The organism is Streptomyces laurentii (assembly GCF_040635425.1).
GTDB classification, from domain to species: Bacteria; Actinomycetota; Actinomycetes; order Streptomycetales; family Streptomycetaceae; genus Streptomyces; species Streptomyces laurentii.
Map to the genome: position 1 here is coordinate 1 of NZ_JBEYHT010000061.1, position 46,728 is coordinate 46,728.

36 protein-coding genes and 2 tRNA genes are annotated in these 46,728 nt (G+C 71.9%); 6 read left to right on the plus strand and 32 right to left on the minus strand.

Annotated features, from left to right (window positions below; translation table 11 throughout):
- The 13 genes from ABZ693_RS29155 to folC form a co-directional block, all read right to left on the minus strand.
- A partial coding sequence (locus tag ABZ693_RS29155; protein ID WP_359883296.1) for an Rne/Rng family ribonuclease occupies positions 1–3,579 on the minus strand: 3,579 nt, incomplete at its 3' end.
- 235 nt (positions 3,580–3,814) lie between these two features.
- A complete protein-coding gene (locus ABZ693_RS29160; protein ID WP_359883298.1) occupies positions 3,815–4,606 on the minus strand; it encodes a TIGR03936 family radical SAM-associated protein in 792 nt (263 codons plus the stop codon).
- A 127-nt stretch (positions 4,607–4,733) separates the two neighbouring features.
- Complete coding sequence (locus ABZ693_RS29165) at positions 4,734–5,996, minus strand: hypothetical protein (RefSeq protein ID WP_359883299.1); 1,263 nt, start codon at positions 5,994–5,996, stop codon at positions 4,734–4,736.
- A 91-nt stretch (positions 5,997–6,087) separates the two neighbouring features.
- Entirely contained in the window at positions 6,088–8,016 is a 1,929-nt protein-coding gene (locus tag ABZ693_RS29170; protein WP_359883301.1) for a TIGR03960 family B12-binding radical SAM protein, read from the minus strand.
- Positions 8,017–8,068: 52 nt separating this feature from the next.
- A complete protein-coding gene (locus ABZ693_RS29175) occupies positions 8,069–9,595 on the minus strand; it encodes a CYTH and CHAD domain-containing protein (RefSeq protein WP_359883304.1) in 1,527 nt (508 codons plus the stop codon).
- Positions 9,596–9,679: 84 nt separating this feature from the next.
- Entirely contained in the window at positions 9,680–10,879 is a 1,200-nt protein-coding gene (gene rodA, locus ABZ693_RS29180; protein ID WP_359883305.1) for a rod shape-determining protein RodA, read from the minus strand.
- Between the two features lie 3 nt (positions 10,880–10,882).
- Positions 10,883–13,120, minus strand: a complete 2,238-nt coding sequence (gene mrdA, locus ABZ693_RS29185; RefSeq protein ID WP_359883308.1) for a penicillin-binding protein 2 — start codon at positions 13,118–13,120, stop codon at positions 10,883–10,885.
- A 19-nt stretch (positions 13,121–13,139) separates the two neighbouring features.
- The gene (gene mreD / locus ABZ693_RS29190) at positions 13,140–13,808 is read right to left on the minus strand and encodes a rod shape-determining protein MreD (protein ID WP_359883311.1); all 669 of its coding nucleotides are present in this window, start codon (positions 13,806–13,808) and stop codon (positions 13,140–13,142) included.
- The gene (gene mreC / locus ABZ693_RS29195; protein ID WP_359883314.1) at positions 13,805–14,902 is read right to left on the minus strand and encodes a rod shape-determining protein MreC; all 1,098 of its coding nucleotides are present in this window, start codon (positions 14,900–14,902) and stop codon (positions 13,805–13,807) included. Before mreC ends, mreD begins: the two co-directional genes overlap by 4 nt.
- A 155-nt stretch (positions 14,903–15,057) precedes the next feature.
- Entirely contained in the window at positions 15,058–16,077 is a 1,020-nt protein-coding gene (locus tag ABZ693_RS29200; protein ID WP_359883316.1) for a rod shape-determining protein, read from the minus strand.
- 318 nt (positions 16,078–16,395) lie between these two features.
- Positions 16,396–16,809, minus strand: a complete 414-nt coding sequence (ndk, locus tag ABZ693_RS29205; RefSeq protein WP_359883319.1) for a nucleoside-diphosphate kinase — start codon at positions 16,807–16,809, stop codon at positions 16,396–16,398.
- A gap of 92 nt (positions 16,810–16,901) precedes the next feature.
- Positions 16,902–17,270, minus strand: a complete 369-nt coding sequence (locus tag ABZ693_RS29210; RefSeq protein ID WP_359883321.1) for a DUF4233 domain-containing protein — start codon at positions 17,268–17,270, stop codon at positions 16,902–16,904.
- A gap of 5 nt (positions 17,271–17,275) precedes the next feature.
- Positions 17,276–18,790 carry a bifunctional tetrahydrofolate synthase/dihydrofolate synthase gene (gene folC / locus ABZ693_RS29215; RefSeq protein WP_359883324.1) on the minus strand — a complete coding sequence of 505 codons (1,515 nt, stop codon included), beginning with the start codon at positions 18,788–18,790 and terminating at the stop codon, positions 17,276–17,278.
- A gap of 100 nt (positions 18,791–18,890) precedes the next feature.
- Between folC and ABZ693_RS29220 the strand changes: the two genes are divergently transcribed.
- On the plus strand, positions 18,891–19,913 hold the full coding sequence (locus ABZ693_RS29220) for a rod shape-determining protein (protein WP_359883327.1): 1,023 nt from the start codon (positions 18,891–18,893) through the stop codon (positions 19,911–19,913).
- 19 nt (positions 19,914–19,932) lie between these two features.
- On the opposite strand, the gene ABZ693_RS29225 is transcribed toward ABZ693_RS29220, so the two are convergent.
- Together ABZ693_RS29225 and ABZ693_RS29230 are read right to left on the minus strand one after the other, a co-directional pair.
- Entirely contained in the window at positions 19,933–21,060 is a 1,128-nt protein-coding gene (locus ABZ693_RS29225) for a sensor histidine kinase (RefSeq protein WP_359883329.1), read from the minus strand.
- A 147-nt stretch (positions 21,061–21,207) separates the two neighbouring features.
- On the minus strand, positions 21,208–23,829 hold the full coding sequence (locus ABZ693_RS29230; RefSeq protein WP_359883332.1) for a valine--tRNA ligase: 2,622 nt from the start codon (positions 23,827–23,829) through the stop codon (positions 21,208–21,210).
- Between the two features lie 303 nt (positions 23,830–24,132).
- Between ABZ693_RS29230 and ABZ693_RS29235 the strand changes: the two genes are divergently transcribed.
- Entirely contained in the window at positions 24,133–25,158 is a 1,026-nt protein-coding gene (locus tag ABZ693_RS29235) for a hypothetical protein (protein WP_359883334.1), read from the plus strand.
- Between the two features lie 91 nt (positions 25,159–25,249).
- Here ABZ693_RS29235 and clpX read toward each other — a convergent pair whose 3' ends face one another.
- The 5 genes from clpX to ABZ693_RS29260 all read right to left on the minus strand — a co-directional run bounded on the left by clpX (position 25,250) and on the right by ABZ693_RS29260 (position 29,914).
- Positions 25,250–26,533: an ATP-dependent Clp protease ATP-binding subunit ClpX gene (clpX, locus tag ABZ693_RS29240; protein ID WP_359883337.1), complete on the minus strand. Its 1,284-nt coding sequence runs from the start codon at positions 26,531–26,533 to the stop codon at positions 25,250–25,252.
- A 177-nt stretch (positions 26,534–26,710) separates the two neighbouring features.
- Positions 26,711–27,373, minus strand: coding sequence for an ATP-dependent Clp protease proteolytic subunit (locus ABZ693_RS29245; RefSeq protein WP_435842576.1), 663 nt, complete (start codon positions 27,371–27,373; stop codon positions 26,711–26,713).
- Between the two features lie 62 nt (positions 27,374–27,435).
- Positions 27,436–28,053 carry an ATP-dependent Clp protease proteolytic subunit gene (locus ABZ693_RS29250; RefSeq protein WP_359883342.1) on the minus strand — a complete coding sequence of 206 codons (618 nt, stop codon included), beginning with the start codon at positions 28,051–28,053 and terminating at the stop codon, positions 27,436–27,438.
- Positions 28,054–28,311: 258 nt separating this feature from the next.
- Positions 28,312–29,691: a trigger factor gene (gene tig / locus ABZ693_RS29255; protein WP_359883345.1), complete on the minus strand. Its 1,380-nt coding sequence runs from the start codon at positions 29,689–29,691 to the stop codon at positions 28,312–28,314.
- A 146-nt stretch (positions 29,692–29,837) separates the two neighbouring features.
- Positions 29,838–29,914 (minus strand) — tRNA-Pro (locus tag ABZ693_RS29260).
- A gap of 134 nt (positions 29,915–30,048) precedes the next feature.
- On the opposite strand from ABZ693_RS29260, the gene ABZ693_RS29265 reads away from it, so the two are divergent.
- Positions 30,049–30,119 (plus strand) — tRNA-Gly (locus ABZ693_RS29265).
- A gap of 168 nt (positions 30,120–30,287) precedes the next feature.
- Here the strand turns inward: ABZ693_RS29265 and ABZ693_RS29270 are convergent.
- The 9 genes from ABZ693_RS29270 to ABZ693_RS29310 form a co-directional block, all read right to left on the minus strand.
- Positions 30,288–30,482 carry a hypothetical protein gene (locus tag ABZ693_RS29270; protein ID WP_359883347.1) on the minus strand — a complete coding sequence of 65 codons (195 nt, stop codon included), beginning with the start codon at positions 30,480–30,482 and terminating at the stop codon, positions 30,288–30,290.
- A gap of 173 nt (positions 30,483–30,655) precedes the next feature.
- Positions 30,656–31,150 carry an HD domain-containing protein gene (locus ABZ693_RS29275; protein WP_359883349.1) on the minus strand — a complete coding sequence of 165 codons (495 nt, stop codon included), beginning with the start codon at positions 31,148–31,150 and terminating at the stop codon, positions 30,656–30,658.
- Between the two features lie 10 nt (positions 31,151–31,160).
- Complete coding sequence (locus ABZ693_RS29280) at positions 31,161–33,611, minus strand: ABC transporter permease (protein ID WP_359883352.1); 2,451 nt, start codon at positions 33,609–33,611, stop codon at positions 31,161–31,163.
- The gene (locus tag ABZ693_RS29285) at positions 33,611–34,387 is read right to left on the minus strand and encodes an ABC transporter ATP-binding protein (RefSeq protein ID WP_359883355.1); all 777 of its coding nucleotides are present in this window, start codon (positions 34,385–34,387) and stop codon (positions 33,611–33,613) included. Before ABZ693_RS29285 ends, ABZ693_RS29280 begins: the two co-directional genes overlap by 1 nt.
- A 126-nt stretch (positions 34,388–34,513) precedes the next feature.
- Positions 34,514–35,659, minus strand: coding sequence for a PP2C family protein-serine/threonine phosphatase (locus ABZ693_RS29290; protein WP_359883358.1), 1,146 nt, complete (start codon positions 35,657–35,659; stop codon positions 34,514–34,516).
- Positions 35,660–36,191: 532 nt separating this feature from the next.
- Positions 36,192–36,539, minus strand: a complete 348-nt coding sequence (locus ABZ693_RS29295) for a hypothetical protein (protein ID WP_359883361.1) — start codon at positions 36,537–36,539, stop codon at positions 36,192–36,194.
- 252 nt (positions 36,540–36,791) lie between these two features.
- On the minus strand, positions 36,792–37,826 hold the full coding sequence (locus tag ABZ693_RS29300) for a peptidoglycan-binding protein (RefSeq protein WP_359883364.1): 1,035 nt from the start codon (positions 37,824–37,826) through the stop codon (positions 36,792–36,794).
- Between the two features lie 382 nt (positions 37,827–38,208).
- Positions 38,209–39,039: an Fpg/Nei family DNA glycosylase gene (locus ABZ693_RS29305; protein WP_359883367.1), complete on the minus strand. Its 831-nt coding sequence runs from the start codon at positions 39,037–39,039 to the stop codon at positions 38,209–38,211.
- Entirely contained in the window at positions 39,039–39,533 is a 495-nt protein-coding gene (locus tag ABZ693_RS29310) for a ribose-5-phosphate isomerase (protein ID WP_359883370.1), read from the minus strand. The genes ABZ693_RS29305 and ABZ693_RS29310 overlap by 1 nt, the downstream gene beginning before the upstream one ends.
- 203 nt (positions 39,534–39,736) lie before the next feature.
- Between ABZ693_RS29310 and ABZ693_RS29315 the strand changes: the two genes are divergently transcribed.
- Positions 39,737–41,230 carry an amino acid permease gene (locus ABZ693_RS29315; RefSeq protein ID WP_359883373.1) on the plus strand — a complete coding sequence of 498 codons (1,494 nt, stop codon included), beginning with the start codon at positions 39,737–39,739 and terminating at the stop codon, positions 41,228–41,230.
- A gap of 156 nt (positions 41,231–41,386) precedes the next feature.
- Here the strand turns inward: ABZ693_RS29315 and ABZ693_RS29320 are convergent, their stop codons facing one another.
- The gene (locus ABZ693_RS29320; RefSeq protein WP_359883376.1) at positions 41,387–41,977 is read right to left on the minus strand and encodes a biotin transporter BioY; all 591 of its coding nucleotides are present in this window, start codon (positions 41,975–41,977) and stop codon (positions 41,387–41,389) included.
- 357 nt (positions 41,978–42,334) lie between these two features.
- Between ABZ693_RS29320 and ABZ693_RS29325 the strand changes: the two genes are divergently transcribed.
- Positions 42,335–43,795, plus strand: a complete 1,461-nt coding sequence (locus tag ABZ693_RS29325) for an amino acid permease (protein ID WP_359883379.1) — start codon at positions 42,335–42,337, stop codon at positions 43,793–43,795.
- Between the two features lie 113 nt (positions 43,796–43,908).
- Positions 43,909–45,435 (plus strand): amino acid permease, encoded by a 1,527-nt coding sequence (locus ABZ693_RS29330; RefSeq protein WP_359883382.1) that lies wholly within the window; start codon positions 43,909–43,911, stop codon positions 45,433–45,435.
- A gap of 187 nt (positions 45,436–45,622) precedes the next feature.
- Here the strand turns inward: ABZ693_RS29330 and ABZ693_RS29335 are convergent, their stop codons facing one another.
- Both ABZ693_RS29335 and ABZ693_RS29340 read right to left on the minus strand, forming a co-directional pair.
- Positions 45,623–45,898, minus strand: a complete 276-nt coding sequence (locus tag ABZ693_RS29335; RefSeq protein ID WP_359883385.1) for a hypothetical protein — start codon at positions 45,896–45,898, stop codon at positions 45,623–45,625.
- Entirely contained in the window at positions 45,895–46,542 is a 648-nt protein-coding gene (locus ABZ693_RS29340; protein WP_359883387.1) for a hypothetical protein, read from the minus strand. Before ABZ693_RS29340 ends, ABZ693_RS29335 begins: the two co-directional genes overlap by 4 nt.
- Positions 46,543–46,728: the final 186 nt, after the last annotated feature.

Here is a 46,728-nt window from a genome sequence, read left to right on the forward strand (position 1 = left end):
CTCCGGCTCGACGGCCGGCGCGGCGGCGGCCTCGGCCGCGGGGGCCTCGGCCGCGGGGGCCTCGGCGGCCGGGGCCGACATCTTGCGGGTGGCACGACGACGGGTCCGCGGCGCGGGCGCCTCGGCGGGCGTCTCGGCCGGCGCCTCGACGGTCTCCGGGGCCTGCTCGGCCTCGGCCGGGGCCTCGGCGGCGACCGGCTGGGCCTTCGCCCGGGACCGCGTACGCGCCTTCGGCTCGGCCTTCGGCTCCTGCTTCGCCTCGGCCTTCTCGGGCTTCGACTCGACGACGACCTCGTAGGTCTCCGTCTCGGTCACGGCCGGCGAGGACACCGGCGCCGACACCCGGCGAGTCGCCCGGCGACGGCCGCGGGACCCGCGCGTGGCGGCGGCCTCGGCCTCCGCGATGCTCCCGTACAGCTCCTCGTCGGGGGCGATCGGCGACTCCACGGCCTGCGGCGCGGCGAGCTCCGCCGCCACCTCGGCCTCGGTCTCCCGCTCCGACTCGAACGGCACCGGGGCGGGCGCGGCCTCGTGGGCGTGCGCCTCGTGGCCGTGCTCGTGCTCGCCACCGCGGCCGCGCTTCTTCGAGCGCTTGCCGCCACCGCCGCCGCCCTGCGACGTCGGCTGCTCCATGTGGACGATGACACCGCGGCCGTTGCAGTGGACGCAGGTCTCCGAGAAGGACTCCAGGAGGCCCTGGCCGACCCGCTTGCGGGTCATCTGCACCAGGCCGAGCGAGGTGACCTCGGCCACCTGGTGCTTGGTCCGGTCGCGGCCCAGGCACTCCAGGAGACGGCGCAGCACCAGGTCGCGGTTGGACTCCAGGACCATGTCGATGAAGTCGATGACGACGATGCCGCCGAGGTCGCGCAGCCGCAGCTGGCGGACGATCTCCTCGGCCGCCTCCAGGTTGTTGCGGGTGACGGTCTCCTCGAGGTTGCCGCCCTGACCGGTGAACTTGCCGGTGTTGACGTCGACGACGACCATCGCCTCGGTCTTGTCGATCACCAGCGAACCGCCGGACGGCAGCCAGACCTTGCGGTCCAGCGCCTTCATCAGCTGCTCGTCGATCCGGTACGTGGCGAAGACGTCGACCTCGCTCGTCCACTTGGACAGGCGGTCGGCCAGGTCGGGCGCCACGTGCGAGACGTACCCGTGGATGGTCTCCCACGCGTCGTCGCCGCTGACGATGACCTTGGAGAAGTCCTCGTTGAAGATGTCGCGGACGACCCGGACGGTCATGTCCGGCTCGCCGTAGAGCAGCGTCGGCGCGTTGCCGCTCTTCGCCTTCTTCTGGATGTCCTCCCACTGCGCCTGCAGACGCTCGACGTCGCGGCGCAGCTCGTCCTCGCTCGCGCCCTCGGCGGCGGTGCGCACGATGACGCCCGCGTCCTCGGGGACGATCCTCTTGAGGATGGACTTCAGACGGGCGCGCTCGGTGTCCGGGAGCTTGCGGCTGATGCCGGTCATCGAGCCCTCGGGCACGTAGACCAGGTAGCGGCCGGGCAGCGAGACCTGGCTGGTCAGGCGGGCGCCCTTGTGGCCGATCGGGTCCTTGGTGACCTGCACCAGGACCGACTGGCCGGACTTGAGGGCGGACTCGATGCGGCGCGGGCCGTGGCCCATGCCGAGCGCCTCGAAGTTGACCTCGCCCGCGTACAGGACGGCGTTGCGGCCCTTGCCGATGTCGACGAAGGCGGCCTCCATGGACGGCAGCACGTTCTGGACCTTGCCCAGGTAGACGTTGCCGACGTACGAGGTGGCCTGCTCCTTGTTGACGTAGTGCTCGACGAGCACGTTGTCCTCGAGGACGCCGATCTGGGTGCGCTCGCCGTTCTGGCGGACGACCATCACGCGCTCGACGGCCTCACGGCGGGCCAGGAACTCGGCCTCGGTGATGATCGGGACGCGGCGGCGGCCCTGCTCGCGGCCCTCGCGGCGGCGCTGCTTCTTGGCCTCCAGACGGGTCGAGCCCTTGATGGACTGGACCTCGTCGGACGGCTCGGCCTTCTCCCGGGCCGGGCGCGGCTCGCGGACCTTGACGACCGTACGGACGCCGTCCTCGTCGGAGCCCTCGGCCTCGCCGGCGCCCTCGCCGCTGCGACGGCGACGACGGCGGCGACGGCGGGAGCTGCTGCTGCCCGCGGCGTCGCGGTCGTCGGCGTCCTCGGCCTCGTCGGCTTCGTCCGCCTCGGTCTCGGCGTGCGGCTCCTCGGCGCCTTCCTCGGCCTCCTCGGACTCGTACGCGTCCTCGGCGCCCTCCGCCTCGGCGAGCTCGCCCCGGCGGCGGCGACGGCCGCCCCGGCGACGGCGGCGCGACGGACGCTCCTCGTAGCCCTCCGTCTCGTCGACCGCGTCCTCGACGTCGGTCTCCGCCTCGGGGGTGGACTCGATCTCGGGCTCGTCGGCGGTCGTCGCCGGAACCGACTCGACGGCGACGGGCTCGCCCCGGCGACGACGGCGGCGACGCGACGGGGCCTCGGCGGCCTCCGCCGGCTCGGCGGCGACGGTGCGGGCCTGCGGCGGCGCCTGCTCCTCGACCTCTTCCTCGATCTGGTCTTCGATCTCGTGCTCGGCGGCCTCGCGGGCCACGGCGGCGGCCGCGGTCTCCGGGGTCTGGAACATGGGCTCGGTGAAGACCGGGGCCTGGAAGACGGCGACGGCCGGACGCTCGGCGCGGCGGGCGCGCGGCTTCTCCTCGGCCTCGGCGGTGAACTGCGGCGAGGTGACGCGGCGGCGGCCACGGCCCCGGGCGGGCGCGGCGGCCTGCTCGGCGGCGGCGGCCTCGGCGGCGTGCGAGGCGGTCTCCTCGACGGTGTCCTCGACCTGCGCCCCGCCGGTGTCGGCGGCGATCTCCGCGACGGCGTCCTGGCTCACGGCCGGGGCGCCGGCGGGCGCGGTGGCCTTGCGGGTGGCACGGCGGCGGGTCCGCGGGGCCGGAGCGGCCTCCTCGGCGGCCTCGGCCACCGGCTCGGCGACGGGCGCGGCCTCGACCGGAGCGGTCTCGACGACCTCGGCGGCCGGGGCCTTCTCGGACTCGGGGGCCGCGACGGCGCGGGTCGCGCGGCGGCGGGTACGGCGTGCCGGGGCGGCCTCCGCGACGGGCTCGGCCTCGGCGGCCGGAGCCGTCTCGGGCTCGGGCTCGGCGACGGCGGCCGTCTCGGCGGCCGGAGCCTTCTCGGCCTCCGGGGCCGCGACGGCGCGGGTCGCGCGGCGGCGGGTACGGCGCGCCGGGGCGGCCTCCTCGGCCGGCGCCGCTTCGGGCTCGGGCTCGGCCTCGGCCTCGGCCTCGGCGGCCGGGGCCGCGACCGGCTCCGGTGCGCTGACCTTGCGGGTGGCGCGGCGGCGCGGACGCGCGGGCGCCGACTCCTCGGCGGCGGCCGGAGCGGCGGCGACCTCGGCGGTCTGCGCGGCGGCGGCCGTGTTCTCGGCGCTCTCAGGGGTCTCGGGCGTCTCGGACGCGGCGGCCTGGGCCGTCACCGGCGGACCGGCGGGCCGGGACGCGGCGCGGCGCCGGCGGCGGGCCGGCAGCTTGTCCCCGAGCGCGTTGCTCTCGTTCTCTTCGTGCTGTTCGAGCATGCGGGCGGTTCTCCCGTCACGCCCCCGGGCGCCGCGTCCGGTTCCGGTCCGGCGGCACGAACGCGCTTCGAGCGCGGTGCCGCCGTCCGGGGCGCGGTCGCCACACGGGAGCTGTATGTCTGGCTCGCCGGTTCCGTACGCCCTCTGCGTACGGCCTGGCGAAAGTCTCCTGGTCAGTGCGCGGCCCGACCCAGGTGGCTCCCGAGTACCAGGGCTGCGCTACGACGACCGCTCCCTACGCGGCACCGGCACCCGGCGCCGTCGCCGAGGTGGTCGCGGCGGCCGTGGGTGAAGCGGCCGAGACAGCCTCGCGGTCGGCCGCGAGCGGGTCGGTCACCGTGCCGGACTCCTCGTCGAAGAGCCCCTGCGCCAGCCTGGTCACCGCTGCGGGGACCGGCGGCGCCAGGTCGGCCACAGCTCGGAGACCGGACAGGACGTCGTCGGGTCGTACGGCAGGTGTCACGTGCCGAACAACCAGCCGCAGTATCGCACAGGCGCTGTCCAGCGGCCCATTACCCGGGACGTCGCCCCGGGCGGGGGTCGCGGTCAGCTCCACGACGGCACCGCGGGTGTCGAAGGTACGGATTCCGTTCTTGGTCTTGCGCTGGACTTCCACGGTCTCGGCCGCGAGGAACGTCCCGACGGCCGTCGAAGCGTCCGCCGGCTCGACCCCGTCGAGCCGCAGCTCCCACACGGAGGCGGTGAGCCGGTCGGCGAGGCCGGAGGTACGGGCCTCGACGGCGTCGACGATGTCGAGGCCTGTCGGCATCGACTCGTCGAGCAGCCCGCGCAGGGTCTCCGGGTCACGCGCCTCGGTGAGGGCGATCTCCAGGTACTCGGCTTCGGAGCCGGTGCCCGTCGGGGCGGCGTTCGCGTACGACACCTTGGGGTGCGGGGTGAACCCGGCGGAGTACGCCATGGGCACCTCGGCACGGCGCAGGGCGCGCTCGAAGGCGCGCTGGAAGTCACGGTGGCTGGTGAACCGGAGGCGGCCTCGCTTGGTGTAGCGCAGTCGGATGCGCTGCACCGCAGGTGCGGGCGGCGGGCCTTCGGGCTGTCGCTTGCCCAGTGGTTCTTCTCCTCGGTGCGGAGCGGGCGCGGGAGGCGCGCCGCCCTCGAAATGCGGGTGGGGTGTCCCGGGGGTCCCGCCCGGCTCACCCCCGCTGTCGCGGGGAGAACTCGGGGGCGGGCGCCGCGCCGGGGACGCTTCTTCTACTACCCAGAGTACGCGCAGGGGCCACCTCGGGTTCCCGGGGCCGCTCGTCGCGTGTTCCGCCGACCAGGGCCCGCCACGCGTCGTGCCGTGCGCCGCGCACGGTGTCCCGGGCGGAGGCGAGCGCGACGCGCACGGTCTTCCGGGTCTCGGCGAGCACGGTCCGGGCCGGGGACCAGACGGCGTCGCGGAGCCAGTGGCCGACCGGGGTGCAGACCTCCTCGTAGACCCAGGCGGCGGGACGGCGGACCAGATTGCGGGCCAGCCAGGACAGGGGCCGCACGATCAGATGGCGGGCGACCCAGGCGAGGGCGCGGCCCACGGCGTGCGAGAGGAAACCGGCGGCACGCCAGCAGAGGGCGAACGCGTCGCCGATCTCGTCGGCGAGGGGAACGAGCACCCGCCGCCACAGCCAGCCGAGCGGGACGGCGACGCCGTACCGGGCCACCGGCACGACCACGTACCGCCACGCCATGACGAACGGCCAGGCCAGGGCGACGCCGACCCAGCGGGCGGCGACCGCGAGACCGTGGCCGATCCCCCGGCCGAGCCACGCGAGACCGTGTCCCGCCCCGGTCAGCAGCCACAGCAGGCCCCGGCCGACCGGAGCCAGTACGCGCGCGTAGAGCCAGACCACCGGAACGGCGACCCCGTACCGCGCCACCGGCACGACCACGTACCGCCACGCCATGACGAACGGCCAGGCCACCGCGACGCCGGCCCAGCGGCCCAGCCACACCAGTCCCTGGCCCGCCCCGGTCAGCAGCCACAGCAGCCCCCGGCCGACCGGAGCGAGCACGCGCGCGTAGAGCCAGACCACCGGAACGGCGACCCCGTACCGGGCCACCGGCACGACCACGTACCGCCAGACCATGACGAACGGCCAGGCCACCGCGACGCCGGTCCAGCGGGCGGCGACCGCGAGCGCGTGCCCGATGGCCGAACCGGCCCAGGCCAGCGCGCGCCCCACCGGGACGAAGACCCAGGCCAGGGCCCGGCCCACCGCGTCCACCAGCCAGGCGAGGGCCCGGCCCACCGGCCGCAGCACGCTCCGGTCGAGCAGCCGCCCGCCGGCCTTGAGCGCGTCCCAGGCCATGCGGACCGGCAGGACGAGGACCAGCACGACGATCCGGACCGGGATCCGGATCAGCGGGTGCGGGGCGGGTGCCGCGTACGGTGCGGGCGCCGGGTTCTGCGTGCTCATGCCCACCAAGACGCCGACGACCCGGCGGAGGGTTCACCTCCACCGGGTCGTCGGTCGCGTCATCCGGGCGTGTCGCGCGCCCGGTTCCCGCCTACTTCTTGACGGACAGCGGCAGCAGCTTCTTGCCCGTCGGGCCGACCTGGATCTCGGTCTGCATCGCGGGGCAGACACCGCAGTCGAAGCACGGCGTCCAGCGGCAGTCGTCGACCTCGGTCTCGTCGAGGGCGTCCTGCCAGTCCTCCCACAGCCAGTCCTTGTCGAGACCGGAGTCCAGGTGGTCCCAGGGCAGGACCTCCTCGTAGCCGCGCTCGCGGGTCGTGTACCAGTCGACGTCGACACCGAACTCGGGCAGCGTCTTGTCGGCGCAGCTCATCCAGCGGTCGTACGAGAAGTGCTCGCGCCAGCCGTCGAAGCGGCCGCCGTCCTCGTAGACGGCGCGGATGACCGCGCCGATGCGCCGGTCGCCACGCGAGAGCAGGCCCTCGACGATGCCGGGCTTGCCGTCGTGGTAGCGGAAGCCGATGGAGCGGCCGTACTTCTTGTCGCCGCGGATCTTGTCGCGGAGCTTCTGGAGGCGGGCGTCCGTCTCCTCGGCCGACAGCTGCGGCGCCCACTGGAACGGGGTGTGCGGCTTGGGCACGAACCCGCCGATGGACACCGTGCAGCGGATGTCGTTCTGGCCGGAGACCTCACGGCCCTTGGCGATGACGTTGATCGCCATGTCGGCGATCTGCAGCACGTCCTCGTCGGTCTCGGTCGGCAGGCCGCACATGAAGTACAGCTTCACCTGACGCCAGCCGTTGCCGTACGCGGTGGCGACGGTGCGGATCAGGTCCTCTTCCGAGACCATCTTGTTGATGACCTTGCGCATGCGCTCGGAGCCGCCCTCGGGGGCGAAGGTCAGTCCGGAGCGACGGCCGTTGCGGGTCAGCTCGTTGGCCAGGTCGACGTTGAACGCGTCGACGCGGGTCGACGGCAGCGAAAGGCCGATCTTGTCGTCCGTGTAGCGGTCGGCGAGGCCCTTGGCGATGTCGCCGATCTCCGTGTGGTCCGCGGAGGACAGCGACAGCAGGCCGACCTCCTCGAAGCCGGTCGCCTTCAGACCGCGCTCCACCATCTCGCCGATGCCGGTGATGCTTCGCTCCCGCACGGGGCGCGTGATCATGCCGGCCTGGCAGAAACGGCAGCCGCGGGTGCAGCCGCGGAAGATCTCGACGGACATGCGCTCGTGGACGGTCTCCGCGAGCGGGACGAGCGGCTGCTTGGGGTACGGCCACTCGTCGAGGTCCATGACGGTGTGCTTGGAGACCCGCCACGGCACACCGGACTTGTTGGGGACGACACGGCCGATGCGGCCGTCCGGCAGGTACTCGACGTCGTAGAACGACGGGATGTAGACGCTGCCGGTCTTCGCGAGGCGGAAGAGGACCTCCTCGCGGCCGCCGGGCCGGCCCTCGGCCTTCCACTGACGGATGATCTCCGTCATGTCGAGCACGGCCTGCTCGCCGTCGCCGATGATCGCCGCGTCGATGAAGTCCGCGATCGGCTCGGGGTTGAACGCGGCGTGGCCGCCGGCGAGCACGATCGGGTGGTCGACGGTGCGGTCCTTCGACTCCAGCGGGATGCCGGCCAGGTCGAGGGCGGTGAGCATGTTCGTGTAGCCCAGCTCCGTGGAGAAGGACAGACCGAACACGTCGAACGCGGAGACCGGACGGTGCGAGTCGACGGTGAACTGCGGGACCCCGTGCTCGCGCATCAGGGCTTCCAGGTCCGGCCACACGCTGTAGGTGCGCTCGGCGAGGACGCCCTCCCGCTCGTTCAGTACCTCGTAGAGGATCATGACGCCCTGGTTGGGCAGGCCGACCTCGTACGCGTCCGGGTACATCAGCGCCCAGCGGACATCGGCGGATTCCCACGGCTTGACCGTGGAGTTCAGCTCTCCGCCGACGTACTGGATCGGCTTCTGCACGTGCGGGAGCAGAGCTTCGAGCTGCGGAAAGACAGACTCGGCAGCAGACATCTCGAACCTTCGTGAGCTGGCAGGGGGGCGACTATCCAGCGTACCCCGGCGCTCAGTGGCCTCGTGCCGCCCGGAAGCGGGGGGCGAAGGAGCGGGACCAGAGGTCCGGGAGCTCGCGTTCGCGGTCCGCGGCGGCCGCTTCCTCGCGGCCGTACAGAACGCCCCAGGTGAAGGCGGGCTCGCCCGCCGTGGCGGCCTGCTCGGCCAGGTCGGCGAGGGCGGCGCGGGCGACGACGGAGTCCTGGTGGTCGCCGAGGCAGTCCTGGAGGCGCTTCATCCGCCGGACGAGACGGCGGGCGGGCTTGCCGAGGACGGGGGCGGCGGCCTCGGCGGCGTAGCGGGCGCGTTTGGCGGCTTTACGGGCGTCGTGCAGGGCGTGGTCGCGCTCGGGTCCCGGGGCGAGGGCGAGGGCGTGCTCGACGCGGTGGGCGAGGCGGCGGTGGTCGCGCAGGACGGCCTTGCGGAGGACCTCGCGCGCGTCCCGGTGGGCGGCGGGCAGCAGGGGCGGGTCGGTGAGCAGGGCGTCGACGCGGGTGAGCAGGGCGAGGTGGCGCGGGGAGTCCAGGACGTCGAGGGCGCGGCGGCGGGAGCCGGCGCCGTGGGTGGTGGCCCAGGTCTTGAGGCGCCGGTGGGCGGGGCCGGCGACGAGGTCGCGGGGCAGCGCGTCGAGGGCGGTGAGGAGGCGTTCGTCGAGGACTTCGAGGTCGCGGGCGGCGCCGAGTTCGCCGGCGAGCCAGCGCAGCTCGGCGCCGAGGGGGTCGGTGACGGTGCGGTCGAGGACTTTCCCGTACGTCCGCAGGGTGCTGCGCAGCCGGCGGCAGGCGACGCGCATGCGGTGGACGGCGTCGGGCAGGTCGCGGCGGACGGCGGGGTCGAGCCGGACGAGGGCGTCGGCCTGGCGGCGTACGTAGGCGAGGACGGCGGTGCCGGCGGTGCGGAGGTCGTCGGGCGGGGGCGGCGCGGGGGCGGGGGTGCCGGTCTCGGCGAGGGCGCGGGCGAGTTTCGAGGGGGCTGAGGAGGGGACGATGCCGGCCTTGGTGAGGCGTTTCTCCACCGCGTCGAGGACCGCGGGGTCGGCGTCGTCGGCGAGTTCGACCTCGATCTCGGTCCACTCGGCGGTGCGGCCGGGGCAGCCGGCGAGGCGTTCGGCGTGGACGGTGTCGACGGAGACCTCGGCGAGGAGCGTGCCGTCGGCGGCGTGGAGGTGGTGGACGTCGCGGCGGGAGCGGAGGCGGACGACGGGGTGCACGGGGGTGGTGCGGACGCGGGAGCGCAGGAGCCCCGCCAGGGAACGCGGGAGCGTGTCCGAGAGCGGGGCTCTGATCTCGTCGCGGACTCCGGTGGCGACGGGGAACTTCAGGTGCCAGCCGGCGTCGGCGCCGCCGGTGCGGCGGCGCAGGGTGAGGGAGTCGGCGGCGAGGCGGAGGTCGGCGGTGTCGTAGTAGACGGCGTCGAGTGCGGTGACGCCGCGGGGGCGGGCGGTGGCCACGCCTTTGGCGCGGGTGAGGTCGGGGAGCCGGGTCTCCCCCGTGGCCTCGTATTTGCGTTCGATCTCGCGCTTCGTCCGAGCGGACCGCACCGACGTTTCCCCTGCCGCCTCCGCCGCCCGTTTCCGTCCCATACATCGAACGTAGACCCGAAACGGGCGGGGAGGCAGGGGGAGCTAGGCCGTTATGGGCCGCTGGACCCGGATGGACTGGAGCAGGCCGATGGCCACCCAGACCGCGAACATCGACGAGCCGCCGTACGAGACGAACGGCAGCGGCAGGCCGGCCACCGGCATGATGCCGAGGGTCATGCCGATGTTCTCGAAGGCCTGGAAGGCGAACCAGGCGATGATGCCGGCGGCCACGATCGTGCCGTACAGCTCGGTCGTCTCCCGCGCTATCCGGCAGGCGCGCCACAGGATCACGCCGAGCAGCACCAGGATGAGGCCGGCGCCGACGAAGCCCAGTTCCTCGCCCGCGACGGTGAAGACGAAGTCGGTCTGCTGCTCGGGGACGAACTGGCCGGTGGTCTGGGAGCCCTTGAAGAGTCCCGAGCCGAGCAGTCCGCCCGAACCGATCGCGATGCGCGCCTGGTTGGTGTTGTAGCCGACGCCGGCCGGGTCGAGGTCCGGGTTGGCGAAGGCGGCGAACCGGTTGATCTGGTACTCGTCGAGCATGCCGAGCGTGGTGACGAGCACCGCGCCGAGGACGCCCGCGCCGATCAGGCCGAGGACCCAGCGGTTGGAGGCGCCGGAGGCGAGCAGCACGCCGAGCACGATGACGGCCATGACCATCACGGAGCCGAGGTCGGGCATCAGCATGACGATGCCCATGGGCAGGGCGGCCAGGCCGAGCGCCTTGGCGACGGTGCGGTGGTCGGGGTGCAGCTGGTCGCCCGCGTCGACCTTCGCGGCCAGCAGCATCGCCATCACCAGGATGATGGTGATCTTGACGAACTCGCTGGGCTGGAGCGAGAAGCCGCCGCCGATGACGATCCAGGCGTGCGCGCCGTTGATGGTCGCGCCGAGCGGGGTGAGCACGGCGAGGATCAGCAGGATCGAGATGCCGTACAGGAACGGGACCGCGCCGCGCAGGGTGCGGTGCCCGAGCCAGACGGTGCCGATCATCAGGGCGAGCCCGATCCCGGTGTTCAGGGCGTGCCGGAACAGGAAGTAGTACGGGTCGCCCTGGTTGAGCGAGGTGCGGCCGCGGGTGGCGGACCACACGAGCAGCGAGCCCATGAAGGACAGCGCGAGCGCCGACAGCAGGATGGGCCAGTCGAGCCGGCGCAGCACCGAGTCGCGGGCGGCGAGCCGCGCGATCGTGCCGCGCTTGGGCGCGTAGCGGGAGACGGAGAAGCCGGGGGGCGTGGTCATCGGTCAGTCCCTCCCGCGCTGAGCGGTCCCGGGCGGGCCGGCCAGCGGGTCGGTGGGTGAGCGCGGCGGGTCGGCGGGGCCGGTGGTCGGCTGCTCCGGGCCCATGACGGGGGTGTCGGCCGTCTTCCCGGCGTTCGGGCCGTACGGCTTGATGCCGGGCACGTCGATGGAGCCGTCGGCCTCGATCCTCGGCAGTGCCTTCTGCGGCTGCGGCAGCAGTGCCCGCTTCAGGTCCTGCTTGCCGGAGTCGTCGAGTCCGTACAGCGCGTCGTAGATGTTGCGCACGGCGGGGCCGGAGGCGCCGGAGCCCGTACCACCCTGGGAGATCGTCATGACGATCGAGTAGTCCTTGGTGTACGTGGCGAACCACGAGGTGGTCTGCTTGCCGTAGACCTCCGCGGTACCCGTCTTGGCGTGCATCGGGATCTTGTCCTGCGGCCAGCCGCCGAAGCGCCAGGCGGCCGTACCGCGGGTGGCGACTCCCGCGAGGGCTTCGTCTATCAGGTCGCGGGTCTCCTTGGTGAACGGCAGCTTGCCGTGCGACTTGGGCGCGAGCTCGTCGACGGTCTTGCCGTCGGCGCTGACGACGGCCTTGCCGACGGTGGGGTTCCACAGGGTGCCGCCGTTGGAGATGGCGGCGTAGATGGTGGCCATCTGGATGGGGGTGACGAGGGTGTCGCCCTGGCCGATGGAGTAGTTGACGGAGTCACCGGCGCGCATCAGGTTGCCTTCGAGGCAGTTCTCGTAGGAGAGCTGCTGGACGTAGGTGCCGCCCTTCTTGCCGTTCTTGCACCACCAGTCCTTGTTGGCGGACCAGAACTTCTGCTTCCACTGGCGGTCGGGGACGCGGCCGGTGACCTCGTTGGGGAGGTCGACGCCGGTCTCGGCGCCGAGGCCGAACTGATGGGCCGTCTTGTAGAACCAGTCGCCCGGGTTCTTCTTCGGCTTCATCCCGCCGTCCTTCTGCCACTGCTGGTGGGCGAGGGCGTAGAAGACGGTGTCGCAGGAGACCTCGAGGGCGCGGCCGAGCGAGATCGGGCCGTGGTTCTGCGACTCGAAGTTCTTGAAGACCTGGTTGCCGATGGAGTACGAGCTGGTGCAGGGGTAGCGGCCGTCGAAGTCGTAGCCGGCGTTGACGGCGGCGGCGGTGGAGACGACCTTGAAGATGGAGCCGGGGGCCGCCTGGCCCTGGATGGCCCGGTTGAGCAGCGGGAAGTTGGAGTTCTTGCCGGTGAGGGCGGCGTAGTCCTTGGCGGAGATGCCGCCGACCCAGGCGTTGGGGTCGTAGTCGGGCATCGAGGCCATGGCGACGATGCGGCCGGTCTTGGCCTCCATGACGACGACGGCGCCCGCGTCGGCCTTGTAGTTCTCGTTGGTGTTCTTGTCGAAGGTCTTGCGGGCTTCCTTCATGGCGTTGGCCAGTTCCCATTCGGCGACCGCCTGGACGCGGGCGTCGATGGAGGTGACGACGTTGGCGCCGGGCACGGCGGGGTCGCTCTGGGCCTGGCCGATGACGCGGCCGAGGTTGTCGACCTCGTAGCGGGTGACGCCGGCCTTGCCGCGCAGCTGCCTGTCGTACGTCCGCTCCAGGCCGGAGCGGCCGACCATGTCGGAGCGCAGGTAGGGCGAGTCGCTGTCCTTGGCCTTCTCGATCTCGTTGTCGGTGACGGGCGAGAGGTAGCCGAGGACCTGGGAGGTGCGGGACTTGCCGGGGGCCGGGTAGCGGCGCACGGCGGCGGGTTCGGCGGTGATGCCGGGGAAGTCCTCGGCGCGCTCGCGGATCTGGAGGGCCTGCTGGGTGGTGGCCTCGTCGGTGACGGGGATGGGCTGGTAGGGCGAACCGTTCCAGCACGGCTTGGGCGTCTTGGAGTCGCACAGCCGGATCTTGTTGACGACGTCCTCGGGCTTCATGCGCAGGACGCCGGCGAGCCGGGTGAGGACGGCCTTGCCGTCGTCCTTCATCTTCATCAGCTCGGTGCGCGAGGCGGAGACCACGAGCCGGGTCTCGTTGTCGGCGAGCGGGACGCCGCGGGCGTCGAGGACGGAGCCGCGGACGGCGGGCTGGACGACCTGCTGGACGTGGTTGTTCTTGGCCTCGTCGCCGTACTCCTTGCCGTTGCGGATCTGGAGGTACCAGAGACGGCCGCCGAGGGTGGCGAGCAGGGAGAAGACGAGAACCTGGATGACGACGAGCCGGATCTGGACGCGGGGGGTCCGCCCGGTCTCGGGGATGTTGCTCATGCTGCCGCTGCCCCCTGGGTCACAGTCGCTTGACTCCCTTGATCCGCCCGGCGCGCGAGGCGCGGCTCCGGGCGGCCTTGATACGCAGTCCGCCACGCTGGCCGCCGATCCTCAGGCCGGTGCCGGAGGAGAGCCAGCCGGAGGCGACGTCGGCCCCGTTCGCGCCCGTGGCGTCGGCGAGCGGATCGTTGTCGGCGCGCCGGGCCAGGGCCATGATCAGCGGCACCGTGAAGGGGGCCAGGAGCAGGTCGTACAGGACCGCCGTGAACAGCAGGAAGCCGAGGCCGACATGGCGGGCGGCGGTGTCGCCGACGAGGGCGCCGACGCCCGCGTACAGCAGGGTGGAGCCGATCGCGGCGGCGGCGACCACGGTCATCGGGCCGGTGGCGGACTTGAGCCGGCCGTTGTCGGGGCGGGCCAGGCCGCACAGGTAGCCGACGAGGCAGAGCACGAGGGCGTAGCGGCCGGCGGCGTGGTCGGCGGGCGGCGCGAGGTCGGCGAGCAGGCCGGCGGCGAAGCCCGCGAGGGCGCCGGTGACGTGCCCGTACACCAGGGCGAGGGCGACGACCGTGAGCAGGACGAGGTCCGGGACGGCGCCGGGAAGCTGGAGGCGGGCGAGGACGGAGACCTGGACGACGAGGGCGACGACGATCAGCGCGGCCGAGAGAAGGATGCGGTTGATCTTCACGGTGTCGCCCCCTGGTCCTGCGGCTGCTGGTTCTGGTCCGGCTGGTCGGCGTCCGGCTGACCGGCCTGCTGGTCGGCGGGCGGGGCGGCGGGCCGCTGGGCCGGCTGCCCCGGCTTGCGCTCCACGCGGCCGGTGGCCGGTCCGACCGGCGCCTGGCCGCCCATCTGCTGCCCGGGCTGCCCGCCGTCCGGTGCGGGCGGCGTGGCCGTGACGGTGACGGTCGGCGCGGGCTTGGGCTTCTGCGGCAGGACCATGTCGCGCGGGTCCGTGCGCGGGGCCTGGACGACGACGCCGACGATGTCGAGCTTGGTGAAGCCGACGTACGGGCGGACGTAGACGTTGCGGGTCAGCCCGCCGCCCGCGGGGTCGACGCGGACGACCTCGCCGACCGGCACGCCGGGCACGAACGGCTTGTCGGCCTGCGAGCCGAAGGTGACGAGCCGGTCGCCCTTCTTCACCTTGGCCTTGCCGTTGAGGAGCTGGACGAGCAGCGGGCGGTCGCCCTGGCCGGTGGCGAAGCCGAGTTCGTCGCTCTCCTCCATGCGGGTGCCGACGGTGAAGTCGGGGTCGTTGGCGAGCAGCACGGTCGACGTGGAGGGGCCGACGGTGGTGACGCGGCCGACCAGGCCGGAGCCGTTGAGCACGGTCATGTCGCGCTGGACGCCGTCGCGGGCGCCGATGTCGATGGTGACGGTCCAGGAGAAGCCCTGGGCGGCGCCGATGGCGATGACCTCGGCGCCCTTGATGCCGTACTGGCCGGCCCCGGCGGTCTTCAGCATGGAGTCGAGTTCGCGCACCCGGTTGCGGTTGCGGTCGTCGCTGCCGAGCTTCGCCTTGAGGGCGGCGTTCTCCTTCTCCAGGGCGGCGATACGGGTGTGCCGCTCCCCGGAGTCCCGGACGGCCCCTATGGCGTTGCCGACCGGGTCGACCGCGGCGGCGACGCCGTTCTCGACCGGGCCGAAGACCGCGGCCGCGGCCTGCCGGGCGCCGTCGACCGGTGACTCCTGGCCTCCTCTGATGTCCACCGTGATCAGTGCGAACGCGGTGGCGATCAGCAGCACCAGGAGCAGCCGGCTCTCTCGTGTGTCCCTCACGTGCGGCGGCCGTGCCCTTCCTCGAGTCGACGGATGATGGAGTTGTACGTGCGCGGGTACGGCTTCGCGAGGACGCGGGTGCGGGTACGCGCGCGGGGTGCCCGAGGAGCACCGCCGGGGGCGCCGGGTCCGGGGTCGCCGGGCCCGGCGGGCCGTCAGCGGCGTGGCTGGGCGTCGAGGACCTGCTGGAGGGCCTCGAACTCCTCGACGCACTTGCCGGAACCGAGCGCCACCGAGTCCAGCGGGTCCTCGGCGATGTGGATCGGCATGCCGGTCTCGCTGCGCAGCCGCTCGTCGAGGCCGCGCAGCAGGGCGCCGCCGCCGGTGAGGACGATGCCGCGGTCCATGACGTCGCCGGAGAGCTCCGGCGGGCACTTGTCGAGGGTGGTCTTCACCGCGTCGACGATGGCGTTGACCGGCTCCTCGATGGCCTTGCGGACCTCGGCGGCGGAGATGACCACGGTCTTCGGCAGGCCGGAGACCAGGTCGCGGCCGCGGATCTCGGTGTGCTCGTCCTGGTCGAGGTCGTACGCCGAACCGATGGTGATCTTGATCTGTTCGGCGGTGCGCTCGCCGAGAAGGAGCGAGTACTCCTTCTTGACGTGCTGGATGATCGCGTTGTCCAGCTCGTCGCCGGCCACCCGGATGGACTGTGCCGTGACGATTCCGCCGAGGGAGATGACAGCCACCTCGGTGGTGCCGCCGCCGATGTCGACGACCATGTTGCCGGTGGCCTCGTGGACCGGCAGGCCCGAGCCGATCGCGGCGGCCATCGGCTCCTCGATGATGTGTACCTGGCGGGCGCCGGCCTGGGTGGACGCCTCGATGACGGCGCGGCGCTCGACTCCGGTGATGCCGGAGGGCACGCAGACGACGACCCGGGGGCGGGCCAGGTAACGGCGCTTGTGGATCTTGAGGATGAAGTAACGGAGCATCCGCTCCGTGATCTCGAAGTCGGCGATCACACCGTCCTTCAGCGGCCGGACGGCGACGATGTTGCCGGGGGTCCGGCCGATCATCTTCTTCGCCTCGGCACCAACCGCGAGGATCCCGCCGGTGTTGGTGTTGATCGCGACGACGGACGGCTCGTTCAGAACGATGCCTCGACCCCTGACGTACACCAGCGTGTTGGCGGTCCCGAGGTCGACAGCCATGTCACGGCCGATGAACGACATTGAGTTCCCCTTGATTCCCATGAGGATCGTCGGGCCTTCCCTAACGGAGCGTTGACGGCTTCTCAGGTCGGCGAGGTGGTGGCTGAGAGTGAAACGGCGTGGAGTTTTCCATCGTAGTGCCGCCCGCGCGGGGGCCGCGCGGCGGACCGCCTCAGTCCACCTCTGTATAGGTGACGGAATGACGCGGCGATCCGTTCCCGGGATCGGTGATCATATGCCAGAGGGCGACCGAATTCCTTCGGTCGCCCTCTGGCATGGCTCTGTTCGGCGGAGGCCGCCCGCCGCCGGACGGGTCGGGCCTCGTTCGCCGGCCCTCGGTCAGACGAGACCGGGGAAGAAGATCTTCATCTCGCGCTGGGCGGACTCCTCGGAGTCCGAGGCGTGGATCAGGTTCTCGCGGACGATGGTGCCGAAGTCACCGCGGATGGAACCCGGGGCGGCGGCGATCGGGTCGGTCGGGCCGGCCAGGGTGCGCAGGCCCTCGATGACCCGCTCGCCCTCGACGACCAGGGCGACGACCGGGCCGGAGGCCATGAAGCCCATCAGCGGCTCGTAGAACGGCTTGCCCTTGTGCTCGCCGTAGTGCTGCTCCAGGGTGTCCTGGTCCAGCTCGCGCATCTCCAGGGCCGCGATGGTCCAGCCGGCCTTGCGCTCGATACGGCCGATGATCTCGCCGATCAGGCCACGGCGGACGGCATCGGGCTTGAGCAGGACGAGCGTGCGCTGGCTCACGGGGAAACTCCTTCAGACACTTCGGACAGACAGGGGTGTGACAGACAAGGCTGTGCGGGCCACTGAATCTACAGGGCCCGCACCGGGAGTCGTCACGCAGCGTCAGGCTCTGCGGAGCCTTCGGCGGCGGCCGCGTTCGCGGCCCAGCGGGCCTTGATCTCGTCGATCCTCCGCCCGTAGTGCACCGAGGCCCACCACAACACGGCGAAGACCGCGCCCAGGAAGAACATCACCGGGACGAAGAAACCGCTCGCGATCAGCGCGATCTGGAGCGCCCAGCCGAGCTGCACACCGCCCGGACGGGTGATCATCCCGCACAGCAGCACCGACAGGACCATGGCGATGCCGCACACCGTCCAGACCGTCGACATGGCCAGCGAGTCGTCCTTCATGGCGACCAGACCGGCGAAGCCGATCACGAAGAACTCGCCGATCAGGGTCGAGGCGCAGAGCATACGCACAGGATTCAGCCCCTCTTGAGCAGCAGCCGGGCGTCGCCGACCGTGAAGATCGAACCGGTGACGAGGACGCCGCCGCCCGCGTACTCGCCCTCTTCCTCGGCGAGCGTGATCGCGGCCTCGATGGCGTCGTCCAGGCGCGGCTCGACCACCACCCGGTCCTCGCCGAAGATCTCGACCGCGAGCGCGGCGAGCGCGTCCGGGTCGGTGGCGCGCGGGTTGGAGTTCGAGGTGATCACGATCTCCGCGAAGATCGGCTCGAAGGCCTCCAGGAGACCGCGGGCGTCCTTGTCGGCGCTCGTGGAGACCACGCCGATGAGCCGGGAGAAGCCGAAGGACTCGGTGACGGCCTCGGCCGTCGCGCGGGCGCCGTGCGGGTTGTGCGCCGCGTCCAGGACGACCGTCGGCGACGAGCGGACGACCTCCAGCCGGCCCGGCGACGCCACCTGGGCGAACGCGCGGCGGACCGTGTCGATGTCCAGGGCGCGGGCGTGCTGCGCGCCGATGCCGAAGAACGCCTCGACGGCCGCCAGCGCCACCGCCGCGTTGTGCGCCTGGTGCGCGCCGTACAGCGGCAGGAAGACACCCTCGTACTCGCCGCCCAGACCCCGCAGGGTCAGCTGCTGGCCGCCGACCGCGACCTCGCGCGCGGTGACGCCGAACTCCATGCCCTCGCGGGCCACGGTGGCGTCCGCCTCGACGGCCTTCTTCAGGAGCACCTGCGCGGCGTCGACCGGCTGCTGGGCGAGGATCACCGTGGCGTCCTGCTTGATGACACCGGACTTCTCGCCCGCGATCTCGCCCGTCGTCGAACCGAGCCGGTCCGTGTGGTCCAGGTCGATGGGGGTGACCACGGCGACCGACGCGTCGATCACGTTCGTCGCGTCCCAGGTGCCGCCCATGCCGACCTCGACGACGGCCACGTCCACCGGGGCGTCCGCGAACGCCGCGTACGCCATGCCGGTGAGGACCTCGAAGAACGACAGCCGGTACTCCTCGCGGGCGTCGACCATCTCCACGTACGGCTTGACGTCCTGGTACGTCTCGATGAACCGCTCCGGGTCGATCGGGGCGCCGTCCAGGCTGATCCGCTCCGTGATGGTCTGCACGTGCGGCGACGTGTAGCGGCCGGTGCGCAGGTCGAAGGCGCCGAGGAGCGACTCGATCATGCGGGCCGTGGACGTCTTGCCGTTGGTGCCCGTGATGTGGATCGACGGGTACGCGCGCTGCGGCTCGCCCAGCACGTCCATCAGGGCCGCGATCCGCTTGACCGACGGCTCCAGCTTCGTCTCGCCCCAGCGGGTCGCCAGCTCGTTCTCGACCTCCCGCAATGCCCGGTCGACCTCGGGGTCCTCGGGCCGGGACGGCACCGGGTCGCCCTGCGGCGGGCCGGTCATCGCGCGCAGCGTGCGGCTGCCGGCCTCGATCACCGCCAGGTCGGGGTCACGGTCGGTCGCTTCGTCGACGATGCCGTCGAACTGGTCGTCGTCGCCCTGGTCGCGCGGGTCGCTCGAGTCACTCACGCGTCCAGTCTACGGAGCGCCGGTGACAGGACCATGGACCCACCCCTTTCGGGACCTTCGCCCGACGGTCCGCCGCGGCCGGGCGGCAAAATTGGTGATCATGGACATAGGCATCGATCTCGGCACCGCCAACACCCTCCTCTACGCCCGCGGCCGCGGCATCGTCCTCAACGAACCGTCCGTCGTGGCCGTCGACATGGGCACCGGGGCGGCGCTCGCGGTCGGCACCGAGGCCAAGCGGACCATCGGCCGCACCCCCGGCTCCATCAGCGCGATCCGGCCCCTCAAGGACGGCGTCATCAGCGACTACGAAGCCGCGGAACAGATGATCCGGCACTTCGTCCGCAAGGCCGTCCCCGGACGCCGGATGCCGCGCATCCGCATGGTCGTCTGCGTCCCCAGCGGCGTCACCCCCGTCGAACGGCGCGCCATCGTCCACGCCTCGCGCGCCGCCGGCGCCCGGGCCGTCCACCTCATCGAGGAACCCATGGCCGCCGCCATCGGAGCCGGGCTGCCCGTGGCCGACCCGCGCGGCTCCATGGTCGTCGACATCGGCGGCGGCACCACCGAAGTCGCCGTCATCTCCCTCGGCGGCATCGTCACCGCCCAGTCCCTGCGCGTCGGCGGCGACCGCCTCGACGCCGCCATCGGCGACTGGGTCCGCAAGGAACACGCCCTGTACATCGGCGAACGCTCCGCCGAGGACGTCAAGATCGCGATCGGCTCGGCGTGGCCCCTGCCCGGTGAGGAGGAGTTCGAGGCGCGGACCGTGCCCGTACGGGGCCGGGAGAAGATCAGCGGGCTGCCGAAGACCGTCGACCTGACCGTGCCCGAGATCCGCCGGGCCCTCGACGAGCCGGTGGAGGCGATCATCGCGGCCGTACGGGCCACCCTTGAGGACTGCCCGCCCGAACTGTCCGGGGACGTCATGGAACACGGGATCGTGCTCACCGGAGGCGGGGCGCTGCTGCCGGGCCTCGACCTGCGGCTGGCGTCGGCGACGGGGATTCCGGTGTTCGTGGCGGAGGCGCCGCTGGACTGCGTGGGGCTGGGGGCGGGGGCGTGCGTCGAGGACTTCGACGCGCTGGAGCGGGTGCTGGGGAAGGCGGAGGTGGTCCGGTGAGGGGTGCCGGGCGGGTCGGCTAGCGGATGCCTGCCGGGAGCGTGGCCGTCACCACGTAGGCGCCGCGGGCGCGGGTGGCTTCGAGGGTGCCGCCCATGGTGGTGACGCGTTCCGCCATGGAGACCAGGCCCGTGCCCGTGGAGACCGGGGCGTGGGCCGGCGGGGTCGTCGCGAGGGGGTTGCGGACCTCGATGCGGAGGTCCGCGTCGTCGACCGTGATGGTGACCGTGACCGGCAGGCCCGGGGCGTGCTTCGTCGCGTTCGTGAGGCATTCGCGGACCACCCGGTGGACCGCCGTCTGGCGGAGCGGCGAGACGGCCTTCGCCTCCTGGGCGACGTCCAGGTGGACCGGGCTGCCCATCCGCTCGCTCTCCTCGGCGAGCGCCGCGAGGCCGTCGAGGCCGGGGGCGCCGTCGGTGCGGCGGACGATGGTCTCGTTGAGCATCCGGTGGGCCCGGCGCGCGGTGTCGGCCAGTTCCTCGAAGTCCTGCTGGTGCGCCTCTCCCCTGGCCCGTACGGACAGCACCTCGGCGCGTACGGCCAGCAGCGTCAGCTCGCGGCCCACCAGGTCGTGGACATCGCGGCCGACCTGGATGCGTTCCTCCTGGACGGCCTGCCGGACGGCGGCCTCGCGGTGCTGGACCTCCAGGGCGGCGACCAGGTCGTGGCGGTAGGCGGCGATGCCGACGCCCGCCGCGAGGACGCCGATGGGGACGACCAGGCTGAGGAAGTCGCTGAGGGTGTCGCCGTGCCGGTCCGGCCAGCCGGGCAGGTTGAAGTACGCGTACGCGGTCGCCGTGTACAGGGCGGTGGCCAGCGCGGCGGCCCGGCGGCCCCGGAAGCGGCCGAGGGAGTAGAGCGCGAACTGGATCATCGTCAGCTCGTGCAGCCAGCCCATCATGCCCAGCGCCACCACGAACGGCACCCACGGCGCCCTGCGGCGCAGCAGCAGCGTCGCCGCGCCGCCCGCGAGCGCCAGGGCCGCGGTGGGACCGGAGAGCGAGTTGTCCTCGCGGGCGAGGCCCGGGACGTCCAGGACCATCAGGCCGAAGGCGAAGAGCGCGGCGACGGCGTCCATGGCGGGCGGCGACACGGCCCACCGGTCCACACAGCGGCGCAGCGTGACAGGGGCGGGCGAGGGGAGCATGTCCCCCATCATCCCGGGTCGAAGGTCCCGAAACCGTGGCCCTGAAGTCCCGATCGGTGTGAGATCGGGCACTTCGCCCGGATCGCTACGAAAGCTTCTCAATGAGAAAGGGCCCCACCGCGTGCGGTGGGGCCCTTTCCTTACGGGTTACGCCTGCGGCAGCCGCTCCAGCTGCGTCTGGATGCGGGCGATGTCCTCCTCCGCCTTGGCGAGGCGGGTGCGGATCTTGTCCACGACGTTGTCCGGGGCCTTGCCGAGGAACGCCTCGTTGCCCAGCTTGCCCTCGGCCTGCGCCTTCTCCTTCTCGGCGGCGGCGAGGTCCTTCGCGAGGCGCTTGCGCTCGGCGGCCACGTCGATGGTGCCGGACAGGTCGAGCGCGACCGTCGCGCCGGCGACCGGCAGGGAGGCGGTGGCGGCGAAGCCCTCGCCCTCCGGCTGGAGGCGCAGCAGCTGGCGGATGGCGGCCTCGTGCGGGGCGAGCGCGGTGCCGGTCAGCTCCAGGCGGGCCGGGACCTTCTGGCCGTCCTGGAGGCCCTGCTCCTTGCGGAACCGGCGGACCTCGGTGACGAGCCGCTGGACCAGCTCGATCTCCTCCTCGGCGGCCTTGTCGCGGAAGCCCGAGTCCTTCGGCCAGTCGGCGATGACCAGCGACTCGCCGCCCGTGAGGGTGGTCCACAGCGTCTCGGTGACGAACGGGACGATCGGGTGCAGCAGGCGCAGCATGACGTCCAGGACCTCGCCGAGGACGCGGCCGGAGACCTTGGCCTGCTCACCGCCCGCGAAGAACGTGGTCTTCGACAGCTCGACGTACCAGGCGAAGACCTCGTCCCACGCGAAGTGGTAGAGCGCCTCGCTGAGCTTGGCGAACTGGTAGTCCTCGTAGTACGCGTCGACCTGCGCGACCGTCTCGCCCAGCCGGGACAGGATCCAGCGGTCCGTGGCGGACATCTCGGAGGCGTCCGGCAGCGGGCCCTCGATCGTGGCGCCGTTCATCATCGCGAAGCGGGTCGCGTTCCAGATCTTGTTCGCGAAGTTACGGGACGCCTGGACCCAGTCCTCGCCGATCGGGACGTCCGCGCCCGGGTTCGCGCCCTTGGCCAGGGTGAAGCGGACGGCGTCGGAGCCGTACGCGTCCATCCAGTCCAGCGGGTCGACCGCGTTCGGGTTGGACTTCGACATCTTCTTGCCGAACTCGTCGCGGACCAGGCCGGTCAGGGCGACGGTCTTGAACGGCACCTCGCCGTCCATCGCGTACAGGCCGAACATCATCATCCGGGCGACCCAGAAGAAGATGATGTCGTGGCCGGTCAGCAGGACGTCGGTGGAGTAGAACTTCGCGAGGTCCGGGGTCTTCTCCGGCCAGCCGAGCGTGGAGAACGGCCACAGGCCGGAGGAGAACCAGGTGTCCAGGACGTCGGGGTCCTGCGTCCAGCCCTCGCCCGTCGGGATCTCGTCGTCGGGTCCGACGCAGACGACCTCGCCGTCGGGGCCGTACCAGATCGGGATCCGGTGACCCCACCACAGCTGGCGCGAGATGCACCAGTCGTGCATGTTGTCGACCCAGTCGAAGTAGCGCTTGGAGAGCTCCTTCGGGTGGATCTCGACGGAGCCGTCGCGGACGGCGTCGCCGGCGGCCTGCGCCAGCGGGCCGACCTTGACCCACCACTGCATCGACAGGCGCGGCTCGACCGTGGTCTTGCAACGCGAGCAGTGGCCGACGGAGTGCATGTACGGGCGCTTCTCGGCGACGATCCGGCCCTGCTCCTTGAGCGCGCCGACGATCGCCGAGCGGGCCTCGAAGCGGTCCAGGCCGAGGAAGGGACCGTGGACCGTGATGATGCCGTGCTCGTCCATGACGGTGAGCGAGGGCAGGTCGTGACGCTGGCCGATGGCGAAGTCGTTCGGGTCGTGCGCCGGGGTCACCTTGACGGCGCCGGTGCCGAACTCCGGGTCGACGTGGGTGTCCGCGACGACCGGGATGGTGCGGTCGGTCAGCGGCAGCTTGATCTGCTTGCCGACCAGGTGGCGGTAGCGCTCGTCGTCCGGGTGGACCGCGACGGCGGTGTCGCCGAGCATCGTCTCGGCCCTGGTCGTCGCGACGACCAGGGAGTCGTCGCCCTCGCCGTAGCGGATGGAGACCAGCTCACCGGCGTCGTCCTGGTACTCGACCTCGATGTCGGAGATCGCGGTGAGGCAGCGCGGGCACCAGTTGATGATGCGCTCGGCGCGGTAGATCAGACCGTCCTCGTACAGGTCCTTGAAGATCTTCTGAACGGCCTTGGAGAGGCCCTCGTCCATGGTGAAGCGCTCGCGCGACCAGTCGAGACCGGCACCCAGGCGGCGCAGCTGGCCGAGGATCCGGCCGCCGTACTCCTCCTTCCACTGCCAGACGCGCTCGACGAACTCCTCGCGGCCCAGGTCGTGGCGGGACTTGCCCTCCTCGGCGAGCTGCTGCTCGACCTTGTTCTGGGTGGCGATGCCGGCGTGGTCCATGCCCGGCAGCCAGAGGGTCTCGAAGCCCTGCATGCGCTTGCGGCGGGTGAGGGCGTCCATCAGCGTCACCTGGAAGGCGTGGCCCAGGTGCAGGGCACCGGTGACGTTCGGCGGCGGGATGACGATGGTGAAGGGCGGCTTGTCACTCTTCGCGTCGGCCGTGAAGTAGCCGCGGTCTACCCAGCGCTCGTACAGCGCCCCCTCTACCTCGGCCGGCGCGTACGTGGTCGGGAGTTCGGGGGTGGCTGCGGTGTGCTGCTGAGTGTTATCGGTCACCGGGCCAGTTTAAAGGTGTCACCGGCCAGGGTCTGTCCGGCGGATCAGGGTCGGATAGGCCGGGGCGTCTGGTGCGGTGCATGGCAAGGCGCCGGAGTGCCTTAATAGCGGAGCTATTCGGGCATTTCGGCAACGCAGCCAGGTGCCGTGCCAGGCGTCACGGCCCCGGCCATGGTCCGCCGGACAGACCCTGGTGCTGAAACGCGATTCTTCGGTAACGGTGTGGCCCCCACTTCCCCTGTCCCCGCCGACTTCCGAGAGGATGTTCGGCAGCCATAAGCATTCTGTGAGGGGAACCCGTCCATGAGCAACAACCAGCCAGGCCCGTACGGCGGCCAGCCGAACCCGTACGGGCAGCAGCCCGGGCCTTACGGGGGCCAGCCGAACCCGTACGGGCAGCCGCAGCAGGCCCCGCAGCCGGGTTACGGCTACCCCCCGCAGGCGCCCCAGGCCCCCCAGGGCGTTCCGCCGCAGCAGCCCGGCCCCTACGGCCAGCCGGCCCAGCCCGGTCCGTACGGCCAGCCGCAGCAGCCGAACCCGTACGGGCAGCCCGCGCCGCCGCAGCAGCCCAACCCCTACGGGGCGCCGCAGCAGCCCCCGTACGGCGCCCCGCAGGGCCCCGGCGGCTACGACGGCATGCCGCCGGCCGCCCCGAAGAAGAGCAAGGCGGGCGTGGTCATCGCCGTGGCGGCCGGCGTGGTGGCGCTCGCCGTGGGCGCGTACTTCCTGATCGGCGGCGGGGGCGGCTCCAATGTCGCGGACGACGGCGCGCACAAGCTGATCACCCCGGCCACCGTGCTCGGCGAGTACAAGAAGTCCACCAAGAGCAACTCGTCGCCGGAGGACAAGGAGTCGCTGAAGGCCGCGGAGAAGGAGGGCGTCCGCAACGCCAAGGAGGTCCAGGCCGACTACGAGGTGAAGAACGAGGCCAACCCGCTGGCCGGGAAGATGCTCAGCTTCAACGGCCTCTACGGCGAGATCGACGACCCGGAGAAGGTCGTCGACTCCATCTTCGCCTTCGTCAAGACGAAGTCGAAGGAGGGCAAGAGCGAGGACGGCACGGGCGAGCTCCAGGGCGAGCCGACCGCGTACAACCCGCCCGAGCTCGGCGACGCCGTCCTCAAGTGCCAGCAGTCGAAGACGAAGGCCGACCCCACCGCGGGCACCCCGGCGTTCACCATCAACTTCTGTGTGTGGGCCGACCACAGCACCCTGGGCATCGTCGTCCCGCTCGACATGGGCTCCGTGCTCACCGGCAAGGGCGGCTCCCCCGAGGACGCGGCCTCCCTCACCGCCAAGCTGCGCAAGGAAGTCCGCGTCAAGGCCTGAGGCGTGAGCCGGTCCTGACCTGACGACGAGGAAGGGGCGCCCCGGCGGGGGCGCCCCTTCCTCGTGTCGTACCGCGGGAGTCACACGGGAATCACGCGCTCTTCTCGTGCCGTCCGTCGTTCTTGACGATCCGCGGGACCAGCGTCGGGTTGACGTTGTCGCGGACCACGTCGGCCGTGATGACCACGCGGGCCACGTCCTTGCGGGACGGGACCTCGTACATCACCGACTGGAGGACCTCCTCCATGATGGCGCGCAGGCCGCGCGCGCCGGTGCCGCGCAGGATCGCCTGGTCGGCGATGGCCTCCAGGGCGGGGCGGTCGAAGTCCAGCTCGACACCGTCGAGTTCGAAGAGCCGCTGGTACTGCTTCACCAGCGCGTTGCGCGGCTCGACGAGGATCTTCAGCAGGGCCTCGCGGTCCAGGTTGTGCACCGAGGTGATGACGGGCAGGCGGCCGATGAACTCGGGGATCATCCCGAACTTCACCAGGTCCTCCGGCATGACCTCCTGGAACACCTCGCTGGACTCGATCTCGCGCTTGGAGCGGATGGTCGCGCCGAAGCCGATGCCCTTGGCGCCGGCCCGCGACTCGATGATCTTGTCCAGGCCCGCGAAGGCTCCGCCCACGATGAACAGCACGTTCGTCGTGTCGATCTGGATGAACTCCTGGTGCGGGTGCTTCCGTCCGCCCTGCGGCGGCACGGAGGCGGTGGTGCCCTCCAGGATCTTGAGCAGGGCCTGCTGCACGCCCTCGCCGGAGACGTCACGCGTGATCGACGGGTTTTCGCTCTTCCGGGCGACCTTGTCGATCTCGTCGATGTAGATGATGCCGGTCTCGGCCTTCTTGACGTCGTAGTCGGCGGCCTGGATCAGCTTCAGCAGGATGTTCTCGACGTCCTCGCCGACATAGCCCGCCTCCGTCAGCGCGGTGGCGTCGGCGATGGCGAACGGCACGTTGAGCATCCGGGCCAGGGTCTGCGCGAGCAGCGTCTTGCCGGAGCCGGTCGGGCCGAGCAGCAGGATGTTGGACTTCGCCAGCTCGATGGCGTCGTCCCGGCCCTGCGCGCCGCCGTTCTCGCCGGCCTGGACGCGCTTGTAGTGGTTGTAGACCGCGACCGAGAGGGCCTTCTTCGCGGGCTCCTGCCCGACGACGTACCCCTCGAGGAACTCGTAGATCTCGCGGGGCTTGGGGAGTTCCTCCCAGCGCACCTCGCTCGTCTCCGCGAGTTCTTCCTCGATGATCTCGTTGCAGAGGTCGATGCACTCGTCGCAGATGTACACACCGGGCCCCGCGATGAGCTTCTTCACCTGCTTCTGGCTCTTACCGCAGAACGAGCACTTGAGCAGATCGCCGCCATCACCGATGCGTGCCACGAGGTGCTTCCCCTTCGCCTGGGAGCGCTTGGTTCAGCGACTCCTGGTGCCTCATATTCGACGGTACCTTGCCGGGCCCTTCACCCGGGCCCCCCTTGACGCGGTTGACAGGGGCGGAATCCGGCCATGCCGTGTTCCGGAATGCCCCCGTTCACCGCGTCAAGGGAAGGTCGGGCGTCAGACTGCCGCGGCGGCCGTGCTCTTGCGGGTCGAGACGATCTGGTCGATCAGACCGTACGCGAGGGCGTCCTCGGCGGTCAGGATCTTGTCGCGCTCGATGTCGTCGCGGATCTTCTCGATCGGCGTCGAGGAGTGCTTGGCCAGCATCTCCTCGAGCTGGCTGCGCATCCGCAGGATCTCGTTGGCCGCGATCTCCAGGTCGGAGAGCTGCTCGCGGCCGGTGCCACCGGAGGGCTGGTGGATCAGGACACGGGCGTTCGGCAGGGCCATCCGCTTGCCGGGGGTGCCGGCGGCGAGCAGCACGGCCGCGGCGGAGGCCGCCTGGCCCATGCAGACCGTCTGGATGTCCGGCTTGACGAACTGCATCGTGTCGTAGATGGCGGTCAGCGCGGTGAACGAGCCACCGGGGCTGTTGATGTAGATCGAGATGTCCCGGTCCGGGTCCATCGACTCCAGGCACAGCAGCTGCGCCATGACGTCGTTGGCGGAGGCGTCGTCGATCTGCACGCCGAGGAAGATCACGCGCTCCTCGAAGAGCTTCGCGTACGGGTCGTACTCGCGCACACCCTGCGAGGTGCGCTCGACGAAGCGCGGGACGACGTAACGGTTGTCCACCTGCGGGCCGGTGTAGAGGCCGCTCGCGGAGAAGTTCGGGGTCATGGGGCTGTTCACCATCCAGAGGGCGATCGGTGGGCTGGGGCTTCGGTACGGGCCGCCCGGGCTCAGGCGCCCGTGCCGCCGCCGCCCGGAACACCCGCGGCGTGGGTGATGATGTCGTCGATGAGGCCGTAGTCCTTGGCCTCCTCGGCGGTGAACCAGCGGTCGCGGTCACCGTCACGGATGATCGCCTCGACCGTCTGGCCCGAGTGCTGAGCGGTGATCTCGGCCATGCGCTTCTTCGTACGGAGCAGGTACTCGGCCTGGATCTTGATGTCCGAGGCGGTGCCGCCGATGCCGGCGGAGCCCTGGTGCATCAGGATGTCGGTGTTCGGCAGCGCGAAGCGCTTGCCGGCGGAGCCGCCGGTGAGCAGGAACTGGCCCATCGAGGCCGCCATGCCCATGCCGATGGTGACGATGTCGTTGGGGATGTACTGCATGGTGTCGTAGATCGCCATGCCGGCCGTCACCGAGCCACCGGGGCTGTTGATGTAGAGGAAGATGTCCTTCTCCGGGTCGGCGGCCAGGAGGAGCATCTGCGCGGTGATCTTGTTCGCGATCTCGTCGTCGACCTGCTGGCCGAGGAAGATGATCCGCTCGCCGAGAAGCCGGTTGTAGACGTGGTCGCCGAGACCACCACCGATGGACGGCTCACCCGCGGCGTAAGGCTTCAGATTCGTCACGTATCCACCTGCTCGTCTCCGACGGCCCCGTGCCGTCTCGCGTCTCGTTCTGAGGGCAGTGCCCCCGTATTCATGGACCCTAACGCGCTGGTAGGCGGGCGCCATCCCGGTTCCCGAACTGTTCGCTCGGAGCGCAAGGTAGGCGGCGCGCGCATGAAAGGCCGGTGTACGTCACGGGCCCGGGCGCACGACAGTGCGTCCGGGCCCGTGGCGCGGGTTCAGCGGGCTTCGCCGGGCGGACGGGCCGCCCGGGGAGCCTTACTTGTCCTCGGAGACCTCGGCGTCGCCGGTGACGGCCTCGACGGTCTCGGCGGCCTGGTCCTCGTCCTCGTCGGACAGGTCGACCACGTTGCCGTTGGTGTCGACGACCTTGGCGGCCTCGACGACGACCGCGAGGGCCTTGCCGCGGGCGACCTCGCCGACGAGCATCGGCACCTGGCCGCCCTGGACGACGGCCTGGGCGAACTGGTCGGGGGACATGCCGGAGGAGGCGGCGCGGCGCATGAGGTGCTCGGTGAGCTCCTCCTGCTCCACGTTCAGCTTCTCCTGGTTGACCAGCTCGTCGAGCAGGAACTGGGTCTTGATGCCCTTGACCGCCTGCTCCTTGGTCTCGGCGTCGAACTCTTCCTCGGTCTTGCCCTGGAACTCCAGGTACTTCGCGAGGTCGAGGCCCATCTGGCCGAGCTGGTGGTGCTCCAGGTTGTGCTTGCGGGTGTTGATCTCCTCCTCGAGCAGCTTCTCGGGGACGGGGATCTCCGCCAGCTCCAGGAACTTCTCCAGGACGCGCTCCTGGGCCTGGGTGGCCTGGTCGAACTGCTTCATGTTCTCGAGGCGCTTGCGGCTGTCGGCCTTGAGCTCGTCGAGGGTGTCGAACTCCGACGCCATCTGCGCGAACTCGTCGTCCAGCTCCGGCAGCTCACGGGCGGCGACGGTGGTGACCTTGACGGTGACCTCGGCGTCCTTGCCCGCGGCGGAGCCGCCCTTCAGCTGCGAGGTGAAGGTGGCCTCGCCACCGGCCTCCAGGCCGGTCACGGCCTCGTCGATGCCTTCGAGCAGCTCGCCCGAGCCGATGGTGTACGAGACACCGTCGGCGACACCGTCGGCCAGAACCTCGCCGTCGACCTTCGCCTCGAGGTCGATGGTGACGACGTCACCCTCGACCGCGGCGCGCTCGACCGGGTTGGTGGACGCGAAGCGGTCGCGCAGCTGCTCGACCGACTTCTCGATGTCCTCGTCGGTGACCTCGATGGCGTCGACCTCGACCTCGATGCCGGAGTAGTCCGGGATCTCGATGGTCGGGCGGATGTCGACCTCGGCGGTGAAGGCCAGCAGCTCGCCGTCCTTCAGCTCCGTGATGTCGATCTCGGGCTGGCCGAGCGGGTTCACCTCGGCCTCGTTGACCGCCTCGGTGTAGTACTTCGGAAGCGCGTCGTTGACGGCCTCCTCCAGCACGGCGCCGCGGCCGAACCGCTGGTCGATGACACGCGCGGGGATCTTGCCCTTGCGGAAGCCCTTGACCGTGACCTGCTGGTTGATCTTCTTGTACGCCGCGTCGAGGCTGTCCTTGAGCTCCTCGAAGGGCACCTCGACAGTGAGCCGAACCCGGGTCGGGTTCAGGGTCTCCACGGCGCTCTTCACGGTTCGGTCTCCTTGGTGGCTGATTCCTGGTTTCCGGCGGTCCCACCGAGGTGGTTCCGGCCGATCGGCCCGGTCCAGAGAGACACACGGGCACGCAGCTTGCATAGTAACCGCAAGCGACGGGCGCCCCACAATGTGATCTTGGCTGGTCGGGGTGGCGGGATTTGAACCCACGGCCTTCCGCTCCCAAAGCGGACGCGCTACCAAGCTGCGCCACACCCCGTCGGTGCGACACGTAGGGTACATGGACGAGAACGGTGCGACGTCCTCACTTTTCGAGGCGTGTGCGGGGACCCTCCGGAACCCGCTACGATGGCGTCCGTGCCGCGGCCCAGCCGGCGGCACACCGTTGTACTTGCGGGCGTAGCTCAATGGTAGAGCCCTAGTCTTCCAAACTAGCTACGCGGGTTCGATTCCCGTCGCCCGCTCTGATCGGCCGAAGGCCCCGTGGACATGGTCCGCGGGGCCTTCGCCGTATGCGCGTACACGGGTGCGGGGACGCGGAGTTGCCGGAGTGCGGGGTCACGCGCCGGGCCGTGCGCGTCGCCGCGGCCCGGGCCTCCCTCTCCACGTCGCGGGCGCCGGCCCGCCGCCGCTCAGAACTTGATGGCGCTGATCGAGGCCGATATCGAGTTCAGGAAGCGCTGGATGTCGTCGGACATGCCGGTGAAGGCGAGGAAGAAGCCGAAGAGCACGGCGACGAGGGCAGGGCCCGGTTTGAGGCTCTTGCCGCGGATCAGGACCACCAGGATGATCGCCAGCAGCAGCACCACGGACAGTGAAACGGCCATTACTGATCACACCTTCGGTCGGTCCCGCGTTACCGCCGGGAGCGCCCGTCACACAGGCCCCCCGTCGCATCCATCGTGCCATCAACTGTCTGCCCACACCCGATGGGTGACGAATCGTCGGGAGGGAAATCAGGCCAACGTGACGTATTTCATGTCGCCTGTCTCGTCGCCATTCATGTCACGTTCCCGTCGGTGCGCAAGGGCCCGCAGAGCCCCAACAGGGCCCGCATCCGGGCGTATTTGGCCGTGAGCCGGTCCCGGGTCGCCGGGTCGAGGACGGCGAGGCGGGCCGGGTCGGCGTTGTGCGCCAGGTCGGCCTCCTTCACGAGCAGGGCGCCCGGGGTGGCGAGGATCCGCCGGGCGTACGCCTCCGGTTCCTCGCCGGGCCGCTTGGTGAGGGCCAGGACCATCGCCTTGACGGGCTCGGGCAGCGCGGCCGCCGCGAGCCCTGCCTCGGACAGGGCGTCGTCCTCGACGGAGTCGTGCAGCCACCCGGCCGCGATCTGCTCCGTACTCCCGCCCCGCGCGCGTACCCCCTCGGCGACGGCCCGCAGATGCTCCGCGTAGGGCCGGCCCGCCTTGTCGGTCTGTCCGGCGTGCGCGGCGACGGCGAGCGCTTCTGTCTCGGCGAGGGTGAGGTACGGGCCCGGGCCCGGGGCTGTGGTCATGCGGGCCAGGCTACGGACGGGGCGCGCGCAGTGCCGCCCGGGCCGGGAGGGCGGTCGCGGCGAGGCCGAGGGCGACGATCGCGGCGGCGAACGAGCCGTAGACGAGCGGCGGGATGTACGGCCCCTCCCCCGTCAGGGCGCGGGTCATGGGGACGAGTGTGGCCAGGGCGATCAGGCTGCCCAGGGCGGTGCCCGCGAGGGTGACGAGCAGGGACTCCCAGCGGATCATGCGCAGCACCTGGCGGCGGGTGGTGCCGACGAGGCGGAGGGTGTGCAGTTCGCGGCGGCGGTCGAGGACGGTCATCACCAGGGTGTTCGCGGCGGCGATGGCCGCGAATCCGCCGAGGACGGCGGCCATCGTGGTGTTGGCCCAGGCGTTGAGCTCCCGGTCCCGGTCGCGCGCGGCGGCCCGGCCGGCGGCGTCGGTGACGGTGACCTTCCCGAGGGCGGCGAGGTCGGCGGCGCGGCCGCCGCGGACCAGCAGTTCGTCGGCGTACGGGCTGGAGACGTGCCCGGCCAGGTCGGCGGCGGGCAGGGTGACCTCGGACAGGCCGAGGCCGCGGCCGTAGGTGGCGACGACCCGCGGAGTGGCCCGGGTGCCGTCGGGCAGCCGCAGGGCGAAGCGTTCGCCGGTACGGACGCCGGCCGTGTCGGCGAGGTTCGCGTCGAGGGCGACGGTGCCGGGGCCGAGGTCGGCGAGCGAGCCGGTGCGGACGTCGAGGTCGAGCACCGGGGTGGGGTCGGCCGAGACTCCCTGCGCGGCGACGGGGAAGAAGCCCATGGTGTCGTCGGGGACGAGGACGCCGGTGCGCTGCACGGTCACGGCGGCGGTGACGCCGGGGACGCGGGCGGCGCGGCGGGCGGTGCCATCGGGCAGCGGTCCGGCCGGAGCGGTGACGACGTGGTCGGCGACGACGCCGTCGCGCTGCTGGTGCCGCGTGGCCCGCTCGGTGCTGGTCTGGAGGAAGACCAGGGTGGAGGTGAAGGCCAGGGCGAGCACGATGGGGGTGAGGGCGGAGGCGAGCCGGCGGGCGTTCGTACGGGAGTTGGCGGCGGCGAGGTGGCCGGAGGCACCGGAGCGGCCCAGCGGCAGGCCGAGCAGGGTGGCGCAGATCCGGGCGATCCACGGGCCGAGCAGGGCGACGGCCAGCATGAACAGCATGACGACGCCGAGGGCCGCGTTGGCGGCGTCCATGCCGGACTGGGTGGTGGCGACCCCGCTGAGGGCCAGACCGCCGGCCACGGCCACCAGGCCGAACACGGTACGGACGCGTCCGGCGCCGGAGCGTTCGGTCTGCGCCTCGGCGAGCGCGCTGCCGGGCGCGATGCGGGAGGGTCGGCGGGCGGCGGTCAGACCGGCGAGCAGCGCGGTGAGGACGACCGCGGCGACGGCCGCGAGGAACGGCAGCGGGCCGGTGTCGAGCCCGATGCCGTCGGCGATCGCGCCCCTCTCCTGGAGTTCTCCGAACCACCAGTGGGCGAGGGCGAGGCCGGGCAGGCAGCCGAGGGCGCCGGCGAGCGGGGCGAGCAGCAGGGACTCGGTGGCGATCGAGCGGCGCAGCTGGCGCGGGGTGGCGCCGATGGCCCGCAGCAGGGCGAACTCGCGGGAGCGCTGGCCTACGGAGAGGGCGACGGTGCCGGCGGCGGTGAAGACGGCGACCAGGGTGGCGGTGCCGCCGAAGGAGCCGCCGAGTCCGGTGAGGAGCTCTCGGGTGGCGGACAGCCCGGCGTCTTCGGCGAGGCTGCGGTCGTCGCCGGTGTGGACCAGGGCCTTGCCGCGCAGGGCGTCGCCGAGGCGGGCGGCGAGGGCGGCGGGGTCGGTGCCGGCCTCGGGCAGGACGGCGATGGCGTCCACGGTGCGGGGGTGGCCGGACAGGGCGAGCGCCTGGGCGTCGGAGAACCAGACGCCGGGGGTGTCGGTGGTGCCCGAGACGGTGAAGGTACGCGGGCCGGCCGGGGTGTCGAGGGTGAGGCGCTCTCCGGTCCGGGCCAGGCCCGCGCCGACGACGGCCTCGTCCGGGCCCGGGGCGCTGCCGGAGGTCGTACGGACACCGGTGAAGGCGGTGGAGCCCCAGCCGGTGGCGGCGAGCGGCACGCCGGAGTCCTCGGCGCCGGCCCGGACCGGGTAGCCGACGTCGCCGATGGCGCGGGCGGCGCCGGGGGTGCCGGCGGCGGCACGGACCAGGGAGGCGTCGAGGCGGGCCCGGTCGGGCACGGCGGTGGACTCGGTCTCGGGCTCGGGGCCGCGGTGGACGACGGTGTGCACCTGCTGGTCGGCGGCGACGACCACGGGGGCGCCGGCGTAGCGGGTGGGCGGGACGGAGGCGGTCAGGCCGGTCTGGAGCAGCAGTCCGCAGCCGGAGACGACGGCGGCGGCGAGCAGCAGGGCGACGAAGGTGCCGACGAAGGACGACGGCTTGAAGCGGACCGCCGCGCGGGCGAGACCGTTGGCGCGGAGCATCAGGCGACCGCCCCGGCGTACTGCCCGGCGTGCCCGGCGGCGGGGGCGGCGAGCTGCGTCATCCGGGCGCCGATGGCGGCGGGGGTGCTGCGCGGGAGGGTGGCCACGAGCCGGCCGTCCGCCAGGAAGACCACCCGGTCGGCGTAGCCGGCGGCGACAGGGTCGTGGGTGACCATGACGACGGTGGCGCCGAGCTGGTCGACGGCGTCGCGCAGCAGGGTCAGCACCTCGGCGGCGGTGGTGGTGTCGAGGGCGCCGGTCGGCTCGTCGCCGAAGATCACGTCGGGCCGGGTGACCAGGGCCCGGGCGATGGCCACCCGCTGCTGCTGGCCGCCGGACAGCTCGCCGGGGCGGCGGGCGCCCTTGTCACCGAGGCCGACCCGGCCGAGGACCTCGGCGGCGCGCCGCCGGTCGGGGCGGTGTCCGGCGAGCCGCAGCGGCAGCAGGACGTTCTGCTCGACGGTGAGCGAGGGCAGCAGGTTGAACGCCTGGAAGACGAAGCCGAGGCGGCTTCGGCGCAGCTCGGTGAGCCGGTTCTCGCCGAGGCCGGTGATCTCGGTGCCGCCGAGCCGGATGGATCCGGCGGTGGGGCGGTCGAGTCCGGCGGCGCACTGGAGGAAGGTCGACTTGCCGGATCCGGACGGTCCCATGACGGCGGTGAAGCTGCCGTGCGGGAGGCTGAGGTCGATGCCGCGCAGGGCGTGGACGGCGCGGTCGCCCTTGCCGTACTGGCGTCGCACTCCGATGAGTTCGACGGCTGCCGTGTCGGGGCCCATACATTCCTCCGTACGTTCGTGTTCGTCCTCTCGAACGTACGGATAAGGGCAGGTCAGGGACCATCACGCAGGCCGGTGGAACGGTGGTGGGGAAATCCCCACCCCGGCCGGGTACGCGGTGGTGGTTCAGCCCTTGCGGCTGATGAGGAGGAGTGCGCGGTCGTCGTTGACGTCCTTGGCGCAGGCCTCGATGAGGTGCCAGGCGGCGCCCTCGAAGCCGCCGGGGACGTGCCGGTCGGCCTCGCCGGTGAGCCGGTCGATGCCTTCGGCGATGTCGCGTTCGGCGCTCTCGACGAGGCCGTCGGTGAAGAGCATGAGGACGTCGCCGGGGCGCAGGGAGCCCTTGACCGGGTGGAACTCGGCGCCGTCGTAGACGCCGAGCAGCGGCCCGTCCGCGGACTTCTCCTCCCAGCTGCCGCGGCCCGCGTGGAGCTGGAGGGCGGGCAGGTGGCCGGCGGAGAAGAGTTCGTAGTCGCCGGAGTCCAGGTCGAGGACGAGGTGGATGGAGGTGGCGAAGCCCTCGTCCCAGTCCTGGCGCAGCAGATAGCCGTTGGCGGCGGGCAGGAAGGCGTGCGGGGGCAGCGAGCCGACGAGGCCGCCGAACGCGCCGGAGAGCAGCAGGGCGCGGGAGCCCGCGTCCATGCCCTTGCCGGAGACGTCGGTGAGGACGACTTCGAGGGTGCGGCCGCCGTGGGTGCGGGCGGCGACGACGAAGTCGCCGGAGAAGGACTGGCCGCCGGCCGGGCGCAGCGCCATCTCGCGGTGCCAGCCGCTGGGCAGGCGGGGCAGCGCGCTCTGGACCCGGATGCGTTCGCGCAGGTCGAAGAGCATGGTGCCGCCGCGTCTCCAGGGCACGCCGACGCGGGCCCGGAACTGCGCGACGAGCAGGCCGGTGAGCCCGCAGGCGGCGACGATCAGGACGATGCCCGGGGTGACCCGGGCCGGCCCTTGTGTATAGGGGCCGAGGACGACGGACTCGACGATGAGCGCGGCGGCGGCCGTCGCGTACAGGCCGAGCAGGCTGGCGGGGCGCAGGATCAGTCCGCCGGCCACGATCGGCAGCACGAGGGCGGCCGGCGAGACCCAGACCGGGGCGAGGAGCGTGCCCCAGGCGATGGCGGGGATGGTGAGGAGGAGGCCCGCGAGGGCGATCCGGTCGGAGCCGTCGCCGCGGAAGTAGTCGACCCCGGACCGGCGCAGGCCGACGCGGACCCGGCGGGCGCTCCTGCGCAACCGGGCCGCGTATACGGGCATCGCTCCACGACGTGTCATTGAGCTGGACCTTATCCACCCGATCGGAGCTCGTGCAGGGGGACCCGGCTGACATTGCATTCGAAATGGGATGGCCGGAATCGTGGATCGGAGACGCCGGTGGCATATGACACGTGCACGTATACGGCGGCACCAGCCGGAAGAGGGCGCTGGTACGGCGTGGGGCGGCGCGGCTCCGGCGGGCTCCGGGTCCGTGCCACGTGTCCGGGCCCTGGCGGGAATTGACCGGAGCCGAACCGCCTCGCACCACCGGTGACACGCCCTGACGGGCGGGTCCGGCCCGCCGTGACGGCCGTGCGACGGGGCTGTCACGGCCGGTGACGCCGGTCGCGGGGTCCGGCGGCGGGGTCGCGGGACCCGCGCACGGCGCCATCAGGCCGAAGTGGGACTTCGCGGATGCGAACAATTGATGTTGGCGTACACCTGCCGCGGCTCGCCGGAGGGGCCGGATACGCCGCCGACGCGCCACCGGCACGCCACCGGCCGCGGCGAGCCCCGGAGGGCTGCCGCGGCCGGGTACGCCGTCGGACGGTCAGACGAGAGCCAGCCGTCCCTGGGCGGTCGTCTGTCCCTTGAACGTGTACGTGAAGGGCGTCCGCGTGCCGGAGCCGCACGCCTTCGGGGCCTGGTAGGCGTTGCCGGAGCTGATCCGGACCACGGCGCACTTGCCGTCCGCGCGGGTGTCCTCGACCCAGCCCTTCATCGTCATCGCTCCCTTCCCGCAGGTCAGGGTCCAGCCGGCGACGGCCCCGTCGATCTTGGGATCCTGCCGGTCCCCACAGCCGCCGGCGCTCGCCGGGCCCGCGGTGGCGACGAGGAGACCACCGGCGAGGAGTGCGGCCGAGACGACGGACGTGAGGGTCTTGCGGACAGCGGACATGAGTGCCCCCTTCGGGCGGATGTGCCGGGTGTGACGGATGTACGGACGGAGAAGCGAACCGGAACACGCCCCCGGGGAAAGAGCCCGCCGCGAGGGCGGGACGTGGGGAGCCGGCCGCCCTCCCAGCATGGCCCGGCCGACGGGCCCGGAAAGCCGGTGCGGACCGTCCGTTCATGCGCATCGATGCACCGCCGCCGGCATGGCCCTGAGCTGGGGTCATGCCCTCATGCGGCACCGAGGGGCCGCGGGCCGTCAACGGGCCGCGACGGGCGGCGGGCTCATGGACCGCTGGTAGTCCGGGGCCGTGGCGGGCGGAAGCTGACGCACCAGCAGGGCCAGCCAGGTCTCCTGGTTCGCCCGGCGGGTCTCCGGCAGGCCGTGGAGGCGCTGGAAGTACCCCAGGTCCGCGCCGGTCGTCGTGGTGAACGTGCCGGTGACCGGGGTGGCGCCCTGGTCCACGTTGTTGAGGAGTTCCTGCAGGGCCCGCACCTCGAACGGACCGGAGCCGGGGCCGACCTCCTTCACCAGCTCCGGCCAGGTCTGGTCGCCCACCTTGCCGTCGGCGGTCAGGTCGTTCTTCTTCTGGAAGTCCACGACGGCGTCCCGGGTGTCCTCCCGGAAGAAGCCGTCGGTCCGGACCTTGTACCCCCAGGAGCGCAGCAGGTACTGGAGGACGCGGGCCCGGGTGTACTGGTCCTCCTCCCGCATGATCAGCACCGGCCACTTGTGCCCCGTCATCCGGGTGGCGACGGCACCGGCCGCGCCGCCGGCCGGGTCCGCGCGCGGGGAGGCGGAGAACCACGCGTGGGCGACGATTCCGGCGGTGAACGCCATCACCACGGCCGACCCGACCAGCGCCGGCGGGAGCCAGGGGGAGGCGGACCGGACGGTGACGGCGGGCGTGGGGGCGGGGGCGGGGGTGGCCTCGTCCTTCCGAGGTGCGGGGTCCGCGGCCGCGGTGCGCTGCCGGCCGTTCTCCCGGAGCGCGGTCGCGCACAGGGCGCGGGCCTCGTCGATCTCCGCCGCCGGGGCGCGCAGGTGGGTGTGCAGGGCCTCGACCACGCGGAGGGGCGCGGTCGAGAGATGGCCGGGGTTCAGGTAGCGCGAGAGGGTGGTCTGGTCGACGCCGAGGCGGGCGGCGAGCGCCTGCTGGGTCGGCCGGGTGCCGCCGGACGGACCGCCGGACTCCTCCCACCAGCGGCGCAACAGCCGCGCCAGCCGTACTCCCGCGCTCTGCTCGCGCCCCTGGCTCTGGTCGTGGGTCTGGCCCTCGGACCGCTGGGTCATATGCCTGCCTCTCCCGTCGTCCCATCCGGCGCCGGGCCCGTCGCACCGCCGTCCGCTTCGCGGCGGTCATGGCGGCATAACAGCAGGTCAGATGCCCGCATCAGAGCAGGCATCGATGCATCGGGCCGTGGCGAAAGCGGATCGTAACGACGCTGTCCGCGTACCTGGCGCGGCTCCGAATGGCGTACGGCAGTCCGGTCATATGCCGAAACCGCCCTGGCCCAGGCGAAAGCCCCGGCCCGGCCGCCTCCCCGGAGCGCGCCGCTGTCACCCGTACGAGTGCGTGGCTCGCCGCTCCGCGCGCACGGCCGACTCACTCTCACGGAGGACGCGGCCTCGGCGACGGATCACGGGTGGTCACCGACCCGCGCGGTGGGTGCCCCTAGCGCTGCTGGCAGGACGGGCACCAGAAGAGGTTGCGGGCCGCCAGGTCGGCGGTGCGGATCTCGGTGCCGCAGATGTGGCAGGGCAGATGCGCCCGGCGGTAGACGTAGACCTCGCCGCCGTGGTCGTCGACGCGCGGCGGGCGGCCCATGGCCTCGGGGGTGTGCTCGGGGCGGACGGTGTCGATGCGGTTCAGCCGGACGCCCTCGCGCATCAGCGCGGCCAGGTCGTCCCAGATCGCGGTCCACTCCCCCGGGCTCAGGTCCCGGCCGGCCCGGTAGGGGTCGATGCCGTGCCGGAAGAGCACCTCGGCGCGGTAGACGTTGCCGACGCCCGCGACGATCTTCTGGTCCATCAGCAGGGCGGCGATCGTGGTGCGGGACTTCGAGATCCGCCGCCACGCCTCGGCGGGGTCGTCGTCCGCGCGCAGCGGGTCGGGGCCGAGCCGGTCGTGTATCGCCCGCTTCTCGGCGTCCGTGATGAGCGCGCAGGTGGTGGGGCCGCGCAGGTCGACGTACGCGTCGGCGGCGGCCAGTCGCAGCCGGACGGTGTCGGTGGGCGGCGGCAGAACCGGGCCGGCCGCCGCTGCGACGGGACCGCCGAAGTTCACCTTGCCGAAGAGGCCGAGGTGGATGTGGACCCACTCCTCGCCGGGGAAGCCCAGGAAGAGGTGCTTGCCGTGCGCCTCGGTGTGCGCGAGGACCGCGCCGTCGAGCAGGGCGGCCGAGTCGGCGAACTTGCCCTGTGGGCTGGAGACACGCACCGGCCGGCCGCCGAACCGTTCCCGGTAGTCGGCGGCCAGCCGGTGGATGGTGTGCCCTTCGGGCATCAGGCGGTGGGCTCCTGCGGGTGGTGGGCCGGGATGGCCGGGAGCTCGCCCGTGGTCTCGTACGCCGAGAGCATGTCGATCCGGCGGGTGTGGCGCGCGTCACCCGAGTACGGGGTCTTCAGGAAGATCTCGACGAAGGTGGTCGCCTCGTCGCGGGTGTGCATGCGGGCGCCGACGGCGACGACGTTGGCGTTGTTGTGCTCGCGGCCGAGGGCGGCGGTCTGCTCGCTCCAGGCGAGGGCGGCGCGCACTCCCTTGACCTTGTTGGCCGCGATCTGCTCGCCGTTGCCGGAACCACCGATGACGACGCCGAGGCTGCCCTCGTCGGCGGCGGTCCTCTCGGCGGCGCGCAGACAGAACGGCGGGTAGTCGTCCTGGGCGTCGTAGATGTGGGGACCGCAGTCGACGGGCTCGTGGCCGTGGGCCTTCAGCCACTCGACGAGATGGTTCTTGAGTTCGTAGCCGGCGTGGTCGGAGCCGAGGTAGACGCGCATGTTCCGAGTGTGGCACGGACGGGCCTGGGTAACCGAAAGCGGGGTCGGGACCTTGGTCCCGGACCTCCGTCCCGACCGCTCTGGGCCGTTGATGTGCCGTATGTCCGAAATCACGATCCGGAATTAGGTCTTCCGCATGGGGCCGAATGCGGGTTTTATGTCTCCAGCTCACCCGAGCGCCCCCCACACCAAAGGAAGCGTTCATGAACACGCAGCCGACCATGACGAAGGAAGGCGGGCCCACCGACGACAACGGTGGTACCTCGCAGTCCCTCGGCGCACACGGTTCCCACGGCGCGCCCGGCCAGGACGGCCTGAAGGCCGGCCTCAAGAACCGTCACCTCTCGATGATCGCCATCGGCGGCGTCATCGGCGCCGGCCTCTTCGTGGGCTCCGGCGCCGGCATCGCCGCCGCCGGTCCCGCCATCCTCCTGTCCTACGCGCTCGTCGGCGTGATGGTCGTCTTCGTGATGCGGATGCTCGGCGAGATGGCCGCCGCGCGCCCGTCCTCCGGTTCCTTCTCCGCCTACGCCGACCAGGCGCTCGGCCGCTGGGCCGGCTTCACCATCGGCTGGCTGTACTGGTTCTTCTGGGTCGTGGTGCTCGCAGTCGAGGCGACCGCCGGCGCCAAGATCCTGGAGGGCTGGATCCCGGCCGTCCCGCAGTGGGGCTGGGCCCTCATCGTGATGGTGGTGCTCACCGCGACCAACCTGGCCTCGGTCGCCTCGTACGGCGAGTTCGAGTTCTGGTTCGCGGGCATCAAGGTCGTCGCCATCGGCGCCTTCGTGGTGATCGGTCTGCTGGCCGTCTTCGGCGTGCTGCCGGGCTCGGACAACCCGGGCGCGGGCCTCGCCCACCTCACCGACTCGGGCGGGTTCTTCCCGATGGGCACGGGCGCGGTCCTCACCGGTGTGCTGATGGTCGTCTTCTCCTTCATGGGCAGCGAGATCGTCACCCTGGCCGCCGGCGAGTCCGCGGACCCGCAGCGCGCCGTGACCAAGGCGACGAACAGCGTCATCTGGCGTATCGCCGTCTTCTACCTGGGCTCGATCTTCGTCGTCCTCACGCTGCTGCGCTGGGACGACAAGGCGATCCTGGAGAAGGGCTCGTACGTCGCCGCCCTGGACTCGATCGGCATCCCCCACGCCGGCCAGATCATGAACGTGATCGTGCTGACCGCCGTTCTGTCCTGCCTGAACTCGGGCCTCTACACGGCCTCCCGCATGGCCTTCTCGCTCGGCCAGCGCGGCGACGCGCCCCGCGCCTTCGCCCGTGTCAACAAGCGCGGTGTGCCGCAGGCGGCGATCCTCTCCTCGGTGGTCTTCGGATTCGTCGCGGTCTTCTTCAACTACAAGTGGCCCGACACCGTCTTCGCCTTCCTGCTGAACTCCTCCGGTGCCGTCGCGCTCTTCGTGTGGCTGGTCATCTGTGTGACCCAGCTGCGGATGCGCGGAATGATCCTGCGCGAGCAGCCCGAGAAGCTGGTCGTGAAGATGTGGCTCTTCCCGTACCTGACCTGGGCCACCATCGCGATGATCACCTTCGTGATCGGCTACATGGTGTTCGACGGTGGCGACAACCGCCAGCAGGTCGTGCTCTCGCTGGGTGTGGCCGCGCTGGTGCTGGTGATCGGTCTCGTCAAGGACCGGGTCCAGAAGCGCTCCGCGCAGCCGGAGATCCCGGCGCAGAAGAGCTGACGCTCCTCGCCTGACCCCGCTCGGCCGGCCGCTCCCCCCACGGTCACCAGAGACAACGAAAAGGCTCTCCGCACCCGAGACGATCGGGTACGGAGAGCCTTTCTCGTGCTCCGGGACGGTCGGCGGGCGCGGGTGTCGCGCCCGCCGCCGGGCGGTTCAGCCCTTGCGGCCGACGAGCTTCCAGGCGGCCGGCAGGGCGCCCATCGCGAGGGCCGCCTTGAGCGCGTCACCGATGAGGAAGGGGACGAGGCCGGCGGCGACGGCCTGGCCGAGCGTCATGCCGGTGGCCAGCGCGAGGTACGGCACGCCGACCGCGTAGATGATCGCGGAGCCGAGCGCCATCGTGCCGGCGGTCCGCAGCACGGAGCGGTCGCCTCCGCGGCGGGCGAGCGAGCCGACCACGGTGGCGGCGAGCAGCATGCCGAGGATGTAGCCGAAGGAGGCCATGGACCAGCCGGAGGCGCCCTCGGCGAACCACGGCACGCCCGCCATGCCGACGACGGCGTACAGGCCGAGGGAGAGGAAGCCGCGGCGGGCGCCGAGCGCGGTGCCGACCAGCAGGGCGGCGAATGTCTGGCCGGAGACCGGGACCGGGGAGCCGGGGACCGGGACGGCGATCTGGGCCGCGATGCCGGTCAGCGCGGCACCGCCGACGACCAGCGCGAGCTCGCGGACGCGGCTCGCCGGGATCAGGTCGGCGAGGACCGTGCCGGAACGGAGGGAGGAGACGGGGGCTGCGGTGCTCATCGGTACTCCGCGGGGGATCGGGGACAGCGGGACGGGAACTGCGGGGACAGGACCCCCCTGAGGGTCCGCCGGGGCCACAGGGGACCACGGGCGGCTACAGGGGGCCATGAGGGCCGCAAGGGGCCAGGCTCGACCGTATGCCAGGGGTGAGCGGCCGATCACCATCAGCGGCCCACAAAGCACGAACCGGCCCCTTCGTGGAGATCAAACAAAGCCCAGGATCCACACGTCGCGCCACGTGATGCTGGTCACTGGGAAGTCGTACCCTGAGGTCCCTTTTGCGTCGGGGGCGCCGACCGGAGAGACTGTGGGGTCCCCATAAAGCGCAGCACCGCCCCGAGAGCACGAGCCCCCCACATGCACGATCCCGCCGAACCCGCCGATCCTGCCGGAACCTCGGGTTCCGACCCTTCCGCCGCCCCCTCGGGTGCCGCCACATCCGTCATGGACGACCTGCCGGCCCCGCTCTCCCACGGACTGAAGCGGCGTCATCTGACGATGCTGGGGCTCGGCGGCGTCATCGGCGCGGGACTGTTCGTCGGTTCGGGCGCGGGCATCGCGGTCGCGGGCCCGGGGATCGTCGTCTCGTATCTTCTGGCGGGCGCGCTGGCGATGCTGATCATGCGGATGCTGGGCGAGATGTCGGCGGCGATGCCGTCCTCCGGCGCGTTCTCCGTGCACGCGGAGCGGGCGCTGGGGCGCTGGGCGGGTTTCTCGGTGGGCTGGCTGTACTGGTTCCTGCTGGTGGTGGTGCTGGCGGTGGAGGCGACGGGCGCGGCCCGGATCGCGCACGGCTGGGCGCCGGCGGTGCCGCAGTGGAGCTGGGTCCTCCTCTTCATGGTGGTGTTCACGGCGGCCAACCTGTCGGCGGTGAAGAACTTCGGCGAGTTCGAGTTCTGGTTCGCCGCGTTGAAGGTCGGCGCCATCGTCCTCTTCCTGGTGCTCGGCCTGCTGGCGATCGTCGGCTGGCTGCCGGACACCCAGCCGGTGGGAATGGCGAATCTGACCGGGCAGGGCGGCTTCCTGCCGAACGGCTGGTCGGGGGTGGTCTCCGGGGTGCTCGTCGTCGCGTTCGCGTTCGGCGGCCTGGAGGTCGTGACGATCGCGGCGGCGGAGTCCGACGACCCGGTGCGCAACGTGGCGCGGGCGGTGCGCAGCGCCGTGTGGCGCATCCTCCTCTTCTACGTGGGGTCGATGCTGGTGATCGTGACCCTGCTGCCGTGGACCGCCATCGTGCCGGGCGAGTCGCCGTACGTGGCGGTGCTGGACCACATCGGGGTGCCGGCGGCCGGGCAGATCATGAACGTGGTGGTGTTCGTGGCGCTGCTCTCGGCGCTGAACGCCAATCTGTACGGGGCCTCGCGCATGGTGTTCTCGCTGGCCGAGCGCGGCGAGGCGCCGAAGGGCCTGTTGAAGGTGACGGGCGGCGGGGTGCCGCGGCGCGCGCTGCTCGCCTCGGTGGCCTTCGGTTTCGTCTCCGTCTTCCTCAACCTCAAGTGGCCTGATTCCGTCTTCCTCTATCTGTTGAACGCGGTCGGCGCGGTGCTGCTGTTCGTGTGGGCGCTGATCGCGGTCTCGGAGCTGCGGCTGCGGCGCCGGATCGAGCGCGAGGCGCCCGAGAGCCTGTCCCTCCGTATGTGGTGCTTCCCCTGGCTCACCTGGGTGGCGCTGGCCGCGATGGCGGCGGTGCTGGTCCTGATGCTGCTCGACGACGCGTCGCGGCCGCAGGTGCTGTGGTCCAGCGGGGCGACCGCGCTGGTCCTGCTGGTGGCCGGAATGCGTGAGAGGGTCATGCGCCGCACTAAGCGGAATTATTAATTCACCTTGTGTAAAGGTCGTGACCGTATAGCGGACAAGCGTTCCCTCTGAGCGGTACACGCCCCCACACTGTGGGCCACTCTCCCGTCTCGGCTAGTGAACAGAGTTCGCCCATGTCTCGGACCAACGCCCCCGCGCCGGCCGACCGTGAGGACGGCACCACGACCGCCCCTGTCGGAAGCCTGTCCCACGGCCTCAAACAGCGTCACCTGTCGATGATCGCCCTCGGCGGCGTCATCGGCGCCGGCCTCTTCGTCGGCTCCGGCGAAGGCATCGCCAAGGCCGGCCCGTCGATCGTCCTCGCCTACGCCCTCTCCGGTGTGCTCGTCATGCTGGTGATGCGCATGCTCGGCGAGATGTCGGCGGCCAACCCGGCCTCCGGTTCCTTCTCCGTCCACGCCGAGCGCGCCTTCGGCCCGTGGGCCGGCTTCACCTCGGGCTGGGCCTTCTGGTTCCTGCTCTGCGTCGCCGTCGGCCTGGAGGGCCTGGGCGCCGCGGGCATCATGAGCGGCTGGTTCCCGGGCACCCCGGAGTGGGCCTGGGTGGCCCTCTTCATGCTGGTGTTCTGCGGCACCAACCTGGCGGCCGTGAAGAACTTCGGCGAGTTCGAGTTCTGGTTCGCCGCCCTCAAGATCGGCGCCATCGTCCTCTTCCTGGTCATCGGCGCGCTCGCCATCGTGGGCGTCATCCCGGCCGACGAGGCGGCCAAGGCGGCCTCCGAGACCGCCGGGGGCACGGGCGGCGGCGGGTTCCTCCCGAACGGCGTCGACGGCCTGATCTTCGGTCTGCTCGCCTCGCTCTTCGCGTACGGCGGTCTGGAGACCGTCACCATCGCCGCGGCCGAGTCCGAGCACCCGGTCCAGGGTGTCGCCAAGGCCGTCCGTACGGCGATGTGGCGCATCGCGATCTTCTACATCGGCTCCATGGCCGTCATCGTCGCCATCGTGCCGTGGAACGACCCGGCGGTCGCCGAGAAGGGCCCGTACGTCGCGACCCTCGACTACCTGGGCATCCCGGCCGCCGGCCAGATCATGAACGTGGTCGTCCTCGTCGCCCTGCTCTCCGCGATGAACGCCAACATCTACGGCGCCTCCCGGATGGCCTGCTCGCTGGTCGCCCGCCGCATGGGCCCCCAGGCCATCGGCCGCACCTTCGGCGGCGTGCCGCGGCTGGCCGTCCTCGTCTCGTGCGTGCTCGGCTTCGCCTGCGTGATGCTCAGCTACTGGTCGCCGGACAAGGCGTTCATCTGGCTGCTCAACACCATCGGCGCGATCATCCTGGTCGTCTGGTTCTTCATCGCCGCCTCCCAGCTGGCCCTGCGCCGTCGCACCGAGCGCGAGACGCCGGAGAAGCTGGTCGTCCGGATGTGGCTGTTCCCCGGCCTCACCATCGTCGCGCTGGCCGGCATGGTGGCCGTCTTCATCCTGATGGCCATGGAGCCCGGCACCCGCGAACAGCTCTACTACACGGGCGGACTGACCATCGCTCTCGCGATCGTCGGCCTCGTGCTCCAGAACCGGCGCGGCGACGCGACGGCCGCCCCGGCCGCGGCGCCCGAGGCGTCCCCGGTCGAGCCGGCCGCGGCCGACGGCGAGGCCGCGGACGACGACAAGAAGCCGGTGGCGGCCGACAAGGCCTGACCCGGACCTCACCCCCTTCACGGCGCCCCGCGGAGCCTTCGCTCCGCGGGGCGCCGTGCTGTGCGCGCGGCGGGCGGCCGGCCCGGCAGCGCGGGGAAACGGCTGTCACATCCGAGGGCGCTGCCCGGTCATAGGGACGACAACAGCCCACCGCGCGCGAGCACGCGCGACAGGACACGCACGGGGCTCAGCTTCCGCAGTACGCGGCCGCGCGGACGTAGCCGCCGAGGTTCTCGTCGTCCGTGCCGAGCAGCGCGTCGTCCGTGCCCGGCAGGCATTCGACCCCCTCGACCTTGTGCCCCGGGAACGTGCCGAGCACCGCCGGCCGGGCCGCCAGGGTCACCCGTACCGCGCCGCTCGCCGACACCGTCACCCGGCCCGCGTCACTGACGGCGGAGTCGAAGGACCCGTCGTCGCCCGCGTCCGAGGCCGAACCGACCAGGATCCGGCCCGAGTCGGTCACCGAGATGTCGGAGATGTGGCGGGTGCCGTCGCCCGGCGGTACACCGAGGTGTACGGGCGCTTCGTCACCGCGCCGAACTGCGGCTCGCCCCAGGACGCGAAGTTCAGCGGCGCCGCGTACAGCGTCGCGGGGCGCTCCGGCCCCTCGCCCCGGTCGGCCCACAGGGCGGCGAGCCGGCCGCCCCGGGACACCAGCGCGAAGCTCTCGTCGTTGTCGCCCTGTCCGATCGAGGGCAGCGGGGCATAGTCCAGGACGGTCGCCACCGTGCCGTCGACCCGCAGCCGGTAGACGATGCCCCGGCTGGCGAGCGCCACGTACTCGCCCGTCACTCCCGGGATCGCCTCGATGGCCTCCAGGTCGACGGGCTCGGCCCCGTCCCAGGTGAGCCGCGTGACGGCGATCGGGTCCGTCCCGTACGTGATCCGGGAGAGCCGCGGCTGCCCGGCGCGCTTGTTGTCGTGGACGATCAGCGCGGCGCCGGGGCCCTCGTGGGTGAGACCGCTGACGCCGGTGAGGGCGTCGGTGCCGACCTGCCGCCAGTCCGCGCGGGGCGCCGCGTGCGACGCGGGAGCGGTGACGAGTACGGCGCAGAACAGCGTGACCACGGCCATGGCGAGCTTCAGCGCCTGCTGAGGGAGTCTCATGCCCGCACGCTAGGGACCCGGCCCGGGGCCGCCCCAGCGGCGGTTGGACCGTTGGAGGGAGCGCGCGGAAGCACTCGCGCCCACGACTCGCGCCCTAGTACTGCAACCGCATCTGGGGTGACTGATGGCACTGTTCGTCGTTGATGTGACTGTGTGCTGATGAGTTGACGGTCGAGCAGGTCGAGT

Coding starts and splice junctions, on each gene's coding strand:
- ABZ693_RS29165 (WP_359883299.1), bottom strand. CDS start 5,996: ATGAGCACGCAGAACCCGGCGCCCGCACCGTACGCGGCACCCGCCCCG.
- ABZ693_RS29170 (WP_359883301.1), bottom strand. CDS start 8,016: ATGTCTGCTGCCGAGTCTGTCTTTCCGCAGCTCGAAGCTCTGCTCCCG.
- rodA (WP_359883305.1), bottom strand. CDS start 10,879: ATGACCACGCCCCCCGGCTTCTCCGTCTCCCGCTACGCGCCCAAGCGC.
- mrdA (WP_359883308.1), bottom strand. CDS start 13,120: ATGAGCAACATCCCCGAGACCGGGCGGACCCCCCGCGTCCAGATCCGG.
- ABZ693_RS29200 (WP_359883316.1), bottom strand. CDS start 16,077: ATGTCGTTCATCGGCCGTGACATGGCTGTCGACCTCGGGACCGCCAAC.
- ABZ693_RS29220 (WP_359883327.1), top strand. CDS start 18,891: ATGGACATAGGCATCGATCTCGGCACCGCCAACACCCTCCTCTACGCC.
- ABZ693_RS29225 (WP_359883329.1), bottom strand. CDS start 21,060: ATGCTCCCCTCGCCCGCCCCTGTCACGCTGCGCCGCTGTGTGGACCGG.
- ABZ693_RS29235 (WP_359883334.1), top strand. CDS start 24,133: ATGAGCAACAACCAGCCAGGCCCGTACGGCGGCCAGCCGAACCCGTAC.
- ABZ693_RS29245 (WP_435842576.1), bottom strand. CDS start 27,373: ATGACCCCGAACTTCTCCGCGAGCGGCCTCTACACCGGCCCGCAGGTG.
- ABZ693_RS29270 (WP_359883347.1), bottom strand. CDS start 30,482: ATGGCCGTTTCACTGTCCGTGGTGCTGCTGCTGGCGATCATCCTGGTG.
- ABZ693_RS29275 (WP_359883349.1), bottom strand. CDS start 31,150: ATGACCACAGCCCCGGGCCCGGGCCCGTACCTCACCCTCGCCGAGACA.
- ABZ693_RS29280 (WP_359883352.1), bottom strand. CDS start 33,611: ATGCTCCGCGCCAACGGTCTCGCCCGCGCGGCGGTCCGCTTCAAGCCG.
- ABZ693_RS29285 (WP_359883355.1), bottom strand. CDS start 34,387: ATGGGCCCCGACACGGCAGCCGTCGAACTCATCGGAGTGCGACGCCAG.
- ABZ693_RS29290 (WP_359883358.1), bottom strand. CDS start 35,659: ATGACACGTCGTGGAGCGATGCCCGTATACGCGGCCCGGTTGCGCAGG.
- ABZ693_RS29295 (WP_359883361.1), bottom strand. CDS start 36,539: ATGTCCGCTGTCCGCAAGACCCTCACGTCCGTCGTCTCGGCCGCACTC.
- ABZ693_RS29300 (WP_359883364.1), bottom strand. CDS start 37,826: ATGACCCAGCGGTCCGAGGGCCAGACCCACGACCAGAGCCAGGGGCGC.
- ABZ693_RS29305 (WP_359883367.1), bottom strand. CDS start 39,039: ATGCCCGAAGGGCACACCATCCACCGGCTGGCCGCCGACTACCGGGAA.
- ABZ693_RS29310 (WP_359883370.1), bottom strand. CDS start 39,533: ATGCGCGTCTACCTCGGCTCCGACCACGCCGGCTACGAACTCAAGAAC.
- ABZ693_RS29315 (WP_359883373.1), top strand. CDS start 39,737: ATGAACACGCAGCCGACCATGACGAAGGAAGGCGGGCCCACCGACGAC.
- ABZ693_RS29320 (WP_359883376.1), bottom strand. CDS start 41,977: ATGAGCACCGCAGCCCCCGTCTCCTCCCTCCGTTCCGGCACGGTCCTC.
- ABZ693_RS29325 (WP_359883379.1), top strand. CDS start 42,335: ATGCACGATCCCGCCGAACCCGCCGATCCTGCCGGAACCTCGGGTTCC.
- ABZ693_RS29330 (WP_359883382.1), top strand. CDS start 43,909: ATGTCTCGGACCAACGCCCCCGCGCCGGCCGACCGTGAGGACGGCACC.
- ABZ693_RS29340 (WP_359883387.1), bottom strand. CDS start 46,542: ATGAGACTCCCTCAGCAGGCGCTGAAGCTCGCCATGGCCGTGGTCACG.